The following is a 56819-nucleotide window of genomic DNA, read 5'->3' as shown; positions in this document are numbered from 1 at the left end:
TGCGGTGAGGCCGCGGCCGGCGCCGGCTTCGAGTTCTTGCAGTGTCGTGGTGACGATGATCGAGGCGGGCAGGCCGTTGTGTTGACCCACATCGCCGGAGGCCAGCAGCGCGCGGCCGGCGGCGACGAGGGCGTCGTGGGTGCGCTGCGCCAGGCTGCGGGTGTCGCCCTGAATTTGGGCTTCCGACGGTGTTCCGCTGACGCAGGGTTCGAGGTCGTCGGAGTTACACATGCCGGGGGCGGCCAACTTGGCGAAGACCGCGTCCCACGTCGCCCGCGCCTCCGGTGTCAGGTAGCCGGTCACCTTGCGCATGCCGTCGGTGTCCTGGCGGCCGATGGACACCCCACGCCGCTTCGCGCGATCGACGTCGGAGAAGTCGCCGTCGGGGTTGAGGCAGTCCATCAGCTTGTCGGCCAGCTTCGATAGCTCATCTGGGCGGTGCTCCAGGCTCAGATCAGCCAGCTTGGCCTCGGCGATCGCGCGGGTCTCGATGTCGACGAACTCCGGAATCCGGTTCCAGAACGAGCGGATCACCGCCACATGCCCGGCACCCAATTGCCCGTTGCGCTGTGCGGCGGCGGTCGCCGAAAGCACCGGGGCCAATGGCTCACCGTTCAGCGCCCGTCGCTCGCCCAGATCCTCGGCTTCGTGCACCCGCCGCGACGCCTCGGAACGGCTGATCCGCAACCGATCCGCCAACACCGGCGCGAGTTTGCCGCCCAACACCGCGGGCTCGACCCGGGCAAGCTCATTGATCAGCGCGTGCTCGATGGCCGGTTGTGCGCATCGCATCTGCTCAAGTGCTTCCAGCACGTTCAGCCGCTCAGGGGTGGTGAGCGCGTCAAACGTCAGCTCCAACATGCGCTTCCAGGCAGTTCGCAGCGCGTCGAGACCCTCGAACACTTCGTCGCGGCTACTAGAACGCATGTTCGAATGATAGCCAAAGACTCTGACACGTGCAGAAAGTTGTCCACAGGCGAAACCACAGTGACACAAGTGATTTCGCGGGCCGGGGTGGCCGCGGGCCAGGTGACTGCGCGGCCTCAGGAGTACAACCGACACCGCTCGAGCAGTATCTCCGCGACCAGCCGCGGCTCGCTGATCATCAGGTCGTGGCAGGTATCGACGGGAATCAGCGTCTGTACCCCGCCGAGCGCTTCGATGCTGCGCAACTGCGTCCTGCGAAACAGCGCGTGATCGCGCAGCGTCAGAATCCAGGTCCGCGGAACGTCGGCGGGCAGGTCGCTGCGATCGACCGCCTCGGCGATCACCGTTACCGCCTCCGGGTGAATCCGCGACAGCGCGTAGCGGCGTTGCGCTCGCGTCATACCGTTGCAGAAGATCAAGCGGCTCAACAGGTTCGGCGTCACCGACGGCGACTTGCGCAGCCGCACCGCACGCCGCACGTACCAGGCCAGCGGCCCGACGAGAGTGTCGACAATCGCCGTGCCTTGGGCCGGCACACAGGCTGCAGCCAACACCATCTCCCGCACCCGCGACGACCCCAGCGCGGCAACCATTCCGGGCACTGTCAGCCCGGCCAGCGAATGCCCAACCACGATCACCTCGTTCAACCCTGCGGCATCCACTTGCGAGACCGCCGACCGCACGCATTCCGCGATACCGACCGTCGTCAGGTCGCCGGGCACTGCGCCATGGCCGGGCATGTCCACCGCTAGCACCGGCAACGACGGCGCCAAGAGACGTAGTTCGTTGACAACTAAGTCCCAGCAGTCCGCCGAGTGCTCGCCGCCGTGGACGAGAACGAGAGCCGGCAGGCTAGGCCGTCCCGTAATCGATTATGCCGCGGACGATTTCACCGTTGAGCAGATCTGCGTAGGCCTCGTTGATCTGGTCGAGACGGTACCGCCGGGTGATCATCTCGTCGAGCAGCAACTGCCCGCTCTGGTAGAGCTTCGCCAACTGGGCGATGTCGGACTTCATGTTGCACGAGCCGAAGATGGTGCCCGCCAACGTCTTGTTCATCAGGATGAAGTCCTGCAGATTGATCTTGACCGACTGGGTCAGCTGCGACGTCATCCCGGTGAGCACACAGGTGCCGCCCTTGCGGGTCAGTGCGACTCCGTCGCGGACGTCCTCGCGGCTCATCAACGACGGGGACACCACCACCGCGTCGGCCATCACGCCCAAGGTCAGGCCACGCACCAGATCCATCGCCTCTTCGGCCGACGCGGCGGTATGCGTCGCACCGAAGCGCAGTGCCGACTTCTGTTTGAACTCAACGGGATCGACGGCGACGATCTGCGCGGCGCCGTTGATCCGGGCGCTCTGGATCGCGGCCGTGCCGATGCCGCCGACGCCGATCACCACGACGGTGTCACCGGCGCGCATGTTCGAGCGGTTGGACACCGATCCGTAACCGGTCGGAATGGCGCATGACAACAATGCGATCGGCACCAACGGCAGATGCGGCTCGACCTTCACCAACGAATTGGTCGACGCGACAGTGTGTTCGGCGAAGGTCCCGACCTTGGCTAGGTGGCCCAGGTCGCGCCCGTCCGAGGTGTGGTGGCGGAAGGTGCCGTCGGTGGGCATCCCCGGGATCATGGTTCCGATGCCGGCGTCGCAGATGTACTCGGCTCCGGTTGCGCACCAACGGCATTGGCCGCACGCCGCGACGAACGACATCACCACGTGGTCGCCCGGGGCGTAGTCGGTGACGCCGGGCCCCACTTCCTGCACGATGCCAGAACCCTCGTGCCCGCCGATCATCGGGAACATCGAGGGCAGGCCCATCGACTTCATCACCTCGTTGGGCGCGGACATATCGCCCTTGAGGATGTGGTCGTCGGAGTGGCACAGACCGGCGGCAGCCATCTTGACCAAGACCTCGCCGGCCTTCGGGGGATCGAGCTCGAATTCCTCGACAGACCACGGCCCGCCGACGTCGTGCAGGATCGCGCCGCGGCTTTTCATGCGACCGGGGTGAACGACACCGGCAGGCTGTTGGGAGAGCGGAACGTCACGCCGACGATCCGGGTCTCGTCGTCGGGCTCGAGCCTGAGGTTCTCTACGCGATCGAGCAGGCTTTCCAGCATCACGCGAGTTTCCAAGCGCGCCAGATGCATTCCGAGACACATATGAATACCGCCGGCAAACGCGATGTGCGCCTGGCGGGGCCGCGTGATGTCGAAGGTGTTGGGATCCTTCCAGCGGCTCGCGTCCCGGTTGGCAGACCCCATACACATGTCGACTTGAGCGCCGGCCGGGATCGTCGTCCCGCTGATCTCGACGTCGCGGGTCGTGGTGCGCATGACCATGGTCAGCGGGGTCTCGACGCGCAGCCCCTCTTCCATCGCGGCCGGTATCAGCGAGCGATCCTTCTGAACCATTGCGAGCTGCTCGGGATGCGTCAGCAGAAGGTAGAGCAGGTTGCCCGACGACCGATACGTGGTCTCCAACCCCGCGGGCAGCAGCAGCCGCAGGAACGCGATGATCGCCTCGTCGTCGAGTTTCTCGCCGTCGATCTCCGCGGTGCACAGGTCGCCGATGATGTCGTTGGTCGGCTTGCGGCGGCGCTGCGCCACCTGGTCGGAGAAGTAGGTGTGCAACTCTCCGGCGGCGATCAACCCCGCCTCGATATCGGTCTGAATGGAGATGAGGCCGAGGGAAAGTCGGCGGAACATGTCGAGGTCTTCGCGGGGCAGGCCGAGCAGCTCGGAGATGATCCGGGTGGGGAACTCGAAGGTCAACGCCTTCACCAGGTCAGCGTGACCGTCGGCCTTAATCTCGTCGACCAGTTGGTTGCACACGGGTCCGACAACCGAGGGCTCCCACCGCTGCAGTGCGGTCGCGCGGAAGGCCTTCGCCACCAGGCTGCGGTGGTCGTGGTGCTCTTTGCCTTCCATCGCCAGGATGGTGTGGCCCATCACCAGGCCGATGGTCTTGTCGTAGGCGGCGGACGTGAATGCCTTCTCGTCGCGGAACCCCTGGTAGACGCCGTCATACCCGAAGAGCACCCATTCGTCGTCCGCCTTGAGTTCCGGCGGCATCAAATCGTTCTCCATGAACGTGCCGTGAAACACCGGATCGGTGCGGCGCATGTACTCGAAGTACGGGTAGGGGCTGGTCTCGCCGGTGGTGTCGAGGACGACCGGCTGATCACCAACATCGGACTGTTCGGTGCGCAGCGTCATTGCCGCTCCTTCGTGACCGGGTATCTCGTTATCATAATATAAATAGCAACGAAGCCCAATGGCTTGTAGGCGGTTACCGTAACGAGGACAGTATCTAACGTGGCTGAACGTCGACTTGTCTGTTCGCTCGACGAATTGCCGCCGGGCGCCATGAAACTGGTCGACGTCGGCAAGTTCGGTGTCGGCGTGTACAACGTCGCCGGCACGGTGCACGCGATCGTCAACTACTGCTCGCACGAAGGCGCGCCGCTGTGCGAGGGCCTGCTGGGCGGCACGAACGAATTCGATCCCGACGAGCCGGGTGGGCTCAAGCGTGTCAAGGACGGCCAGATCGTCCGATGCCCTTGGCACAATTGGGAATTCGACGTCACAACGGGACAGAACCTGGCCGATCCGAAGCGGCGGATCCGCACCTACGACGTCGATGTCGCCGACGGGAAGGTGTACCTGACCGCATGATCATCGACACAAATGTCCAGCCGCATTTTCGCTATAACGCCGAAATACGGCGCTACCTACCGGCCGCGCACAAGCTGCGATCTATCCCTGACGTGGAGCAGCAGTGGTACCAGGCGCCGGGCGGCAACTACCGCGAAGACCTGTACGGCGAGCACTATCCGGGGTCGGATCGCGAGACAGTGGCCCGGCACCTGTTCGACGATGCCGGCGTCGACTACGCGGTGCTGAACCCGTTGACCCGCGGCAACATTGCTGACTACCTGCTCAACAGCCGGATCTGCGCCGCGGTCAACGACTGGCTGCTGGATCGCTGGCTCGAACCGGACACCACTAACCGCTTCCTCGGCACCATCCGGGTGAACCCCGAAGACCCGCGCGGAGCGGTGGCTGAGATCGAACGACTGGCGGTGCATCCCAAGCTGGTCCAGGTCGGTGTCCCGATGCAGTCGCGCGAGCCGTACGGCAAGCCGCAATTCGAGCCGATCTGGGAAGCCGCTGCGGCACACGGGCTTCCGGTGGCCGTCCACATCAACGGCGGCAATGGGGTCGATTACGCGCCGACCTTCGCCGGGCACGCCGGCACCTATCCCGGCTACGCGTCCTTCATGCCGCTGAACTACTTCGTCCACCTCGCGACGCTGGTCGTCGAGGGCATGTTCGGCCGGCACCCCGGCCTCCGATTTGTCTTCGCCGACGGCGGCTACGACATTCTCACGCCGCTGATGTGGCGGCTCGACACGTTCTGGCTGTCTATGCGTGACCAGACCCCGTGGGTCGACCGCTATCCCAGCGAGTACCTGCCCGGCCATGTCCGGTTCTGCTCGTCGTCCCTCGACGGGCCGACCGACCTCGACCAGATGCAGCGCTGGATGGAGTTCTCCGGCAAGGCCGATCTGCTGATGTACGGATCGGGCTACCCGCACTGGTCGATGTCGACGCCCGAGGACGCCGCGGGCGGTTTGGACGACGCCCAGCGCGCCGCCGTGCTGTGGCGAAACGCCGCCGAGCTCTATGGACTTCACGAACCCGCCGAGGGGAGTACTGGATGACCATCATCGAGCGGGCCGAACCGCACACCGAGAGCGATGAGATCGCGGTTGCGATCGTCGACACCGACGTGCACCCGATGCCGGTCTCGGCTGACGTCCTCAAGTCTTACGCGCCGGCGGAGTGGGTCGACAAGATCTGGCCGACCGGCAACGCCGTCACACCGCTGCCGCACTTCTACGACACCCCGGACTCGTACAAGACGATGTCGATGCGCGTCGACGCCGCGCCGCCCGGCGGCGGCTTCGCCGGCACCGATCCCGACTACGCCGCCAAGCAGTTGCTCGTCGACGCCGGGGTCAGCATCGCGACCCTCGAGCCGATGTGCGACGCGCAGTTGCCGCAAGCCGAACACGTGCTGAAGTCGACCTACAACGACTGGCTCGCCGATGTCTGGCTCGAGCGCAACAACGCCCACGGCCGCTGGCGCGGATCGATCAGCGTCACCGCGCAGGCGCCGGAGATGGCGGCGCGAGAAGTGCAGCGCTGGGCGGGCCACCCCTACATGGCCCAGGTGCTGATGACGCCGCAAACCCGCGGAATCCCCTTCGGCAACAAACATTTCGACCCGCTGTACAAAGCGGCGTCGGCCAATGGTCTGCCGGTGGCCACCCATTTGATGGGGCAGACGCCGTTCGAGTTGATTCCGATATTCCCGGTCGGCAACCCGGCGCACTGGCACGACTTCTTCGCGTCGTGGCCGCTGCTGTACGTCTCGCATCTGATGAGCCTGGTGTTCGACGGCGCCTTCGACCGGCACCCCGATCTTCGGGTGGTGTTCGTCGAGGGCGGCTTCACCTGGGCCATGCCCGTGATGTCGCGGATGGACCGCATTTGGGAAGCGCGGCGCGGCGACCTGCCGCATGTGAAGCGCCGGCCGTCGGAGTACGTCCGCGAGCACGTCCGGTTCACCACCCAGCCGTTGGAGGACGCGGACGTCAAGCAGTTCCGCGACTACGTCGAGATGATGGACATGGGCGACAACCTGATGTTCTCGACCGACTATCCGCACTGGAGTTACGACGCCCCGACCTACGCGATCAACCGGTTCCCCGCGGCGCAGCGCGAGCGGATCATGCGAGGCAACGCGACCAAGCTGTACGGCCTGCCGCCGACGGTGAAGGCACTGCCCGGCGAGCGCCCCCCGCCAACCGTTTAAATAGGGTCACCTAACTACTCCGAGGGGCTAGAGCATGACGACTGAGACCGACCGCGCACGCCCCCGTGGCTTGGGCCGCATCGACCCCACGCTGCGTGACGCCGCGGCCGGCCTCGACATTGCCGAATTCCACTCCGAATCACTGCCGGCCGAGCGTCAGCGGGCTGCTCAGGTTGCCGCCGAGCGCGCCGCTGCCGTCGACACCGCAGGCGTCCAGATCGAAGACCGCAGCATCGACGGACCCGGTGGGCAACTACGGGTTCGGCTCTACCGCGGCCCGGTCACCTCGGCGGCGCCCCTGGTGGTCTACGCCCACGGCGGCGGCTTCGTCACCGGCAACCTGGACACCGACCACGGGCACTGCGTGGAACTCGCCCGCGACGCCCACTGCCTGGTGGTGTCGGTCGACTACCGGTTGGCGCCCGAGCACCCCTGCCCGGCGGCGCTCGACGACGTCGAGGCGGCGTTTCGCCACGCCGTCGAGAACAGCTCCGCGCTGGATGCCGACGGCAGCCGGGTCGTGGTGATGGGCCGGGACGCGGGCGCGGCGCTGGTCGCGGCCCTGGCCCAGCGGACCTTCGACCTGGAAGGCCCGACGATCCTGGCGCAGGTGCTGCATCAACCGATGCTCGACTCCGATGCGACGCCGTCGCGCCGCGAGTTTCAGCTCACGCCGGGCCTCAACGGTCCCGCGGTGAGCCGGGCATGGGGTCACTACCTCGGCCACGGCGCCGCGACGGCGCACGACGTCCCGGCGCACCGGGCGAACCTGGAGGGTCTACCGCCGGCGTTCATCAGTTGCGCCGAGATCGACCCGTGCCGCGACGAGGCCATCGACTACGCCAACCGGTTGCTGCACGCCTACGTGCACACGGAACTGCATGTCAATGCCGCCACGTTCCACGGGTTCGACTCGGTGGTGCCCGACTGGGTGGTCTCCCGAGAGGCCACGGCGTTGCACGCCCAGACGCTGCGGCGGTCGTTCGCGGTCTAGCTAGACCGGATCGAACTTGGTGATCATCCACTGACCGTTCAGCTTGGTCAGCGACACCTTCACGGCGCTCGACGTCATCGCCGGATCGGGCCGCTCCTTGCTGGTCGTCACCTGATTGACGAAGACCAGCACCACCGCCGAATTGGGATGCAGTTCGGCCGGTGCCGCGCCGACGACCTGAGCGGTGGTCGCCACGCCTTTCGTCTTGGCGGCCGGCGTCACCACATGTTCGGTGAAGTCGTTGTAGTAGTTCAGGAAGTCGCCGCCGAGGTGCGACTTCGCCGCCGCGAAGTCGTTGTCGAGCGTTTCGGGCTTGTACGACAGCAGGGCAACCGTGCCGTCCCGCGCCGCGTTGACGACGCTCTGCGCCACCGCGTTGTCGGTCTGCTGGTCGGGCCGATACTGCGTGAAGAACAGCCATCCGGCCAGAGCGCCGGCTGCGAGCAATCCCAGTACCAATGCCAACGGGACGACCGGGATGGCGCTCGATCGGCCCAGCGTCTCGCCGGTGACGGACTCGGCCGCAGTCGAGTCTTCTTCCTTCTCAACCGACTTGTCGATCTCGACACCTTCGGTCGGCTCGACGTCGGCGGTGGTCTCCTCGTCGCTCACAGCACGAACTCCACTTTCGACACCTTCAGGTCGTCGCCGTCGTGCACAACGTGCACCCGGAACCGGAAGGTGCGCGGTGCGTCCTTGGCCCCGGCGTTATTGGTGACGCTCTCGTTGACCAGTAACAGGACGACGGCGGAATTCTGGTTCATCGACTCGACGGCGGTGACGGTGACCGTTCCCTCGCTGACTGCCTTGGAATCCTTCACCACGGACTCGAAATCGGCTGCGCGCTTTTGGAAGTCGTCTTTGAATTCACCGGTCGCGATGTCCAGGACGCGTTGGACGTCCTCTTTGGCTTTGTTGAAATCCAGCGAGGTCAGGTTGACGGCGCCCTGCCGCGCGACCGCGACGTAGGCCGCGGCGCGCTGGCGGTCCCGCAAGACGTTGTGGTGCTGATAGGCCATCCAACCGCTCGCCGCCAGCAGGCCGACGATCGCGACTACCGCGGCGACGGTCAGGGCCAATGAGAGCCTCGGTGCCCGCAGCCGCCGATCCGACTCGGTTGCTTCCGCGGTCGCGGGCTCGTCGATTGACTCGGACGCCTCGGCTTCCTCGGTCGTCTCGGCTTCGGCGGCTTCAGCCGTTTCGACAGCGTCGTCGGCGTCGGACTGTGACGCCGCTTCCCGCCGCAGCTTGATGGCGCGGGCGCGCGCCCGGGCGGCCGCCGCGAGCGCTTCGGCCTCGGCGGCCTCGGCCTCGGCCTGCTCGGCAAGCGCCAGCGCGTCCGACTTCGCCTCGGCGGAATCCTGCGGCTCGTCGACCTGCTCAGCCATGGCGGCCGCGGCTTCTCAACGTCATTATCGATTGAACTCCGGTATCTCTTACGGTATTGCTCATTGGTACCATCGCGTCACCCGCGACCAGCGACTGGGAAGCCAGGTCCAGCCAGGTCCAGAAAGGCCCAGCCAACATCATGACTGCCGTCGATTCCCCCGAAAAGATACTCTTCGCCTCCACCACCCAAGCATTTCTGCAGAAAGAGGTTCCGCTGAGCCGGGTGCGCGAGTTGCACTCTCAGGCGGTCGCGTTCGAGCCGGCATGGTGGCGGCGTGCAGCCGAGTTGGGGTGGACGGCGCTGCTGGTTCCGGAGGAGCTCGGTGGCGGCAGTGTTTCCGGCGACGGGTTCGCCGATCTGGCCATGGTCGCCGAGCAACTCGGCAAGACGGTCGCCCCCGGTCCGCTGTTCCCGGTCAGCATCGTGTTGGCCGCGCTGGTGGAGTCCGCGGACCCGCAGGCTCACGCGGAGACGATCGAGGCGCTGATAGCCGGCGAGACCGTTGCGTCCTGGGCGGTGTACGAACCCGGCCAGGGTTGGGCGCCGCAGGAGCCATCGGTCACCGCGACGGCGACCGACGCCGGCTTCCGGATCGACGGCGTCAAAGACCGGGTCGAGGCCGGTGCGCAGAGCGACCTGTTGCTCGTGGTGACCCGCACCGACGACGGGGTACGGCAGTTCCTGGTCCCCACCGACGCGCCGGGCGTGCAGGTCGAACCGCAGCAGTCGATCGACATGGTCAAGCAGTACGCCCGGGTGAGCTTCAACGGCGTTGAGGTCGACGGCAACGCGGTGCTGGACGGACCCGCCGACCTGATCGACCGGCAGGGCCAGATCGCGCAGGTGCTGCAGTGCGCCGAGGTGGTCGGAATCCTGCGGACCGTCTTCGATTTCACCGTCGCGTGGGCCTTGGACCGGCACAGCTTCGGTCGGCCGCTCGCGTCCTATCAGGCGCTCAAGCACCGATTCGCGGACATGAAGATGTGGCTGGAGGCGTGCCGCGCAACCACCGCCGCCGCGGCGACCGCCATCTCCACCCGGGCTCCGGACGCGTCGCTGTCGGCCAGCATCGCGAAGTCCTATGTCGGCGAGATGGCCACCGAGATCATCCAGGCCTGCGTGCAGATGCACGGCGGCATCGGCGTCACGTGGGAGCACGACCTGCATGTGTACCTGCGCCGAGCCGCGTTGTACCGCGCCATGTTCGGCACGCCGGAGGAGCACAACCTTCGGGTGTACGCGCTGCAGGAGGCGGGGCAACCCGCGGCGAGGTCCGCCTGATGACCGAGACCGCCGGCACCGTGACCGACGCGGAGACCATCGACGAGTTCCGCGCGCGGGCCCGCGCCTGGCTGGCTGAGAACATGCCGCCGATCGACCCGGCGCACCCGCCGGCGGCCCACCGCGACGAAGAGAGCTGCTGGCTGCGCGCCCGCGAGCTCCAAAAGCGGCTCTACGACGGCGGATTCGCGGGCATCTGCTTTCCCCGCGAGTACGGCGGGCTGGGTTTGGACTACGAATACCAGAAGGCGTTCAACGACGAGAGCCTCAGCTATGAGATGCCGCTGATCCTCAACACGCCGACCTTCACGATCTGCTGTGCGACGTTGCTGGACACCGCAAGTGAGGAACTGAAGCGTCAGCACATCCACGCGGCGCTGCGGGGCGACGAGATCCTGGTGCAGCTGTTGTCCGAGCCCAGCGGCGGCTCGGACCTCGCGGGCGTGCTCACCCGCGCCGAGCGCGTCGGCGAACACTGGGTGCTCAACGGCGCAAAGACGTGGAGCACCAGCGCATTCGGCGCCGACTACGGTCTGTGTCTGGCGCGCACCAACTGGGATGTGCCCAAGCATGAGGGCTTGACCATGTTCCTGGTGCCGATCAAACACCCCGGAATCACGTTGCGGCGCATCACCCAACTGAACGGGTCGACGGAATTCTGCGAGGAGTTTCTCGACAATGTCGACGTCGGCGACGATGCGGTCGTCGGCGAGGTCAACGACGGGTGGTCGGTGGCCTCGCGCCAGCTCTACCATGAGCGCCGCGCGGTCGGGATGGGCTCCGAATTCGCCAGCGGCAGCGGCAGTGAGGGCGGCCGGGCGACCCCGGTGAACTACCCGCGACTATTGGCCACGACCGGGCACTCCGACAACGAGCGGTTGCGGCAACTGGCGGGGCGGGCCCTGGTGCACCGCGCGGTCAGCGACCAACTCGGCGGGCATGTGTTCCGCAGCGTGAACGACGGGTCGCTGCCACCCGCGGCGGGCACGCTGCTGCGGTTATTCCACGCCGAGACAGTCACTTTGGAGATGGACACTGGGCTGGCCATCACTGGAACGGCGGGCGTCGTCGGCGCCGAGGGGGACGGCCTGGAGACCGGTGTGCGCTACCTGTCCCGTCAGTCGGTTTGCATCGGCGGTGGCACCAGCGAGCTGGCCCGCAACGTGATCGGCGAGCGGGTGCTGAACTTCCCCCGTGAATTCGCCGCCGATCGTGGCGTGCCGTTCAATCAGGTCAGGCACGGCAGGGTCGAACGCTAGACCGTCCGCGACAGCCGGTTGGCCAGCAGTTCGGCGAACCGCGCCGGGTCCTCGGGCGCATTGCCCTCGGCGAGAAGTGCCGCGCCGTAGAGCAATTCGGCGGTCTCACCGTTCGTCGGGTCGTCGCCGCGGTCTTTGTGCGCCTGCTGCAGACCGGTGATCAACGGATGGGTCGGGTTGAGTTCCAGCGTCCGCTTGCCGACCGGAACGTCCTGACCGGTAGCCCGGTAGATGCGCGCCAACGACGGCGTGATGCCGAAGGCGTCGGTGATCAGGCAGGCCGGTGAGTCGGTCAGACGGGTGGACAGCCGCACCTCCTTGACCTGGTCGGCGAGTGTCTCGGTGAGCCAGGCCAGCAGGTCGGCGAAGTTCTCCTCCTGCTCTTTGCGCTCGGCCTCGTGCTCCGACTTCTCTTCCTCGGTGTCGAGGTCGACATCGCCCATCGCGATCGACTGCAGTGGCTTCTCGTCGAACTCGGTGACCGAGCCCAGCCAGATCTCGTCGACGGTGTCGGTGAGCAACAGCACCTCGTAACCCTTGGCCTTGAACGCCTCGAGGTGCGGGGCGTTGAGAATCTGCTGCGGCGATTCACCGGTGGCGTAGAAGATCTGCCGCTGGCCGTCTTTCATCCGCGATACGTAGTCGGCCAGCGTGGTGAGCTGGTCCTCGCTGTGCGTCGACGCGAACGACGAGATCTCGAGCAGCGTCTCCTGATTGTCGAAGTCCCGCATCAGGCCCTCCTTGAGGACCGTGCCGAACTCCTTCCAGAAGGTGCGGTAATCGTCGGGGCGCTCGGTCTGCAACTCCTTGATGGTCGAGAGGACCTTCTTGGTCAACCGGCGTCGGATCGCGGTGATCTGTCGGTCCTGCTGCAGGATTTCGCGGGAAACGTTCAGCGACAGGTCTTGTGCGTCGACCACACCCTTGACGAAGCGCAGATATCGCGGGATGAGCTGGTCGAAGTCGCCCATGATGAAGACGCGCTTGACGTACAGCTGCACGCCCGTGCCGGCCTCGGGTTCGTACAAGTCCAGCGGGGCGCGCGACGGAATGAACAGCAGCGCCTGGTATTCGAACGTGCCCTCGGCCTTCATCGAGATGACCTCGAGCGGCTCGTCCCAGGCGTGCGCGATGTGCTTGTAGAACTCCTTGTACTCCTCGTCGGAGACCTCGTCCTTGGGCCGCGCCCACAGCGCCTTGCCCGAGTTGAGCGTCTCGACCTCGGTGGTGACGGTCTCTTCGCCATCGACCTCGGAGCGCTTTTCGACCTCCATCCGGATCGGCCAGGCGATGAAGTCGGAGTACTTCTTGACGAGCGTCCGCAGCTTCCACTCCGAGGTGTAGTCGTGCAGCGCGTCCTCGGCGTCGACCGGCTTGAGGTGCAGCGTGACCGACGTTCCCTGCGGAGCGTTGTCGACGGCCTCGATCGTGTAGGTGCCGTCGCCGCTGGACGCCCACTTGATGGCCTCGCTGTCGCCGGCCTTGTGGGTGAGCAGTTCGACCGTGTCGGCCACCATGAACGTGGAGTAGAAGCCGATGCCGAACTGGCCGATCAGTTCCTCGGAGACCGCTGCGTTTTTCGCCTCCTTCAGCTGCTGGCGCAGCTCGGCCGTGCCCGACTTGGCCAGCGTGCCGATCAGGTCGACCACCTCGGCGCGCGTCATCCCGATGCCGTTGTCACGGATGGTCAGCGTGCGGGCATCCGTGTCCACTTCGATCTCGATGTGCAGGTCCGACGTGTCGACGTCGAGGTCCTTGTTGCGGAACGCTTCTATGCGCAGCTTGTCCAGTGCGTCGGAGGCGTTGGAGATCAGTTCCCGCAGGAACGAGTCCTTGTCCGAGTAGACCGAGTGGACCATCAGGTCCAGGAGCTGGCGTGCCTCGGCTTGAAACTCCAACTGCTCGACGCCGGAAGTCATGAGATTCCCCTCTACCAGACCGTATTCGAGGGCAGGCTACAGGACGAGCCGTTGGCATGACTTCGTGCACCTTTTCGGTGTCTTTCCTATTTTAGGTAGAATAGATACGATAGATTTTTGGTCAGCCTGTCCTGCAATGACGCAGCGCCGTGGAAGAGAGCTATGAAGGTGAACGCTCATCCGATCCCAGTCATGGGTCGGGTCAGCGCACCTGCCGCGCCCACGACGACCCATGCAGCCGCCGGCTCCCGTACCGAATGGCTTGAGCGCCAACGCTGGTCGTGTTGCTGAGCGGATGAGAGGGAATCGGCTATGAGCAGAGTCGCGGGCAAGGTCGCGGTTGTCAGCGGGGCCGCGCGTGGTCAGGGACGTTCCCACGCGCGCATGCTTGCGGCCGAGGGTGCCGACATCATCGCGATCGACCTGTGCGCGGACATCGAGACCAACGAGTACCCATTGGCCCGCCCGGAGGACCTCGACGAGACCGCCCGCCTGGTCGAAAAGGAGGGGCAGCGGGTCCACACCGAGATCGCCGACGTACGGGACCGGGCCGCGCTCGCCGCCGCAGTTGACCGTGGCGTTGCCGAGCTCGGCCACCTCGACGTCGTCGTCGCAAATGCCGGGATCTGCCCGCTGACGGCGGGCCTGCCTGCGCAGGCGTTCGCCGACGCGGTCGACGTGGACCTCGGCGGGGTGATGAACCTGGTGCACGCCAGCCTCAAACACCTGGAATCCGGCGCCTCGATCATCGTGATCGGCTCCAACGCCGCGTTCATGTCGTCGATGAACACCACCGGCATCGACGGCGGACCCGGCGGTGCCGGCTACGCGTTCGCGAAAATCGCTGCCGCACACTATGTCAACGACTTCGCCCGCGCGCTCGCCCCGTTCTCCATCCGGATGAACGCGGTGCACCCGACGAACGTCAACACCGACATGCTGCACAGCGCCCCGATGTACCGGGCGTTCCGGCCCGATCTGCCGAACCCCACCCGCGAGGATGCCGAGCCCGTCTTCCCGCTGGTGCAGGCCATGCCGATCCCGTACGTCGAGCCCGAAGACATCAGCGAGGCGGTGCTGTTCCTGGCTTCCGACGCCGCCCGCTACATCACCGGCCAACAACTGCGCGTCGACGGCGGCGGCTTCCTGAAGGTGAAGCCGTGGTCGGGAAGCTGAGCGACGCAAGCGAATTGGAAAGGTCAAGCAATGCCTAAAGGCGTCATCTACCTGCAGACCATGCCGGTGTCGTCGGACCTCGAGCAGGAATACCACGACTGGTACAACGACACGCACCTCGCCGAGATCTGCTCGGTGGACGGGATCGTCTCGGCGCGCCGGTTCGCGCCGACCGACGGCGAAGGTCCATTCGTTGCGATCTACGAACTCGACTGCGACGACCTCGACGGCGTGGTCGCGAAATTGGGTGAACTCGGGGCCAGCGGCAAGATGTCGTCGCTGCAATACCTCAGCATGGACAGCCCGCCACCAATTCCCAAGGTGTATCGGGAGATTGGGTCCTACACAAAGTGACTGAAGCGGTCCAGAAGCGCCTCTATGAGCTGATGGTCCTGATGAAGGCCGCCGACGACCGGCTTTCCAAGGGCATCGGCACCGGAGAGTTCATGTGCGTGTACTGGCCGTCGCGCGGCCAGGAGGCGATCGCCGCCGCGATGGGCGTGGCGCTGCGTGCCGACGACCAACTGGTGACGACGTACCGCGGGCTGCACGACCTGATCGGCAAAGGCGTTCCGCTCGAGGAGATCTACGGCGAGATGATGGGCCGCGTGGTCGGCGCCAGCCGCGGCAAGGGCGGCACGATGCACATTGCCAAGCCGGAGAACGGCGTGATGCTGTCAACCGGGATCGTGGGCGCCGGGCCGCCGGTGGCGGTCGGCCTCGCGATGTCGGCCCAGCGCAAAGGTTCCGATCGCGTCACGGTGGTCAGCTTCGGCGACGGTGCGACCAACACCGGTTCCTTCCACGAGGCTGCGAACATGGCGGCGCTGTGGGATCTTCCCATGGTCTTCGTCTGCCAGAACAACCTCTACGCCGAGATGACCCCGACCGAGGACACGATGAAGATCGCGCAGGTCGCCGACCGGGCGGCCGGCTACGGCATGCCGGGCGTGCGCGTCGACGGTAACGACCCGCTGGCGGTGAAAGCCGTTCTGGACGAGGCGCTTCAGCGCGCCCGCGGCGGCGGCGGCCCGACCTTCGTCGAGTGCGTGACATTCCGTTTCCGCGGCCATTACTTTGGCGACCGGATGCCTTACATCCCCGAGGAGCAGTTGGCCGCCGCGATGGAGGCCGACCCGGTGCCAAGATTCCGGGCGCACCTGGCCGACGCGGGCGTCTGCACCGCGGCCGAGCTGGACGGCATCGACAGCGAGGCGCTGGCGACCGTAGAGGCCGCGCTGCAGGCCGTGATGAGCGCCGAGTCACCGACGGCCGACGAACTGGACCACGACGTGTACGCAACCCCGATCAGGTACCCGGTGTAATGGCATGAGCGACAAAGAGATGACGATGCGTGAGGCGCTGAACCTCGCGCTGGATCAGGCGTTGGACAGCGATGAGCGGGTGTTCCTGCTCGGTGAGGACATCGCCGACCCGGGAGCGTCCGGGCCGACCGCCGGGCTCTCGACGAAGTACGGCCACCAACGGGTGCTGGACACCCCGATCTCGGAGGCCGCGATTGTCGGCGCCGCGATCGGCGCTGCCATCGACGGGATGTTGCCGGTCGCCGAGATCATGATCATGGACTTCATCGGTATCGCCGCCGACCAGTTGATCAACAACGCCGCCAAGCTGCGGTTCATGACCGCGGGCCGGACTACCGCTCCGATCACGATCCGCACCCAGGTCTACGCGGGATTGGCCACCGGCGCAACGCATTCGCAGAGCCTCGAGGCGTGGTTCATGCACATCCCGGGCATGAAGGTGATCGTGCCCTCCACGCCGCGTGACGGCAAAGGCCTGCTGGCGTCGGCGATCTTCGATCCCGACCCCTGTCTGTTCGTCGAGACCGTGCGCTTGCAGGGTAAGAAGGGCCCGGTGCCCGTCGACGCGGAGTTCCGGATCCCGCTGGGGGAGGCCGACATCAAGCGGCCCGGCAGCGACGTGACGCTGATCGGCTACGGCCGCGCCGTGCACGACGCGCTGTCCGCCGCGGAAATGCTTGCGGGTCAGGGAGTCAGCGCGGAGGTCGTCGACCTGCGCACGCTGGTCCCGCTGGATGTCGACACCCTCGTCGAGTCCGTGCGCCGGACCCGCCGCGCGGTGATCGTCCACGACGCAGTGCAATTCGCCGGGCCTGGCGCGGAGGTTGCCGCGATCCTGCAGGCCGAGCTGTTCGGCGAACTCGCGGCGCCGATCGAGCGGGTGGCGGCCAGGTTCGTTCCCAACCCAGCGGCCGCGGCGCTCGAAGCGCTGGTGTACCCGTCGCCGCAGCGGATCGTCGCCGCCGCGCAGCGGACGCTCGAGCGGGCGGAAGCCCATGGCTGACTTCGTGGTTCGCATCCCGCGGGTATCGGTCGCCGTCTCCGAGGCCGAGCTGACCGAACTGCTCGTCCCGGCTGGGCAGCACGTCGACGAGGGCGCCCCGCTCTTCACGATCGCCACCGAGAAGGTGGAACAGGAAATCGTAGCCGGGGCATCGGGCACCGTGCAGTGGACCGGCGAGATCGGCACGACCTACGACATCGGCGCGCAAATCGGCGTCATCACTTCACAGTAGAAGGGCGAAAATATATGGATCTCAATGAAACTCGTGAACGGATCATCTACCAGAAGGATGGCCCGATCGCGAAGATCACATTGAACTGGCCGGAGAAGGCCAACGCGCAAGACCAGAAGCTGGCCGAGGAAGTGGACGCCGCGCTGCTGGACGCCGACCGCGACTATGACATCAAGGTGCTTGTGCTCAAGGCCAACGGCAAGGGCTTCTGCTCCGGGCACGCGATCGGCAACAACGCCGTCGACTACCCGTCGTTCGTCGAGAACGCCATGGTGACCGGTCACCCGTGGAAGGCGCAGTCGGATCTGTTCGTCAAGCCGACGCTGAACCTGTGGGAGTTCTCCAAGCCCACCATCGCGCAGGTGCACGGCTACTGCGTTGGCGGCGGCACCCACATGGGCCTGACCACCGACATCGTCATCGCCTCCGAGGACGCCTACTTCTCCTACCCGCCGCTGCAGGGCTTCGGCATGCCCTCGGGTGAATGCTCCATCGAGCCTTGGGTGTTCATGAACTGGCGCCGGGCGGCCTACTACCTGTTCACCGCCGAGGTGATCGACGCGAAGAAGGCGCTGGAAGTCGGTCTGGTCAACGAGGTGGTCAAGAAGGAAGACCTGGACGACCGGGTCGACGCGATCGCCCGCCACATCGCGCAGGCGCCGCTGACGACGCTGATGCTCACCAAGGCCAACCTGAAGCGGGCCTGGGAGCTGATGGGAATGCGGGTGCACTGGCAGAGCTCCAACGATCTCGTCGCGCTCGCCTCGATCAGCAAGGACGTACAGCAGCTGATCCAGACCGTGTTCAAGGACAAGGTGCTGCCGTCCGAGCACGCCCGCCGGCAAGCCGCGGCGGCTGCATCGACCGACGGCGCATCCGGCTAGTCGTGAACATCGCCGACCACGCGATCATCGCCGGCCCCTCGCCTGCGCTGGTCATGTCCGACGGCGATGTGCTCTCGTTCGGCGACTTGTACGCCAGAAGTCAACGGGTCGCCGCAGCCCTGCATGATGCGGGGTTGCGCCCCGGTGACGGCGTGGCACTGGTGTTGCCGAATCGGCTAGAATTCTTCGAGATCACCTGGGGCTGCCAGCTTTCCGGCCTCTACTACACCGCGGTGAATACCCACTTCACGCCCGACGAGGTCGCGTACGTCATCGACGACTCGGACGCGAAGGCGGTCTTTGTCGACGCGTCGATGGTTGACCTCGCCGCGCACCTGGGCGGCTCCGACCACCTGCACGTCGCGGTCGGCGGCGACCTGCCCGGCTGGTTGCCCTACGCCGAGACGGTCGCGGCGGCGGGCGATCCGCCGGCGGTGGCCGACGGCTCGGAGATGCTGTACTCCTCGGGAACGACGGGACGACCCAAGGCCGTTCGTCGGCCGTTGCCGACCGACGGCAACGGTTCGTGGGCGCAGTCGGTGCTGGAGATGGCGCTGATCCACAAGTACGGCATGACTGCGGAGAGCGTCTATCTGTCGCCCGCGCCGATGTATCACGCGGCGGGAGTCAACTACACGATGGCGGTCAATCGGGTTGGCGCCGCGGCGATTATCGTGCGCAAGTTCGACGCCGAGGACGTGCTGCGGCTGATCGAGACGCACCGGGTGACCCACGCCCAATTCGTGCCGACGATGTTCGTCCGGATGCTGAAGCTGCCTGAGTCGGTGCGCCGCCGCTATGACGTGTCGAGCCTGCAGTGTGTCATCCACGCGGCCGCGCCGTGCCCGGTCGACGTCAAGCAGCAGATGATGGACTGGTTCGGCCCGATCATTCACGAATATTACGGCGGCACTGAGGGATTCGCCGGCACCACGATCGGCCCGCTCGAGTGGCTCGCCCACCCGGGATCGGTGGGCATCCCGATGTCACCGGTGCACGTGGTCGGCGACGACGGCGACGAGGTCGCGGCCGGGCGGACCGGCGAGCTGTTCTTCGAGGGCGGGCCGAAATTCGAGTACTTCAAGGACCCGGCCAAAACGGCGTCGGTCTCCAACGACCGGGGCTGGCGTTCGCTGGGCGACATGGGCTATGTCGACGACGACGGCTACCTGTATCTCACCGACCGGTCGACGTTCATGATCGTCTCGGGTGGGGTGAACATCTACCCGCAAGAAGCCGAGAACCTGCTCACCATGCATCCCAAACTGGTCGATGCCGCGGTGTTCGGGGTGCCCAACGACGAGTTCGGCGAAGAGGTCAAGGCGGTCGTCGAACCGGCCGATGGCGTCGCCGCCGGACCGGACCTCGAGGCCGAGCTCATCGAATATTGCCGAACCCACCTCGCGGGCTACAAATGCCCGCGCACAATCGAATTCGACACCCTCCCGCGTGACCCGAACGGCAAGCTCTACAAGCGGCGCATCCGCGAACGGTACTGGCAGGGACGGGCGTCCCGGATCCTGTGAGGTGACACGATGACAAAACGGACGACAGTGCCGTGGGCGGTGGTGAACCCGAGCCGGATTCCCAAGCAGCGTTACTACGATCCCGACTTCTACGCGGCCGAGGCCGAACTGTTCTGGCCGCGGGTGTGGCAGATGGCCTGCCGGCTCGAGGAGATTCCCAAGACCGGCGATTTCGTCGAATACGAGATCCTCGACCAGTCCGTCATCGTCGTGCGGGTCGACTCCGACACCGTCCGCGCCTACCACAACGCGTGCCGCCACCGCGGGGTGAAGCTGGTGGAGGGCAACGGCAATCGCCGTACGTTCGTCTGCCCGTTCCACGGCTGGTGTTGGGGGATCGACGGGCGCAACACGTTCGTGCTACGGCCCGAGGCGTTCGACGACGCCAACATGGCCGCCGACGACCTGCAACTGATCACCGTCAAGAGCGAAATCTGGGGCGGCTGCGTCTGGATCAATCTCGACGACGACGCGCCACCGCTGCGCGACTGGATGGAGCCGTTCGCCTCGATCTACGACGCCTGGAAAGTCGAGTCACTGCGTGTCGAGTGGTGGCAGTCCTGCCGGCTGCCGGTGAACTGGAAGCTGGCGACCGCGGCGTTCATGGAGGGCTACCACGTTCCGCAGACGCATCCACAATTGCTGCCGTCGGCGTCCACCGGAAGTGCTTCGGAGGCCGTGCATCCCGTCGTCGCCAGCAGCCTGTACTTCATGCGCACGCTGGGCGACGGCATGGGCGGCATGACCCACGAGAACGACATTCGCATCGCCGAAGGCATGCAGACTCTCGCGCTGCCGTCGGATCCCGCGGAGGCGCTGGCCGCTTGGCGCAGCGCGCTCAATGATGCGGTGGTGCAGTGGCATCGCGCCCGGGGTAGCTCGATGCCCGACCTGAACGGCCTAATCCGGCAGGGCATCACCGAGGCGATCAATTTCGCCTTCCCGCACCATTTCATCCTGCCCACCTACAGCAGTGCCTCGTCGTACCGGATCCGGCCGCTCGGCCCGGAGGAGACGCTGTTCGAAATCTGGTCGCTGACCCGCATGCCCGACGACCAGTCGACCGGCAAGCCGACACCGCCCGAGCCGTTGGCGCCGGACGACCCGCGCTGGCCACCGATCCCCGCCCAGGATTTTTCCAACCTGCCTAAACAGCAAAAAGGGCTGCACTCCAAGGGCTTCGAATTCATGCGGCTGTCCAGCCAGATCGAAGGGCTGATCTCGAACTTCGAGCGCGTCGTCGACGGATTCCTTGCCGGTCTGCCCTACGAGACGCTGCTGCCCGCGATCCAGAAGACCAACACCACGATCGATGTTCCGATCGCCGATCTCGGATTCACCTCGGAGGCGCAATGACGACGCATTGGGACCGGTCGGTCGACCTCCTGATCGCGGGCAGCGGCGGGGGTGGCATGGTCGCCGGCCTGGCCGCGCTGGACAGCGGCCTGGAGCCGCTGATCGTGGAAAAGCAAGCGCTGGTGGGTGGTTCGACCGGATTGTCCGGTGGCATCGTCTGGTTGCCCAACAACCCGCTGATGCGCGCCGACGGGATCGCCGACTCGCACGAGGACGGCCTGGCCTACCTGGCCGACGTCGTCGGCGACATCGGCGCGCCGTCGTCGCCCGAACGCCGGGAGATGTTTCTGACCGCGGGCTACGAGATGATCAACTTCCTCATCCGTCGCGGCATCGCACTCATCCGGTGTGCCGGCTGGAGTGACTACTACCCGAACCACAAGGGCGGCAACGCCGCCGGCCGCGCCGTCGAAGGCATCCCGTTCGACGCCGCCGAGCTGGGGGAGTGGCACGACAAGGTGCAGCCGTCGCTGGCCAAGAACTACGGCTACACCGTGCTGACCAACGAGCTCCGCTCGGTGCAGTACTTCAACCGTGCGCCAAAGGCTTTCGCGGTTGCGACCAAAGTCTTCCTGCGCACCGCAGCCGGGCGGGCGCGCCGACGGCTGATCCTGACCAACGGGGCGTCACTGATCGGGCAGATGCTCAAGTCGTTGATCGACCTCAGCGACGGCCGGCCGCCGCTGTGGATCAACGCGACGTTCGCCGACCTGATCGTCGAGAACGGTCGGGTCGTCGGTGCACGAATCGTCCACGACGGAGAATCGGTCAACGTCGAGGCACGCAAGGGAGTCCTGTTGGCCGCGGGCGGATTCGGGCACAACGCCGAGATGCGTCAGAAGTACAGCGGCGATCAGCCCAACGACGCCAAGTGGTCGATCGCCAATGCCGGCGACACCGGCGAGGTGCTGCAGTCCGCGATGGAACTCGGCGCCAAGGTCGACCTGCTCGACGAAGCATGGTGGCTGCCTTCGGTGTTCCTGCCCGACCGGGTCGTCGCCGCGTCACTGGGTTCGGGGCGGCAACGGCCCGGGGCCATCTACGTCGACTCGAGCGGCCGCCGGTTCTGCAACGAGTCGAACTCCTACGTGGAAGTCGGCAAGGCGATGTACGCCAACAAGGCGGTGCCCTGCTGGATGATCTTCGACGAAGGGTACGTGCGGCGCTACGTCACCAGTGTCAACCCGCTCAAGCGTAACCAGCAATTGCCGGCCGAATTGGTCGAATCGGGCGGGGTCAGACGCGCGGACACCATCGAGGCTCTGGCCCGCGACATCGACGTTCCCGCAGACGAATTGGCGCAGACGGTTCGGCGCTTCAACGAGTTCGCGGCCAAGGGTCTCGACCCCGACTTCGGTCGCGGGCAATCGGCGTACAACGACTGCCTCGGCGATCCGGGGTTTCGGCCCAACGCGGCGGTCGGGCCGCTCGAGCGCGCGCCGTTCTACGCGACCAGGGTGCTGCCCGCCGACGTCGGGACGTGTGGCGGGGTCGTCACCAACGAGTACGCGCAGGTGCTCGACGAGCAGGACCGGGTGATCGATGGCCTCTATGCGACCGGTAACAACACCGCGACCGTCATGGGCCGCACCTATCCGGGCGCCGGCGCGAGCATCGCCAGCTCGATGGTGTTCGGCTATGTCGCCGCGCGGCATGCGGCCGGCCGCGCGCTACCCGGTGAGCGCAGCCGCTAGTCGGCTTGCGGCTCGCCGTCCTCGCGGCCGATGAATTCCCTTGGCTTCAAACCGGATTGCATGAGCTGGGCCCGACGCTCCTGAACGTCAGACGCGGCGCCCACCATGTTCGTCAGGATGTGGCTGACCTGTAGGTGCACCCGCATGCCCATCAGCTCGTAGGCGCGCTTGACGCTGTTCTTGACCGCCATCGACGTCGTCAACGGGACCTGGGCGAGCTTGCGGGCCATCTCCTCGACGGTGTCCTCGAGCTGGTCGCGCGGCACCACCTTGTTGAGCAGGCCCCACTCCAGCGCCTCGGCCGCCGTCAGGGTCGGCGCCAGCAGCAGCCAGTCCATGGTGCGGTGCCAGTTCATCAGCAGCCACGGCTCGATCATGGTGTGCCCGCCGGGTTCACCGAGGCTCTGCGCCAACGGCATCTGGAAGTACGCGTCCTCGGACGCCACACAGAAGTCGGTCAGCAGGCCGAGGTAGATCCCGCCGCCCATGCAATAGCCGTGAATCTGCGAGATGGTCGGCTTCGGAAACTCCCACAGGTACAACGTCGGCCAGAGGAACAGGTCGGCGGTGCCCTTGTAGAGGTCTTCGAACGAGTCGCCGAAATCGGGATAGGGGTTTTCGTCCGGACCCCAGCGGGCGACGTGCCCACCGCAGAAGCCGTTGCCGTTGGCCTTGAGGATCACGACCTTGATCTCACGGTCACGGTCGGCTTCGTGCAGGCAGGCGTCGACCTCCTGCACCAGCGTCGCGTCTTTGGTGTTGGCCTTGTCGGCCCGGTTCAGGATGATCCGCGCGATCGGTGGTTCACGTTCGTAGACAACCGCTTCCAGCGTGCGCCGCTCCATTGTGGGGGCTACGCGTTGGCCGGCGCCGAGACCTTCATCAGCTTCATCAGGTTGCCACCCATGATCTTGGCGACGTCCTCTTCGCTGAAGTCGGTGAGCTCGTCGACGAAGCTGATCGGGTCCTTCAGGCCCTCGGGATGCGGCCAGTCCGAGCCGAACAGCACCCGGTCGGTGCCGACCATGTTGACGATCTCGGTGAAGCGGTCCTCCCAGAACGGGGTGATGTAGACGCAGCGCTTGAAGGCCTCGATCGGGTCTTCGGCGAACGCCTGCGGCATCTTCTTGTAGACACCGGTCAGGCCCTTGAACAGATCCGGCACCCAGTCGGCGCCGTTCTCGATGGACAGGATCCGAAGGTCGGGGTTACGCGACAGCGCGCCGTGGCAGACCAACGCACCCATGGCGTCGAGGATCGGCCGGTGGCCCATCGCGAAGCTGCGGAACGGGGTCGGCTTGAACGGCAGGAACTCGTCGCCGGGCTCCCACACGTTCGCGAACTCCGAGTAGCCGCTGTCGGAGGCGTGCATCGACACCGGGATGCCGGCCTTGACGCAGGCCTGCCAGAACGGGTCGAACTCTTCGAGGCCGAACGAGCGGCTGCCCTTGAATCCGGGGACCGGGGCAGGGCGGACCAAGACCGTGCGGGCGCCGCGCTCCAGACACCATTCGAGTTCCTCGAGCGCGCGCTCGACGATCGGCAGGGTGATCACCGGCGTCGCGAAAATGCGGTCCTTGTGGTTGAACGACCACTGCTCGTGCATCCACTCGTTGAGCGCGTGGATGACGTCGTGGGTCATCTCGGGGTCGTCCTTCATCCGCTCCTCGACCAGGCTGGCCAAGGTCGGGAACATCAGGGCGTAGTCGATGCCGAGTTCGTCCATTACCTCCAGGCGCGCGGCCGGTTCCCGGAAGGCGGGGATCGACTTCATCGGCTCGCCGAGGATCTCGCGGTAGCTCTTGCCCTGCGCGCCGTTGCGGAAGTAGTCCTCTTGGGCGCCAGGTTTGGCGACCACCGAGAAGGTCGGGTTCGGGATGTACTCGCTGATGTGGCCGCGGACCACGATCTTCTTGCGGCCACGGACCTCGACATAGTCGATGACGCGTTTGCGGTTGTCCGGAAGGAACTTGGTCAGTGCCTCCTCCGACTCGTACATGTGGTTGTCGGCGTCGAAGACGGGAAAGGAAAGTTCGCGAGACGGCATGGCGATCTCCTGAAGGGCTGGTTCTCACTTGGTGGTAATGACGTTACCACCCGGTGTGGGCGGCGGGTAACCGCTTCAGCTCGAAGGCCAGTCCGGCAGTTTCGGGGTCGCCCCGTTGATCACGGCGAAGTTCACCGTCGCCGAGGCGAGCAAGGCTTCGTCGCCGCCTTCGTCGGTCAGCACGTCGACCTGCATGACCAGCGCGCGCCGGCCGCCCCGCAGCATCCGCGGCACCGCGTAGGCCGTGCCCTGGCGGATCGGTCGCAGATAGCGGATGTTCATGTCGGCGGTGGTCATCGTGGTGCCGTCCTGCAGGTAGTCCAGCCCGAACTGCCCGCCGGCGACGTCGATCAGCGTGGCGATCAGCCCGCCCTGCAGCGCGCCGGAGGTGTTGACCACCTGCGGGCTGACCGGGATGGTCATCGCGAACTGGCCGTTGTGGCTGCCCGGCCGCATCCCGATCTGGTTGAACAACTCCGCCAGCGTCGGGGTCTCCGGTTGCACGCTCTCGTCGGCGCCGAGCGCACGAACGCAGAAGTCGTACAGGTGTGCGGAATCGATTGGCGCGCCGTTCAACTCGGCACCCAGCCAATGCAGTCGCAGCGCGCCGAGGATGGTCTGCATGACAATCGCGGCAGCCGGCCCGACGTCGAGGTTCGGCCGGAACACCCCCTCGCTGATGCCCCGCCGGATGACGTCGCGGAGCAGATCGTGCAGGGGCGAGAGCACCCGGGCGTAGTCGCGTGGGCGGGTTTCGGACAGGTGCTGGTTGTACAGGTTCATCGCCCGGTTGAGGCTGTCCTGGGTGCTCGACTCGGGCTCGGCGCTGATCCGGTCGATGATCAGCTTGATCGCCGCGGTGCTCGCCAGTCCGGTCGTCTCGGCCCGCCAGGCCGCACTGGACTGCGCCATGGTCCGTTCCAGCAGGGCGATCAGTAGCTCGTCCTTGCTGCTGAAATGCTGGTAGAACGCGCGCAGCGACGTCTTCGAGCGGGCGACGACTTCCTGCACGGTGAAGTCGGTGCGCCCGGTCTCGCGCAGTATTTCGACGGCGGTCTTGATGAAGCGGGCATCGCGGGCCGTGGGCTCGTTGGACTCGTCGGCTTCGCTCTTGATGGCCATGCCGCCCTCCCTCAATCTCATGGCGTTGCGCTGTGAGAATGAGGTTACCGCGACGGGGTGAGGCGTGGCGGGAGGACGCTCAGGGCAGCAGCGGCAGGCGCCATACCGGAGTCGCGGGGTCGAGAAACCACATGCGCACCGCCGTCAGGCGCACCAGCCGCAGTGCGCCGACGATCATGATCGCCGCGAGCGGCACGTTGATCAGGCCCGCGGTCGTCGCTGACACCCACACCTGCCCAGTCCCGGCGGTCATGATGTCGAACCAGGCGTCGCAGATCAGCAGCACTCCGGTGGTAAACGCGGGGAGGATGACCCGTTGGCGGCGTAGCCAGCCGAGCGTTGCGGTCGCGATCATCGAGGCGATCAGCACGCAGTCGAAGCCGATCCAGGTGGCCGGCCAGTTATGGGCCACGTAGTTGTCGGGCAATGTGAAGGCCAGGTAGACCATCCACGGAATCAACGCGATGGTGCCGCCCACCATCAGGGTCAACCGACTTCTTCGCATACGTCTCGCGAGCGTCGGCGGAAACACCTCGTCGAGCGGACGCTCCAGCCGATGGATCAGGTCACGGCGCTGCGCCGGCGACATCGCCGCGATCTGAGCGTCCGACAGGGCGTCGTCCTCGGTCATGACTGACGGGGGGCTAATCGATGTGCGTTGGCGGGTCGCCGAAGGCGATGCCCAGGGGGAACTGGCCGGGGCCCATCAGCCTGCAGGTGCGCTCCCGCCCGAAAATGGAGGAGCCGCTGGAGTCGGTGGTCGTCCGGTGCGTCTCGACACACCTTTGCCAGGTGCCGTCGGGCTGGACGGGATCGTCGCAGCGGCTGATGCTCAGCCCTCCGCCGTACAGACAGCCGGCGCCGGCCGGCGGTGCTGAGGCCAGCAGACCTGAAGCCAGCAGCGTGGCGGCCAGTGCTACGGCCGTGCGACGTTCCATGGTGGGCAGGCTAGTGGCGAGAGTCGCTCTGCGCCTTGTGATTCGCCGAACGCGTACCGCGCTAGGACGTGGTGGCGGCGGGCGAGGCCTCGTCCTTGCCGATGTCTTCCAGGTTCAGGCCGGTGGTCTCGATCCGGAAGAAGTAGGTCACGACGGCGCCCAGCAGGAAGCAGACGACGAGGCCCCAGAGCAACGCGGTGGTGCCGATCGTCTTGAGCAGGATCGGGAACATGAAGGCGGTCAGCACGGCGCCGATCTTGGCGAACGACGCGGCGAAGCCGGCGCCCTTGCCGCGAACTTCGGTCGGAAAGACCTCGCCCGCAAGCAGATACGTCATCGCGTTCGGCCCGAAGTTGACCATGAAGTAGAAGATCGTGAAGCCGAGGAAGAGTAGCCACATCGTGTTGCTGCCGTCCGGCTTGATCGACAACCCGGAGAGCAGCAGGCCGGCCGCGCAACCGATGAAGCCCCAGATTTGCAATTTGATGCGGCCGATCCGGTCCACCAGGAAGATGGCCACGATGACGCCGAGGACGAACAGCACGTCCATCATCGCCGAACCCTTGGCGCCCAGGATGTCGTTGTGGATGGTGTCGGCCAGACCGTGCGACTTGGACTCCTTGCCGATGACGGCACCCAGGATCGTCGGCGTGAAGATGCCGATGCCGTAGACGCCGAGGTCCTGCAGGAACCACGGGACCGATGCCAGGATCGTCGCGCGACGGTTGCGCTTTTTGAACAGCGCCAGGTAGGTCGCGTGCTCCTCGGCGGCTTTGTGGGTCTGGGCGAGGTGTCCCAGTGACACGCTCTTCGGGTACTGCGGGGTGCGCTTGAGCAGTGCGGTGGTGGCCTTCTCGCCTTCTTCGGTGCGGCCCTTCGAGATCAGCCAGTGCGGGCTCTCGGTGACGTAGAGACGGCCGATGACGACCAGGACCGCCGGCACGATCGCGGCGGCGTACATCATCCGCCAGGCGCCCAGGTTCGGGTTCGCGTACAAGATGCCGAAGCCCAGCGCCGTGCCGAAGAACGCTCCGACGGCCTGGAAGGCGAACGCGCTCAACACAAGTCGGCCACGCATCGAGGTGGCGATGCTCTCCGAGATCACCATGTGCGCGGTCGGGTAGTCACACCCCAGCGCGATGCCGGCGCCGAACAGGCAGACGACCAGCGTGATGAAGTTCGGCGCGGCGGTCAACCCGACGAGAAACACAGCGAAGATGATCATCTCGATGATGAACATCTTCTTGCGCCCGTAACTGTCGGCCAGGCCGCCGAGAGCGGTCGCGCCGACGAGGATGCCCGCCAGCGAGGACGCGGTGACGAGTCCCTTGTCGGTCGCGTTGAGATGGAATTGGATCGAAATGAGCGGCAGGGCAACGCCGGTCATGAACACGACCATGCCCTCGAAGAACTTGCCAGCACAGGCGAGCGCCCAGATGCGGAACTGCATCGCGGTCATCGGCATCGATTTCAGCGCGGTGCCGTCGGGCCATTGCGGCAATTCGTCGATGTATTCCTGCACCGTTTTGCCGTTGACCTGCGGCTTGTCGAGCATGTCCGTCATGTCGCCTCTCCCGGAGCCATCGCGCAACCCACCGGCCAGTGCCAGCCTCGCCAGACGCTAAGTCAGTTAGCTGAACGCGCGCTGACAGCCGGATGAATTCGGCAACCGATATGAGCTTCACCTGTTGTTCGTTTGCGGCTTGATTCGAATTCGGCATCGGTGCCATTTAATGTTCGCGGACGCGCTCGAGCCGACGCGCGGTGCTGCGACGCGCCGACCTATGCCCACGAGGAGGCAAACATGAAGCAGCACAAGGGAATCGCGGCCACGGCCGGGCTGCTCCTCGCGGGTGGCCTCATCCTGTCGGGATGTACGCATCTCGACACGCCGCCGACCTACGCCAAGGGCGTCAAGGTCGACTGCGGCGGCAAGCAAGACTTGACCGGCAGTGGCTCGACCGCTCAGGCCAACGCGATCAGCCACTTCATCACCAGCTACCAGGAGTCCTGCTCGGGCAAGGAACTCAACTACGCGGCCACCGGATCGGGCGCCGGCGTCGCGGACTTCCTCGCGGCCAAGACCGACTTCGGCGGCTCGGACTCCCCACTCAGCGGTGGCGAGTACGCGAACGCCAAGCAGCGCTGCGGCGGAAACGATGCGTGGAACCTGCCGGCCGTCTTCGGCCCGATCGCGATCACGTTCAACGTCGCGTCGACCGACGTGCTCACCTTCGATGCGCCCACGCTCGCGAAGATCTTCAGCGGCGCCATCACCCGCTGGAACGACCCGGCCATCACCGCGTTGAACGGCAACAGCAGCCTGCCCGACGAGGAGATCAAGGTCGTCTACCGCGGCGACGCGTCGGGGACCAGCGACAACTTTCAGCAGTACCTGCAGTCGGCCTCGAACGGCGCGTGGACCAAGGGTGCGGGCAAGACGTTCAACGGCGGCGTCGGTACCGCCGCGCGGGGCAACGAGGGCACGTCGGAAGCGGTCAAGAAGACCGAGGGCGCGATCAGCTACAACGAGTGGTCGTACGCGATGAAGCAGCACCTCGACGTGGCCGGCATCGCGACCGCCGGCGGCGTGGTGCACATCGGCAACGACTGGGTCGGTAAGACGATCTCCGACGTCACCATCAGGGGCACCGGCAACGACCTGGTGCTCGACCTGTCAAAGGTCTATGCCACCGGCACGCCCGGCGCATACCCGATCCTGCTGGCCAGCTACGAGCTGGTCTGCTCGAAATACCCTGACGCACAGGTGGGTACGGCGGTGAAGGCGTTCATGGAGTCGACGGTGTCCACCGGACAGGACGGCCTCACGCCGCTCGGCTACATCCCGCTGCCCGCCGACTTCCAGACCAGGGTTGCCGCCGCGGCCAGAGCCATCAGCTGAGGTCAACCCCCGCGGGCGTCGACCATCGCCGAGCGATTGACCTTGGTCGCCGCGGTGCGCGGTATCTGGTCGACGAACTCCACGCTCTTGGGGACCTTGTAGGCGGCCAGCCTGGTCTTGGCGTAGGCGATCACGTCACGCTCGGTGAGCGGATTGGCCAGTTGGATCACGGCGTGCACCCGCCGGCCCCACTCGCTGTCGGAGAGGCCGATGACCACCACGTCGGCGATATCGTCGTGTTCGACGAGCGCGGATTCCACCTCGGCGGGAAAGACATTGGCGCCGCCGGTGATGATCATGTCGCTGCGGCGATCGGCGATGTAGAGGTAGCCGTCGGCGTCGACGTGGCCGATGTCGCCGGCCGTGCGGAAGCCGTCAGGGGTCGACGCCAGCAGGGGCGCGCCACCCAGGTAGAGGTATCCGGCGCTCATCGGCGAGCGAAGGTACACCTCCCCGAGTTCGCCGGGCGGCACGGGCTGGCCGTGCTGGTCGAGAATGCACACCTCGGTGTCGCGGAAGCCCCGGCCGACGCTGCCCGGGTGGGCCAGCCATTCGTCGCCGCGTAATGCGGTGAGCCCCAAGTTCTCCGTCATCCCATAGGCCATCACCACCTGCTCGGGGCTGAGCAGGTCGAACCAGGTGTGCAGCAGGGCGTGCGGCATGACCGCGGCGCCCTGCAAGATCCAGGCGATGCTGGACAGGTCGCGGTCGCGGACGCCGGGCACCGCCGCGATGCGCGACAGCATGGTCGGTGTCGCGGTGAAGTTGGTGATGCGGTACTGCTCGATGGCATCGAGAACCAAAGCGGCATCGAACTTTTCGAGCACGACCAGCTCGTCACCGCCGAGCAGGTAGGTCAGCGGGGAGAAGCCGTTGGTGTGATACATCGGGCCGGGCACCAAGATGGTCTGCGGTGTGGGCGTGGGCGTCCAGGCGGCCAGGAACGGGAACGACGACTCCGGTGTCCAGGCACCCTGTGCCAGCGTGAGGATCACCTTCGGCAGCCCGGTGGATCCGCTGCTGCAGATCCCGTTCGCCTTGGGGGATATCACGTCCGGTAGTGGATCGGTCGACTGACCGGCCGCACTCGCGGCGAGGGTGGGACGGGTGTCGTCATCGACGGTGACGGCCGGGGCGATCACCTCGAGCACGCGAGAGCGCTCCCAGTCGGGCAGATCCCAGCGCATCGGAACCGGGACGGCACCGATCTTCCAGCAGCCCAACGCCGCGAGGATCAGCTCCTCGGAGTTCGGAACTCCCAGTGCGACAAGCGAACCGAGCTGGGCGCCGGCGGCCGCCAGTGCCCGACCCCACTGATTGGCCCGCAGATCCAGCTCGGCGAACGTGATCGACCGCCCGGCGCCGTCGCGGCCGAGCAGGGTCAGCGCCCGCTCGTCGCCGCGTTGTTCGGCGAGCTGCCTGAGCTTGGCGCCGAACGGGATTCCCTCCTCGACCGGCGGTATCACTTGGCGCCACTCCTCGGCATCGCTTCGCTCTGCGTCGTCGTCGGCGGTGTCATTTGGCGCCACTCCTCGGCATCGCTTCGCTTTGCGTCGTCGTCGGCGGTGTCATTTGGCGCCACTCCTCGGCATCGCTTCGCTCTGCGTCGTCGTCGGCGGTGTCATACCGAGACCGGGCCGGAGAACAACGTCTCGAGCCCGCCGCCGCGCACCGCCGGCAGCAGCCGCATCGCGAGTCCCTCCGCGCCGAGCGGCAACCGGATCAGCGGCTGCGTGTGCCGATCGAGCACGCTGATATCGGACTCGTCGCAGAAACCCAGCGCGCCCAGCAGCTGGTGCGCGGTGCGGAACATCTGCCGAGCGGTCTCGGTGGCCTTCAGCCGCAGCACCAGCGCATCCGCCGAACGAACTTGCGCCGGAGCCGATTCCATGCGGCTGATCGTATACTTTGCCAGCTCTGACAGTCCGCGAACGGCAACCGAGGCGTCGGCGACGGTGAAGCGGACGGCCTGGAATTCCGCCAGCGGCTTACCGAATTGCACGCGATCTGAGACGTGCTGCCGGGCGATGTCGTAGGCCTGCTGCACAGCGCCCAGAATCCGCCAAGACCCGAGGTTCAGATGAAGGTCGACGTCGGCCGACGGAACGCTGCGGTCTTCGCTGAGCGTGGCGGGCACCAGAAACGGCCCGAGCTTTGCCTCAGAACGCGATGCGGGCTGCACCCGGTATCGGATGCCGTCGAGGTCGGAGGCAAGCCAGTCGCCGGGCAGGTCGCCGTGGTCGATGCGCGGCGCCGAGGGGTTCACCAGTGCCAGCCGCGCGCCGTCGACCGCGAGTAGGTCCTCGACGAGCGGGTACGGCAGCGCGGTCGCGCCGGCGGCGTGACAGAGCACCGCGGCCGCCAACAAATCCTCGTCGCTGGAGCGGACGTCGAGATCGAATGCGCCGAGATCGGTCAGCGCGGTGCGGGCCTCGGCCCGAAGCGCTTCGTCGGTCTCGGCTTGCAGCGCGGCCTGCGGTCCGCCGAACCTGGCGAGCCGCTTGGCCGCGACTGCGCCGAACTCCGCAATGTCTTCTGGCAGAGCGGTTTTCATCCTCTACCTCCCAGAGCTTCACGCGCTACGAGCATCCGTTGGACCTCGATGGTGCCCGACGCCACGGTGGCGGCCTGTGCGTAACGCCAGTGGTCGTCGATGGCGCCGTGCAGGGCTGCCGACGAGCCGCTGTCCAGCGCCGTCGGACCCAGCACGTCGAACAGCAACTCGGCAACCTGCTGGTCGCACGTCGTGGTGGCGATGCGGGCGGCGCTGGCCGCGGCTCCCGCCGACGGGTCGTCTTGCAGCGACACCGCGCGGTAGGCCAACAGCCGGGCCACCCGGAGGTCGATGAGCGCGCGCACCCAGCGGGTGCGGATCGACTCGGGCAACCGGTCCCAGTCGTCACCGAGCTCGGTCTGCATCCGGTCGAGTAGTGACTCGCACCGGGCGTACCGGGCTATCCCGACCCGCTCGAAGGCGAGTGCCTCGCGCATCACGCGCCATCCGTCGCCCACCTCGCCGAGCACATCGCCGGCCGACACCTCGAGATCATCGAGGAACACCTCATTGAGGTGATGCGGCCCGAGCATCGAGCGGATCGGTCGCACGGTGATGCCCGGACGATCCATCGGAACGAGAAACAGCGTGATCCGCTTGGGTTTCGGCGCACTTGGATCGGTGCATGCGGCGAGTACACACCACGACGCCATGCGGGCATAGGACGTCCAGACCTTCTGTCCGGTGACGCGCCAGCCGTCACCGTCGGCGACGGCCCGGGTGCGCAGCGAGGCGAGATCGGACCCCGCTTCGGGCTCGGAAAACCCTTGGCACCAGATCACTTCGCCGGCGGCGATGGCCGCCAGATGCCGGGCTTGCTGCTCCTCGGTGCCGTATCGCATCAGTGCCGGCCCGACCCAGTTGATGCCCATGTACTGGGCGCCGCGTGGTTCGTGATGGGCCCACATCTCTTCGCGCAGCACGGTCTGCTGCCAAACCGAACCGCCGCCGCCCCCATGCTCTTTCGGCCAGGCCAGGGCGAGCAGTCCGTCGGAGGCGAGCATCTTGCAGAACGATTCGGTGATCGCGAGATCGCGCGGGTCGTTGGTGCAGGCACCCAGGAAGTCTTCGGGAATGTGCTTCGTTATCAGTTCCCGCAACCGTGTTCGGAGTTCGGCGGCGTCGGTGCCGAGGTCGTAATCCATCGTCATCCCTTCGGCAGTCCGAGTAGTCGCTCGGCGATGATGTTGCGCTGGACCTCCGATGTACCGCCGTAGATGGTCGCCGCGAGGGCGTCCTGGCGTTCGAAGAGCAGGTCGGTGTCGTCGATCGAGCGAGGTCCGGCCGCCGCGGCGGCCAAGTCCCAAACCCGCTGCAGCGTAACCGAACCCAGCAGCTTGAGGGTGTCGGCCTCGGGGGTCGGCAATCCGGCGAGTTCGTTGTTCAGCGCGCGATAGCCGTTCGCCCGCAACGCCTCCGCGTCGGCGAGCAGCGATCCGAGTTCGGCGTACACCTCACCGGAGGCGTGGTCGTCGTGCGAGGCGTGGGAATCCTTGACGTCCTTGAGGCCACGCTGAATCTCCACCCAGTTCATGATCCAAATCATCTGCCGCTCATGGTTGAGCGACGACATGGCCACCTGCCAGCCGCCGTTGAGCTCGCCGAGCAGGTTGTCCGCGGGTATCTCCACGTCGTCGAGAGTGACTTCGCAGAACGTCTCGTCGGAGATCGACGACATGCGGATCGGCTCGATGGTCAACCCGTCGGACTCGAGATCCAAGATGAAGCAGGAGATTCCACGATGCTTGGGGGCGTCCGCGTCGGTGCGGGCGTACAGCGTGCACCAACGTGACTGGTGCGCCTGGGTGGTCCAGATCTTTCTGCCCCGGACCCGAAACATGTCGCCGTCGCGCACCGCGCGCGTGCGTAGGCCGGCGAAGTCGGACCCCGCCTCGGGTTCGGACATGCCCAGCGCCCACCATTCGTCGCCGCGCAGCAACGGGACCAATAGGCGCTCGATCTGTGCGGGGGTACCGAATTGCCGGACCCCCGGCGCCGCCACCCCCGGCCCGGCGACGTTGGGCAGCTTGGGGGCCGACCGCGTCGCGGCTTCGATCCGGATCTCCATCGCCTCGGCCAGGCCGAGCGATCGGCCACCGTGTTCGCGGGTCCACGTCGGCTGCAGCCAGCCGGCCTCGAACGCGGCGCGCTGATGATCGCGACGAAGCTCGATGTCCCAGCGGTAGTCGTCGTAGCGCTGGTAGTAGTCCGCGGGCAGGAAGTCGGCCAGCCATGCCCCGTATTCGCGGGTCAGGTCGCTCATTGCGTGCTCCCGGCGAAGCGGCGTCCCACCGAGTGATACAGCGCCCGGCTGTCGCCCAGCGTCGAGGCGCCCTGCCAGGCGTGGCGAAGGTAGAGGTGCATGTCGTGTTCCCAGGTCTGTGCCAGCGCGCCGTGCACCTGGACGCCGGTCCGTCCACAGCTGACGGCGGCCTCGCCCGCCGCCGCTTTGGCCAGCGCGGCGGCGGTCCAGCCGGCAGCGATCGGCGTCGCTGGATCGTCGAGGCGCGCGGCCGCGGCGTAGGTGAGGCCCCGAGCGCGCTCCACCGCGACGTAGTTGTCCGCCAGTGCGTGCTTGATGCCCTGGAATGCGCCGATCGGCTTGCCGAACTGCTCGCGGGTCTTGGCGTGCTCGACCGCGCGGGCCAGCGCTGCGGCTGCGACACCGACCAGGTCGGCGGCCGCCGCGAGCAGCGGGGTCGACAGCGCCGACTCCAGGTCCACCGCCGCCACGGCGACCGGTTCGGCGTCGATCTCGACGTCGGCGATCGGTTGAGCCGGATCGGTGCACTCGGTCTCGCGCACGGTGACGCCGTCGCCGACGCGAACCACCGCGGCGACCGGTCCGTCCGGCGACGAGGCCAGGGTGACGATCAGCTCGGCGCGGGGCAGGCCGGGCACCGCGATGGCGCGGCCCCTTACGCGGCCGTCCCGCAGGGTCATCGGGACGCCGGGCAGGCGATCGCCCGGGGCGTGGACGGCCAGAGCCGCGACAACGCCCGCTCCGATGTCGGCCAGCACGTCGGCGACCGTGGGGCCGGCCTGCCGGAGCAGACCCGCGGCGAGTCCGACGCTGGACAGCAGCGGGACCGGCGCCAGTGCCGCCCCGCATTCCTCGAGGACCATGGCGAGATCCATCCGGCCGAACGCGCTGTCACCGCCGGGAACGGCAAGCTCGGTCCAGCCCAGTTCGACAACCGTCTTCCACACGGTCTGCCACCGCTCCGGATCCGTCATCGCCTGTCGCGCGATGGCGGGCGGGCACTCCGTGCGCAGGACGTCACGCACGCTGTCGCGCAGCGCCAATTGTCCGGAATTCAGTCCGACGTCCATAAGGCCCCTAACATAGTAAAAATAGTAAACTAGCGCGACAATCGTCAATCGCTGCGGCGAGGCATCTTCGCGCCCGCGGAATGGTGGAGGGTCATGGCGGAGTGGTATTTGTTCTTGCCGCAGGTGCGATTGCCGATGGTCGACATCGTCGAGCGCGCACGCAACGCGGAGGCCGGCGGCTTCGACGGGATCGCGTTCATCGACCACCTCGAGGCGCCCGGACTTCGCGACGAAAACATCTGGGAGGCAATGAGCGTCGCGACCTGGGTGGCCGCCAAGACCGAGCGGCTCCGCATCGGCCACCTGGTGCTGTGCGACGCGTTCCGTCACCCGGCGGTGCTGGCCAAGCAGGCCGTCACCCTGTCCGACGCTTCCGGCGGCAGGTTCGAACTCGGCCTCGGCTCGGGCTCATGGCCGGACGAGTTCACCAGATTCAATGTCGGTCAACAGGATCCGAAGGCACGGGTCGCTCAACTCGGTCAGCACCTCGATCTGCTGAACCACTACTGGGGACGTAGCGAGGACCCGTCCGGAAGTCAGGCTCCGCTGCCGACCTATCACATCCCCTTGGTGCTCGGCGGCATCGGGCCGCGAATGATGGAACTGGTTCGCAGACATGCGGATTGGTGGAACATTCCGGTCACGCACCTGAATCGGCTGGCGGAATTGGCGCCGAAGGCGGGATCGGCGCGGGTGTCCATCCAGCAGATGGTCGGCTTCATTCGCAAGGACAGCGATCCGAACAAGGTCCGCGAAGTCAGCGCCAAGCGCTTCGGCAACCTCGGGTCAGGGTTGGTATGCGGCGACGCCGACGAATTGTCCGGACATTTCAGGCATTTGTCCGGTCAAGGAGTTGAACGCTTTTACGTCTGGTTCGCCGATTTCGCGGCGCCGGAGTCGCTGCAGGAATTCGGCGAGACGGTCATCGCGCCTTTTCCGCGCTAGCCGCCCGCCGGTGCACCTCGTCGGGCACCACCGGCACGCGCGCGTATGGCCCGCGACGCACCGCGCTCAGCCGGATCTCCGGCAGTTTCACCGACGGGTCTACGGTGTCGAGCCAGGCGACGGCATCGGCGACGTCGGCGGCCTGGATGGCCTGCATCTCGAACGGAACGTCTTGCAGCATCTCGGTTTCCACCGGGCCGGGGGTGACGATGTGGACGGCGATACCGTCCCGGTCCACCTCGAGAGCCAGGGCGCCGGCGAATCCGTTCATTCCGGCCTTGGATGCGCAGTAGGCGGTGCGGGCCATCTGTGGCTCGTGGGCCCCGGATGAGGAGATGAAGACGAACCGAGAGCCGGCACGCATCTTGGGCAGCGTGGCCGACGTCAGCACGAAGCAGGAATCGAGGTTGGCGGCGATGATCGTCTGCCATTGCTCGAATGTCTGCTTGCGCGCGTAGGTTCCGCCCAACGCGCCCGCGGCGTGCACGACCAGATCGACGGTCTCCAGCGGCGCGATCGCCGCTGCGAACCCAGTCGGGTCCGAGGCGTCGGCGACCAGGTAGCGCGCGCCGATGTCCTCGGCGGCCGCGCGCAGCGGTTCTTCGCGACGCGCGGAAAGCACCACGTCGTAACCCAATTCGCACAGCTTGGCCGCGCACGCCTTGCCGATGCCGCCGCTGCCACCGGTGACCAGGGCGGTCCTAGAGATGGCGGTTGTCCCGTGGGCGGGACAACGCCTGCGGCGACAGGGCGTAGATCCGTTGGTCGGGTCCGGTGGCCAACACGTGACTCTGGGTGTCGGACAGATGCCGCGCCGCCACCCGGCGGGCCCGGTCCACGTCGCCGGCCGCGATCATCTCGGCCATCTTGATGTGGGTGTTGAGCACGGCGCGCCGCTTGCTCAGCGACGGGTAGGTGCCCTTGGCGGCGCTCTCGTCAGCCCACTGCTGTTCGTGGCTGGTCCACAGCGTCTCCAGGGTGCCGACGACGGCGATGATGGTCTTGTTTCCGCTGCCCTGCACGATTGCGTCGTGGAATCTGCGGCCGATCTCGGTGAATTCGGGCCCGTCCTCCAGGTGCGTCTCCATCGCCTGGTTGATCTCGTTGAGCTCCTTGACGATGGTGTCGGCGCGGTCGGCGCGCTGCGCGGCCAGTGCGGCGCACGCGGGTTCGAGTTCGAGGATCGCCGTGCCCAGGTCGGAGACGACCACCGATTCGCTCTGCAGCACCAGACCCAGCATGTAGGCAGCGCTGGTTTTGGCGGGCGCGTGCACGATCGCGCCGCCGCGGTTACCACGTCGCACCGAAACCAGGCCTTCAGTTTCGAGGATTCGCAACGCTTCTCGCAGTGACACCAGGCTGACGTTGAACTGCTCGACGAGAACTTCCTGGCGCGGCAGCAGGTCGCCGTCCGCCAATTCACCGTCGATGATCTGCCGCCGCAACTCGTCGGCGACGATTTCGGCGATCCGCGGCGCCGACAGTCGGCGACGGGCCTCGGGACCAATTCCCAGAGCAGTCATCTGATTCCAGCAGCGGACGGACCGACTGGAGTTTGCGGCCGCCGCGCCCGCAAACTCCATATACTGCAATCTTAGCAGTAATGGCATAATAGCCGCGCTGGTCAATACTGCGGATTTTCCGCGACGGGGCCGGCGTGGACAGCGTACCGACGAGTGCAGACGGATACAGGTTGAGCGACGGGCAGGGCGGCCGACCGACACCGCTGAAGGACGTTCGCGTCGTCGAGATCAGTGACCGGATCGCCGGCAGTTACTGCGGCAAGCTTCTGGTGGACGCCGGTGCCGAGGTGCGCAAAGTCGAGCCGCCGCAAGGGGATTGGCTCCGGGGGTTCAGTGCGGGCGGGACGAAGGTCCCGGACGGCGCGGATTCACCGCTGTTCGGCTACCTCAATGCGGGCAAGAGCAGCGTCACCTGGCCGGCCGATCTCGCCGCCGAATTCGCCGGGGCGGACATCATCGTGGTGACGGCGACCCGATCCCGCGCGACCCAGTGGGGAGTCGACCCGGCACGGTTGCTGGCCGACTCTCCGCGCGCCGTCGTCGTGACGATCTCCGACTTCGGCTGGACCGGGCCCTACGCCGAGCGCGCCGCCAGCGAATTCACCCTGCAGGCGTGGTCTGGCCTGACCGGCTTCCGCGGTGACCCGGCGGGTCCGCCGATCTCGATCGGCGGCGACCTCGGCGAGTACATGGGTGGGGTGTTCGCCGCCTTCGGCGCCCTTGCGGTCCGTCGCCGCGTCGACAGCGGCGGGCCGGGCGAACATCTGGATCTTTCTCTGCTGGAAGCGATCACGTTGATGCAGAGCGGCGAATGGCTGCACTCGCATCTGCTCAACTCGCCGCCGGTGACGCGAACCATCGAGGTGCCGTCGATCGAACCGGCCAAAGACGGCTACATCGGGATCACGATGGTGACCGGTCAGCAGTGGCTGGATTTCGCGGCGATGGTCGACTGTCCGGAGCTGACGGAGAATCCGCAACTGAGTTTCCAGATCGGCCGGTGGCAGTACCGCGGCGTCATCCGTGAGCAGATCAGGCCCTGGTTGGCCGAACGCACCGTCGCCGAGGTGGTCGAACTGGGTCAGTTGTTCCGGTTGCCGATCGCGGCACTGGGCAACGGCTCGACGATTCGCGACACGGCCTACGCCACCGAGCGGGGCGTCTTCGCGCGCAACCCGGCGGGATTTCATCAACCCCGTACGCCCTGGCTGATGTCGGAATGCGCGCCGGCGGCACTTCGCGTCGCGCCCGCGCTCGGCGACGCGGACGACACCGTGCCATGGCCGGCCCGCGAGTACGCCGGGCCGCCGTCCGCCGCGCGACTGCCGTTCCAAGGACTGCGCGTCGTCGACCTGACGGCGTTCTGGGCCGGGCCGGCTGCCACGCATCTGCTCGCCGCGTTCGGCGCCGACGTGATCAAGGTGGAGTCGATCCAACGGCCCGACGGCATCCGGTATTCCGGCGGGATGCGCAAAGACGTCGACGACTGGTGGGAATACGGCTGGGTGTTTCACGCCATGAACACCAACAAGCGTTCCGTCACACTGGATTTGGGATCCGAGGAGGGGCGCCGACTGTTCGGTGAGTTGGTTGCCGACGCCGACGTGGTGATCGAGAACTTCTCCCCGCGGGTGATGGACCACTTCGGGCTGACCGCCGACGCGCTGCTGGCGATCAACCCGCGGCTGGTCGTCGCCCGGATGCCGGCATTCGGATTGGACGGGCCGTGGCGAGACCGGGTTGGCTTCGCGCCGACGATGGAGCAGATCGCCGGGCTGGCCTGGGTCACCGGCGAGGCGGACGGGCCGCCCGTCCCGCCCCGGGGCGCATGCGACCCACTCGCCGGCGTGCACGCGGCGTTCGCGGTGACCGCCGCTCTCTGCTTCGCCGACCGCACCGGGCGAGGCCAACTCGTAGAACTGCCGATGATCGAGACGGTGCTCAACGTGACCGCGATCCAGCCGATGGAGGCCGAGGTCTTCGGGGTGACGCTGAGCCGCCGGGGCAACCGCGGACACGGCCGGGCCGTGCAGAACCTGTACCGCTGCGACGGCGACGACGACTGGATCGCGGTGACGGTGAGCACCGACCAGCAGTGGCGAACCTTGGTCGAGGTGCTCGGCGCGCCGGCATGGGCGGACGATCGCCGATTCGACTCCGTCGACGGGCGCCGGGCACACGCCGACGAGATCGACCTGAATCTGCAGGACTGGTTCGCCGGCCGGAAGCTCGACGATGCCGTGAATACGCTTGCCACCGCATCGATTCCGGCCGCGCCCGTCGTGTCGCCATCGCTCGTCACCGAGAACGATCAGCTCAACGACCGCGGGTTCCTCGAGACGCTGGAGCATCCGCGTACCGGGTCGGCCCGCTACCCGTGCCCACCGTTCGCGCCGTTGCGTGGCCAGCGCGCCTGGCTGATGCGCCCACCGCCCACCCTCGGCGAACACAACGGTGAGGTGCTGCGCGAGTTGTGCGGTCTGAGCGACGAGGACCTGGCGCGCCTGACGACCGCCGGGGTGATCGGCACCCGGCCCAGGGGACTATGACATTGCTCGGAAGGGAGTAAAGCGATGCGAATCGTCGTCGACGAATCATTGTGTGAGGCCAACGGATTCTGCGAATCGCTGGCACCGGACATCTTCGAGATCGGAACGTCCGACGTGGTGCACGTCGCCGACGGCGAGGTGCCGGAGCACTTGGAGGTCGATGCGGCGGCGGCCGTCGACCAGTGCCCGAAGGCCGCGCTGCGGATCGTCGAGTGACGCGTCAGCGCGCCTTCAGCGTGATCGGCATGTCGTCGTAGATCGACATGTTGGTGGTCAAGTTCGGATAGCTCACCCGCGCCGGCCCGAGCGCGAATCCGTCTCCGCGCAGCAGCAATTCGTCGAACACCGCGCGTAGTTCCGCGCGGGCCAGCATGGCGCCCAGGCAGTGGTGCGGCCCACCGCCACCGAAGGCCACGTGCGGATTCGGTTGGCGTCCAATGTCAAAGGTGAACGGCGAGTCGAACACCTCCTCGTCGCGGTTCGCCGATCGCAGCATCGAGACCACCCGCTCGCCCTTCGGGATGTGCTGGCCGTCGATCTCGATGTCCATCGCAGTGGTGCGCGTCCAGTACGCCACTGGAGAAGACCAGCGCAGCACCTCCTCGATGGCGCTCGATCGCAGCGACTCATCCTCGCGATAGCGCTCGATCTGCACCGGATTGGCGACGAACGCCTGCAGTCCGATCGCCAGTGAGTTCTTGGTGGTGTCACTGCCCGCGAACGCCAGCACGAAGAAGAAGAACTCGAGCTCGTTGTCGGCCAGGCTGAACTGTTGGCCGTCGTCGCCGGTGATCACCGCGGACGCCAGCGTGCTCCAGATGTCGTCGGTGGGATTGCGCCGCTTCTCGGCGGTGAGTTCCATCGCATAGCCGAAGATGTTGGCGAAGATGTTGGCGTCCACCTGCTCTTGGCTGGACTGCGACTTCAGGATGTGGTCGAAGCCGTCGAAGATGCGCGGCCGGTCCTGCTCCGGAATGCCGATGATGTCGCCGATCACCGTCATCGGCAGCAGGTCGGCCACGTCGTCGATCCAGTCGCCGCCGCCTCGGGAAATCAGGTCGTCGACCATCCGCGCCGCGCGCGCCCGGATGCCGTCTTCGAGCTTGGCGATCGCCCGTGGCGTGAAGGCGCTCGAAATCAGCTTGCGGTGCTTGCTCTGTTCCGGCGGGTCCAGCGTGATCACGGTTGGATACGACGCGAACAGGTCGGCGGGCTGGATCAGGGGGCCGTCGGTGGCGGTGAACGATTCGTAGTCCCTGTGCAGGCGCATCGCGTGCCGATGCTTGGTCGTCATCCAGAAATTCCGCTTGACCGTCTTTTCGACGCCGGGCGTCAGGCCGTGCCGGAACAGCGGGCGGTCGCGGCGCAGCTCGGTGAACACGTCGTCGGGAAAGCCGTTGCGCCACAACGCAAAATCGGACAGGTCGACTGTCGAAGCCGTCATTGGCATCCTCGCTTAACTCAGACGTCCGCGTCGCCGTGGGGACGGGTCCGGTGACTGACCCTACCGCCGGTGTGCGCGCTCGTTGACGTTCAATGCTTAAAATAGTAAAAATAGACGAAGTCTTCACGAAGCGTGGCGCGCGTCAGCGCGGCCATGCGCCAAGGAGCAGCCAATGACGGACACCATGCCTGATGCGTCCATCGACCCTTCCGAGCGCGAATTCGGGCCCAGCGGCATCAGCTTGTCGCCGTACCGATTCCCAACCGGATGGTTCATCGTCGGGTTCGCCTCCGAACTCGCGCCCGGCGAGGTCAAGCGGGTGCACTACTTCGGCGAAGAGATGGTGCTGTTCCGGACGCAGTCCGGCCAGGTCAATGTGCTCGACGCCTACTGCCAGCACCTCGGCGCCAACATGGGCGTCGGCGGCACGGTCGAGGGCGAGAACATCGTCTGTCCATGGCACGGGTGGCAGTGGCGCGGCGACGGAACGAACGCGCTGATCCCGTACAGCAAGATCGGCTGCAAGAACAACGTCCGCGTCAAGACCTATCACAGCGCGGAGTGGTACGGCTTCATCCTGGTGTGGCACGAGCGGCACGGTCGTGCGCCGTACTGGCAGCCGCCGGTGCTGCCGGAGTTGGAGACCGACGAGTACTACCCGCTGCACCCGCACAGCCGGATGCTGAACCGCGTCAAGGTGCACGCGCAGATGATCATCGAGAACGCCGCCGACCCGTATCACGTGCAATACGTGCACAAGGCCGCGAACCCGGCCAACACCACGTCATTCGAAGTAGCCGGCTACCACCTGCACGCGACGGTCAGCGCCCATTTCGGCGGCGGCCGCGCGGAAACCTGGCTGACCCCGAACGGCCCGGTCGACGCCAAGATCATCTACGACAACTACTCGTTGGGCCTGGGCATCGTGCGCTTCCCGAGCGACCTGGTGGCCACCATCGAGGTCACCGGGCAGACCCCCGTCGACGAGGACTACACCGACTACTTCTACACCCAGGCGTCGGTACGCGAGCCCGGCGACTCCGGCGATGTTCCCACCGGTCGGGCCGCGAAATTCCTTGCGCTGCAGCAGGAAGTCATCAAGCAGGACTTCTTCACCTGGGAGAACATGAAGTACCTGGAGAAGCCGAACCTCGCCCCGGAGGAAGCCCGCGACTACGCGGCGCTGCGCCGCTGGGCGCATCGCTTCTATCCGGACGAAGAAGCCGCGGCGGACGACTTCGGCTACACCGCCAGCGGTGAACCGGACCCGGCGGCTGCAGGGGCCTGACATCGGTCCGGCCGAATTCGGCGTCGAGCGGTTCAGCGTCGCCGAGGTCCTCGACCGGCGGGCCGAGCAGTTCCCCGACCGGGTGATGATGTCGATCGACGGCGTCGACGTGACCTACGAGCAGATGCGCCGACGGTCCTGCGCGGCCGCGCACGCCTTGCAGGAGTTGGGGATTGGGCCGGGTGATGGCCTCGCGTTGTTCGCCGGGACCTGTCCCGAGTGGGTCTATTTCTGGCTGGGTGCGGCACGAATCGGGGCCGTCGCGGCCGCGGTGAACACCGCCAACAAAGGTGACTTCCTGCTGCATGCGCTGCGGCTGTCGCGGGCGAAGGTGGTCATCACTGACACCGACCGGTTGACCCGGGTCGCCGAGGTGGCCGACCGGTTGCCCTGCCTCGTCGTCGAGGACGTCGCGCTGGACGAGAGTGCCGCGGTTGCCGCGCACGTCGGTGCGATCGACGACGTCGGCTCGCTGTTCTTCACCTCCGGCACGACCGGGCCCTCCAAAGCCGTTGCCACTACCTGGCATTATCTGTTCACCACGGCCGCGACCGCCGCGTCGGCGTGGGAGTTCGGCGCGGGGGAGGCGTTGTGGACGGCGATGCCGCTGTTCCATTTGAGCGCCGCGCCGGCCGTACTGGCACCGATGCTGGTCGGTGGCACAACGGTTTTGGCGGCGGCTTTTCATCCGACCTCGGTGTGGGACGAGATTCGGAACTGCGGTGCGGTGGGCTTCGTCGGTGCCGGCGCGATGGTGTCGATGCTGTGGAACCAGCCACCCGATAACCGCGACGGGGAGTTGCCGCTGCGCTTCATCTCCGCGGCGCCGATCGCCGCCGGGATCTATCACGACATCGAAAAGCGTTACGGCTGCCGGATTGTGACCATGTACGGGCTCACCGAGGCGTTTCCAATCGCGGTCAAGGGCGTATCCGAGGACGGGGTGCCCGGGACGTCCGGCAAGCCGAATCCGCACTTCGACGTCAACATCGTCGACTCCGACGGCACCCCGCTGCCGGCGGGTGCCGTGGGCGAGATCGCCTGCCGCTCACGCTGTCCGCACGTGATGAGCGAAGGCTACGTGAACCCGACGGACCACGCCGTCGTCCCGCACCCGGAGTGGTTCCGAACGGGTGACCTGGGTGTGCTGGACGGGGACCGCAACCTGACATACGTGGATCGTGTGAAGGATTCGCTGCGCCGCCGCGGCGAGAACATCTCGTCGGTCGAAGTCGAGGCGGTCGTGACGGGGCACCCCACGGTGCTCGAGGCCGCGGTCGTCGGTGTGCCGAGCGACCTGGGCGAGGACGACATCCTGCTGTTCGTCACCGTGGCGCCCGGCGACGACGTGGATTACCCAGAGCTGCTGGACTTTTGCGGCGCCCGGATGCCCTACTTCTCCGTACCGCGGTACGTGGAGGTGGTCAGCGAGCTTCCCAAGAACGTCATCGGCCGGATCCGCAAGGACGTCCTGCGCGGCCGGGGAGTCGGACCAGGGACGTGGGACCGCGAAAGCCATGGATACATCGTCAGTAGGTGAGACAGGGAGAACAACGCATGGCCATGACCTATCAACAGCAGTATGTCCTCGACGGCTCGGTGGGCCGCGACGCGATCTTGAACCTGACCGCTCGGCACAATCGGTGCTACTCCGACGGGGATCGCAACGGATGGATCGCGACCTTCCGTCACTCGGGCGCCAGCTTCACCCGGGACGGTGCCGAATTCACCGATCTGCGTGAGGCTTTCGACGGCGGTGGCGGGCGACTGGTCACCGTCGACCACGAGATCACCGTCGACGGGGTGAACGCGACACAGCGCTGTGTGGCGCTGCTGTTCGCGGCCGGTGACGGCGGCGCGACGCTGCGCGCTACCGGAAGCTATCGCGATCAACTGGTCTACGAGCGCGGTGGCTGGTACTTCACTTCCCGCGAACTGCACTGGGATTCGGTTCCGGTATCGGCGTGACGGGGAGCCCGATCAGCTACACGCTTGCGTTCGGCACCTACGAGGACGCCCTGCGGATGGTCGGCGTGACATCCGAACCGCGGGTAGCGGGCACCGTCGTCAGCGCCGCGCGGATCCAGATGTTCGCTGCGACGGTGCAGGACGGCAATCCGTCGTACTGGGATCCCGATTTCGCGGCGCGGACGTGGGGCGGCCTGGTGGCGCCGCCGGCGTTGCTGATGGGCTGGCTGGTGCCGACACCGTGGCAACCGGATGGGCAACGGCCGGTTGGCGCGATCGCGCTGCGGGTTCCGTTGCCCGGCACCACGATTGTGAACGCCGCCAACGAGGCGGAGTTCCCGGTGCCGATCCTGGACGGCGACCGGCTCACCATCGTCGAAGAAGTCGTGTCGGTGTCACCGGAGAAGCGGTCCAAGCTCGGCGTCGGGCATTTCATCGAGACGCTGGACACCTTCACCCGGCAGGACGGCACGGTGGTGGCGACCAACCGGAACACGTTGTTCCGATTCACTCCGCTGGCGGCGACGATGCAGAGCGAAGCGATGAAGAGGAGCTCCGAATGAGCACCGGGGGCGGCGTGAGTCTCGCCTGGGCAGATGTCGCCGTGCCGACGGAACTGCCCGAAGTACGCGACGAGATCAGCTACCAACGGGTGGTGATGAATTCGGGATCGACCTGGGACTACACCCCGGTGCATTTCGATCCTTACTATGCCGAAAAGCAAGGTCACCCAGGAATTTTCGTCAACACCATGCACGTCGCCGGTTTTGCCGACCGGATCGCGACCGAGTGGGCCGGCCCGCTGAGCCGCGTGGTGCGGCGCAAGATGCGGCTGGTCGGTTCGATCTACGCAGGGGACACGATGGTGGGCCGGGCCCGCGTGGTGGGCAAGCCGGCGCCGGGACAAGTCGAGCTGCAGATCGACGTCGTCAATCAACGTGGTGAGCTGTGCAGTCCGGTCGAGCTCACACTGCAGCTGCCGGAGCGGTGATGAGCGACGGCGCGCGCCATCTGGCTGTGTGCCGAAGGTTTGGCTCGGCAGTTCGCGCCGTGGGCGGAAAGTGGGATCGACAGTCGCCCTGTGATGCATGGGATGCCAGAGCAGTACTGGAACATGTCATCGGATTTCACGACGTGCTGCTGTTGCGACCGATGGGCCTCAAGCCCGACCGTCCACGGGATGATCCTCGGCAGCGTTGGGAGCTGACCTACGAACAGCTTGAAGTTGCGTGTGAACGCGAGCTCGAGCCGGATGCGGTCGCGGTCCTGCCGAACCTGACTCGTGATGTGTTGGTGCACACCTGGGACCTGGCCCGGGCGGTCGAGGCCGATGATCGGTTGGACCCCGAATGGTGCGAATTGTTTTATACGCCGTTGCGTGACGACCCAGGCGCGTTCGCCGGTTCCGCGATGTTCGACGCCCCGGTCGCAGTTGGCGCCCAGTCCGACGTGCAATCGAAACTTCTTGCCCGGCTTGGCCGTAACCCTGGCTGGCGCGCGTAAGCAGGCGTCACTCACTTCACATCAGCCACGCCGAGGACGTACACGTCGACTTGCCCGCCTCATAGCGAATTATTCAGTGCCGCCGGAAAATTCGCGCGAAGGCGGGCAAACCGGGACTTCCAAGAATGCGGAGACTGAAGTGATAGGAGTGACGAGCACCGGCCCTAGCTGGACAGCGGCGGCATCGTGCCCTTGCTGATCACCGACTGCAACTCGACGTACTCGTGCAGGCCCTCGGGCCCGAACTCGCGGCCGATGCCGGACTGCTTGAAACCGCCGAAGGGGCTACCGATGTCGAGCGTGTACATGTTGATCCCGTAGGTCCCGGTGCGCACGCTCGCGGCCACCTCCAGACCGTGCGCGATGTCGGCGGTCCACACCGACCCGGCCAGCCCGTAGTCACTGTCGTTGGCGATGCGCACCGCGTCCGCCTCGTCGCGGTAGGTGAGCACACTGAGCACCGGGCCGAAGATCTCCTCGCGCGCGATCCGCATGTCGTTGGTGACGTCGGTGAACAACGTCGGTCGCACGTACCACCCCTGATCGTGCGGGGCGTCCTCGCCGCCGAGGATCATCCGGGCGCCCTCTTTCACCCCGGAGCGGATGAAGTCCTGCACGCGGGACTGCTGACGCTGAGCCACCAACGGACCGACGTCGGTGGCCTCGTCGGTCGGGTCGCCGACTTGCAGGCCGGACATCATCTCCGACAGGGCGTCGATCACCTCGTCGTGGCGGCGTTCGCTGACCAGGATCCGGGTCTGCGCAACGCAGGCCTGCCCGTTGTTCATCAGGCTCGCGGACTTCAGCTCCCGGACCGTCTTGCCGATGTCCGCGTCATCGAGAATGATCGCCGCCGACTTGCCGCCGAGTTCCAGGCTGTAGCGCTTGAGCTGCTCGCCGCAGAGCGTGGCGATCCGGCGTCCTACCGCGCTCGACCCGGTGAACGACACCTTGTCCACCCCGGCATGGCGGACCAGCGCCTCGCCCACGTCGGTACCACCGGGCAGCACGGACACCACCCCCTCGGGCAGGTCGAGCTGCTCGATCATCTCGGCCAACCACAAAGCGTCGAAAGGGGTTTCGGGCGCGGGCTTGACGATCACCGGACAGCCCGCGATCAGCGCCGGGATCAGCTTGGGCATGATCAGGAACTGCGGCACATTCCACGGCACAATCGCCGCGACGACTCCCACCGGCGCCCGGCGCAGGTGGACTTCGCCTAGGACGCCGTGCCGCCGTTCGGTCCAGTGGAAGTCGCGGGCGACGCCCAGCGTCAGGTGGATCATCGAGACCGCCGCTGCGGCCTGACCCAGCCGGCTGAAGCTGCGCGGCGAGCCCATCTCGTCGGTGATCAGGTCGGCCATCTCGTCGAGGTGTGCGCCGTAGATGGTCGCGAGCTGCTCGACCTTCCGCATCCGTTCCTGCGGGTCGAGCCGCGGCCATGGACCGTGGTCGAACGCGTGCCGGGCGGCGGCGACGGCGTCGTCGACGTCCGCCGGCGTCGCCGCCGGGACATCGCCGATCGGCTTCTCGGTATGCGGGGAGATGACCGTCAGGCGCTGCTCGGAGGACGGCTTGCGCCACCGTCCCCCGATGAAAAGCTGGTCGTAGCAACGATGGTCACGGGTTTCCGGCATGGGCACGACCTTAAACAGGGCGAGACAAGGCGATGGCAAATTCGCTATTGATGCTAACATAGCAAAAAAGCCGGGGCGCCTGGCGTCTGTCGCGGAAACCAGAGGCGTGAGATGAACACTGACTGGCGCAAGTACCCGTTCCGCTTGGTGGACAACGACCGCGCGCTGGACTTCCCGGAGGCCGAGGGATTGCACGAGGACCAGGAGTCCGACACCTGGTTCATCGCCGGCGAGCTGACCAGCACCACCGGCCGCACCTTCGCCTACCTGACCATCTTCAACAAGAACCGTCCGGGCGGCACCGTGGTCGCCGACTTTTATACGATGGCGCTCTTCGATTGCGACACAGGCGAATACGGCACCTATACCGACTACGACATGCCGCCCCGGAACATGGAGCCAGGCGCACAGCCGAAGATGACGATGGCGACCGGATACCTCGACATCCGGTACGAGAGCAGCGCAGGCCCGGTGACGTGGACGTCGTGTCGCGACGAGGCCGGCGAGCTGGAGCCCTATAGCTACCGGGTGAGCCTGCGCGGTACCGACCAGGCCGGTCAGCCAATGGAACTCGACCTCGACGTGACGCCGACGCGCGCGCCGGTGCCGGTAGGCGCGGACACCTATGACGGCAAGATCATCTGCTTCGGCCAGGCCGGAACGTACTCCTACTTTCAAACCGGCATGGTGATGAACGGGACGCTGCGCTGGGGCGACGAACGTGAAGACGTCAGTGGCAGTGCCGGACACGTTGACCGGCAATGGTTTCCCAAGTACGCCAACGACGGTGGACCGACCGGCGACCCGCGGTCCAGATCACACGAATGGCGCACGATCAACCTCGACAACGGGGTCGACATGAGCATCTGGCATCAGTTCGATCGGATCGAAGGCAATGCGCCGCAACCATTTTCGGGCGCGACGGTCAGCTACCCGGACCCGGACAGGGTCCCGGAGTGCGCCGAAGACGTCGAGGTGACCACCACCAGCTATGTGCGCTGGCCGGATTCGATTCGCCCTCTGGTGCGCCCGCCGGCCAAGGACCGGTTCATGCCCAATCTGCATCGATTGAGCAGCGCCGCATTGGAATTGGACCTCACCGGCGAACCGCTCGTGCCCGCGCCGGCGCACGGGCTGCCGATCGAATACATGGAGGGGCCGTACCGCTACCACGGCACCATGCGTGGTGAGCCAGTGAGCGGGTTCGCATTCTACGAACGCTCGCTGGCGATGTACCGCGACTGGGAGCTGATCGACGTGCTGGCGTCCACCCTGGACGACCGCAGCGAGCTCCTGGAACGGCTCAGCCCGCTGATTGCGGCCGGCAAACGGCCCGATGCGCTGAAGCTGTTGCAGGACAACCTAGCCGAGCTTCCGGTCGCGGGCCGTGAGGTCGCCGAGGCATTGATCGCGGTGCTGTCGGCCGAAAGCTGACGTCGCTCAGCCGGCGCCCGGCGGTTGCCAGGCGGACCCGCCCGGCGTGCCCACGCAGGTGACCGGTGCGCCCGAGTTGGAGACGGCGACGGAACCCTCTGGGCCGCAGGGCATACCGACGGCCGGCCGGGTGTCGAGCACGTTCGGCCCAGACGGGGTGGTGGTCGCCGGCTTCGGCGGTTTCGCCACGGTGGTCTGCGGTTGGGTGCTCTGCGCCGGTGTGGTGGCGACCGGAGCCTTGGTCGTGGCCGGCACCGTCGTGGTGATCACCGGTGTGGTGGCCGCCGGCGGCGGGGAATGACCGGGGGCGGCGGAGGCGGGGCGACGACGATCGGCGCCGGCGCGACGAACGACGGCGACGGGGAGGCAGGCTCGTTCGACGTGGTCTCGACGGTGCTCTGCGTGTCTTCGGGCTGCGACGCCGATCGCAGGGCCTTGACGCCGGCGAACCAGGCGATCAGAACGACCACGATCACGCCGCCGATTGCGGCGGAGTGCTTCAGGCGCCGCTTGCGGGCCTCCGCGGCTTCGTCGTCGTATTCGTCGTCGTCGTCGTCGAGGTAGTCGTCGTACTCGTCGTCGAGTTCGTCGAATTCCTCGGGGGCCGGCGGCGCGGCAGGTGCAGCGGCGACTGCGGTGGCCTGGTCAATGTGGTTGTGCGAGCGGCCATTCGGGGCTGCGGTCGTCGGCACGGCGGTCGTCGGCACGGCGGACGTCGGCTCGTGGTCCGCCGCCTTCGGCGTTGCCACGAACGCCGCGGTCGCCCCGTTGCCGTTCTCGGTTGCCTCGCGGAAAATGGACGCAGCCCGCTCCTCAGAGGTGGCGCGAATGTGCGAGCGGGTGCCGCCCGTCGATTCGAGAGCCTTGGCGAAGTCGCGGCAGCGCCGGAACCTGTCGACCGGATCGGACGAGAGCGCGCGGGCGAAGATCGCGTCGAAGTCCGTCAGGTCGGGCCGGATCTCGCTCGGCCGGGGTGGCCGGTCGTTGAGTTGGCGGTTGACCACGACCGACGGATTGAAGTGCGCGAACGGCGGAGCGCCGGTCAACAGGTGAAAAGCGGTGGCCGCCAGAGCGTACTGGTCGATCCGGCCGTCGATCTCCTCGCCCATCAGCTGTTCGGGCGCGGTGTAACCGGCGGTCCCGATGAACATCCCGGCGCGCGTCAGTGTGTTGTGCGCACCCTCGGGTCGCGCTACACCAAAGCCGGTCAACGCGATTCGTCGTCGATCCGCGGCCGCGTTGCTGATCAGGATGTTGCCCGGATTCACGTGGCGGTGCAGGATCCCGCGATCGTGCGCGTAGTCCAGCGCGTCGGCGATCGCCGACACGATCTCGATGACCATCCGCGGCGGCATGCCGTCGAGGTGACCGTCGCCGAGCACTTCGGCCGCGTCGGAGCCCTCGATGTATTCGGTGGAGATCCAGAGCTGGCCCTCGAATTCGCCGCGGTCGGTCAGGCCGGCGATGTTCGGGTGCCACAGCGTGGCCGCCTGGTCGGACTCCTCGTTGAACCGGATCCGGTAGTCCAGGTCGAGTGAGGTCTCGGCGGGGATCAGGTGAAGGACCTGCTGACGGGGGAGCCGCGGGTGCTCGGCGACGTAGATCTCGCCGAACTCCTCGTATCCGAGCTGCCGAACGATGTTGAATCCAGCGGCCGTCGCTCCCATGACCAGCGGCATGGGGAGATGGTACAGACTGCCGCGCATCGTTCTCGGTCTCGGTATTAAGCGGTCACTCAATTGAGACCGGGGGAAAATATTTGGGTGAGTGAACCTGGAAGCCACCACACCCACGAGGTGCGGACCCACCGGCTGCGTCGCATGTCGGGGCGCGACCCGCACGAGTCGAATCGGGTCGCCACCCCACTCGAGCTGCTGTTCGACCTGACCTTCGTCATCGCCTTCGGCGTCGCCGCCGCGCAGTTTGCGCACTCCCTGGCCGCCGGCCACGTCGAGTCCGGGCTGATCAGCTTCACCTTCGCGACCTTCTCGGTGTGCTGGGCGTGGATCAATTTCAGCTGGTTCGCCTCGGCCTACGACACCGACGACTGGGTGTACCGGCTGACGACGATGCTGCAGATGGTCGGCGTCCTGGTGCTGGCCTTGGGCATTCCGCAGGTGTTCAGCTCGATCGCGGACGGAGCCCACGTCGACAACCGGGTCCTGGTCGGCGGCTATGTCGTGATGCGGGTGGCCATGGTGATCCAGTGGCTGCGGGCCGCCAGCCAGGACCCGGCCCGTAAGTCGGCATGCCTGACGTACGCGGCGACCATCACCGTCGCGCAGATCGGCTGGATCGCGATCGCCGTCGTCAACACCACGGTCGGCGTCACGTTCGTGCTGTTCGCGCTGATGGTGGCCATCGAGGTCAGCGGCCCGCTGATCGCCGAGAAACACAAGGGCGGCACGCCTTGGCACGCGCATCACATCGCCGAGCGCAACGGGTTGTTGACGATCATCGCGCTCGGCGAGGGCGTGGTGGGAACGGTTGCGTCGCTGTCGGCGATGGTCGCCGAGCACGGTTGGACCACCGATGCAGCGCTGGTGGCGGTCGCCGGGACCGGTCTGACCTTCGGGCTGTGGTGGGTGTACTTCGTGGTGCCGTCGGCGCATCTCCTGCACGACCACCGCGAGCGTTCGTTCGGGTATGGCTACCTGCACATCGCGGTGTTCGGCTCGATCGTGGCCACCGGCGCCGGACTGCACGCCGCCGCGGACGCCATCCAGCACCACTCCGCGCTCGACCCGGTGGCTACGGTGCTTGCGGTTGCCGTTCCGGTCGGCGCCTACGTCGGGGCGGTATACGGGACCTATCAGCTGCTGACCCGGGCCTGGGACGGCTTCTACACCGTCATCGTCGTGGTGGCGCTTTCCGTGCTGGGCGGCGCCGTGGCTCTCGCATCCGCGGGTGTGTCCGTCCCGGTGTGCCTCTTGGTGGTGATGGCGGCGCCGGCGGTGGTGGTGATCGGCTACGAGTCGCTGGGGCATCAGCGGACGAATGCGGCACTGGCGCGCGGCCGGAACTTAGCTGACTCCTGAGTAAGTTCCCAGCAAACTCGCGCCTACCGTCCGGTTGGCCGGATTCGTAACAGTCGCACGGCGTCATCTCGTCCGTGTGGGGCCGAGACGGCTGATATGGCGCAAAATTTTTAGATAACGATTAGGTAACAATACTGCCTTGATCTGCGCAGTTATAGCTACTCAACCGTAACCACCCGCACGCAGCGGGTTTGGTCCGGACGCTGTCGGCGACCCCAGAGCGGAGTGTTACCCAGCCCACCATTACTCGCGCGTAGAACTCACCAGTAACCAAAATCCCCCGGAAAGCTCCAAATTTCTTATGACACTCTTAGTGCAGCCGATGACGCCTCCTTGGCGGCGCCCGCGTGAGCCGGGACAGCCAAGACGTAGCCACTGTGGACCGGGGCTCAGTCGGGACTTTGACGGTATTTACGGGGCAGCGCGGCTCTGGCACCTGAGCGGACGAGCGCTATTTAGGGAGATACACACGTGACGATCTATGAGCATCATCGAGTGTCCGCGGACCGCGACGGCTTCGACGCGGATACTCATGCGCTCGTCGATCGTCTGACGGCCGGTGAGGCCTACGCGGTCGCCTTCGGCGGCCAGGGCGGTGCCTGGTTGGAGACGCTGGAAGAGCTGGTCTCGTCGTCCGGGATCGAGTCCGAGCTGGCGACGCTGGCCGGTGAGGTGGACCTGCTGCTCGAGCCGGTGGCCAACGAACTGGTGGTCGTGCGGCCGATCGGCTTCGAGCCGTTGCAGTGGGTGCGCGCGCTGGCCGCCGAGGACCCCATCCCGTCCGAAAAACACCTGACCTCGGCCGCGGTGTCGCTGCCCGGAGTCCTGCTCACCCAGATCGCCGCGATCCGCACGCTCGCCCGTCAGGGCATGGACCTGATGGCCACCCCGCCGGTGGCCGTGGTGGGCCACTCGCAGGGCATCCTCGCCGTCGAGGCGCTCAAGGCGGGCGGTACGCGCGACATCGAACTGCTCGCGATGGCGCAGCTCATCGGCGCGGCCGGCACGCTGGTGGCGCGCCGGCGCGGCATCTCGGTGCTCGGCGACCGTTCGCCGATGGTGTCGATCAGCAACGCCGATCCCGAGCGCATCTACCGGCTGCTCGAGGAGTTCTCGCAGGACGTCCGCACGGTGTTGCCGCCGGTGCTGTCCATTCGCAACGGCCGGCGCTCGGTCGTCATCACCGGGACGCCGGAACAGCTGTCCCGCTTCGAGCTGTACTGCAAGCAGATCTCGGAGAGGGAAGAGGCCGAGCGCAAGAACAAGCTGCGCGGCGGCGACGTCTTCGCGCCGGTGTTCGACGCCGTTCAGGTCGAGGTCGGCTTCCACACGCCGCGGCTGTCCGACAGCATCGACATCGTCGGCGACTGGGCGGAGAAGGTCGGCATCGACGTCGACCTGGCTCGCGCGATGGCCGAAGCCATCCTGGTGCAGCCGGTCGACTGGGTCGACGAGGTCATCCAGGTGCACGAGGCCGGCGCCCGGTGGATCCTCGACCTGGGTCCCGGCGACATCCTGACCCGGCTCACCGCGCCGGTGATCCGCGGCCTCGGGGTCGGCATCGTCCCCGCCGCGACCCGCGGCGGCCAGCGCAACCTCTTCACCGTCGGCGCCGTGCCCGAGGTGGCCCGGCCGTGGTCGAGCTACGCCCCGACGGTTGTCACCCTGCCCGACGGCCGGGTGAAGCTCTCGACGAAGTTCACCCGACTCACCGGCCGCTCTCCGATCCTGCTCGCGGGCATGACTCCGACGACCGTCGACGCCAAGATCGTCGCCGCCGCGGCCAACGCGGGCCACTGGTCCGAACTCGCCGGCGGCGGGCAGGTCACCGAGCCGATCTTCGACGCCCGCGTCGAGGAGCTCGCCGGTCTGCTCGAGCCCGGCCGCACCTACCAGTTCAACTCGCTGTTCCTCGACCCGTATTTGTGGAAGCTGCAGGTCGGTGGAAAGCGGTTGGTGCAGAAGGCCCGTCAGTCGGGCGCCGCGATCGACGGGCTCGTCGTCAGCGCCGGCATCCCCGAACTGGAAGAGGCCGTCGAGCTGATCGAAGAGCTCAACGACATCGGCATCTCGCACGTGGTGTTCAAGCCGGGCACCGTGGAGCAGATCCGCTCGGTCATCCGCATCGCCACCGAGGTTCCGACCAAGCCGGTCATCATGCACATCGAAGGTGGACGCGCCGGCGGACACCACTCGTGGGAAGACCTCGACGACCTGCTGCTGGCCACCTACTCCGAACTGCGGTCGCGGCCCAACATCACCGTCTGCGTCGGTGGTGGCATCGGCACACCCGAGCACGCGGCCGAGTACCTGTCCGGCCGCTGGGCCCAGGCCTACGGCTTCCCGCTGATGCCGGTCGACGGCATCCTGGTCGGCACCGCGGCGATGGCGACCCTCGAGGCAACCACCTCGCCGTCGGTCAAACAGATGCTGGTCGACATCCAGGGCACCGACCAGTGGGTAGGCGCCGGAAAAGCGCAGGGCGGCATGGCCTCTGGCCGCAGCCAGCTCGGCGCCGACATCCACGAGATCGACAACACCGCGTCGCGCTGCGGGCGACTGCTCGACGACGTCGCCGGCGACGCCGAAGCCGTTGCGGCGCGCCGCGACGAGATCATCGCCGCGATGGCCAACACGGCCAAGCCGTACTTCGGCGACGTCGGCGAGATGACCTACCTGCAGTGGTTGCAGCGCTACGTCGAACTCGCGATCGGCGACGGCGACAGCACCGCCGACACCGCCGCCCCGGGCAGCCCGTGGCTGGCCGACACCTGGGTCGAGCGATTCGCGGCGATGCTGCAGCGCGCCGAGGCCCGCCTGCACCCACTGGACTCCGGGCCGATCGACACACTCTTCGCGGATGCCGACCTGCTGGAGCGTCCGGCCGAGGCGATCTCCGCGCTGGTGGCCCGCTACCCGGATGCCGCGACCGTGCAGTTGCACCCGGCCGACGTGCCGTTCTTCGTCACGCAGTGCAAGACGCCGGGCAAGCCGGTGAACTTCGTCCCGGTGATCGACAAGGACGTAAGGCGTTGGTGGCGAAGCGATTCGCTGTGGCAGGCGCACGACGCCCGCTACGACGCCGACCAGGTCTGCATCATCCCCGGCACCGCCGCGGTCGCCGGCATCACGCGGCTCGACGAGCCGGTCGGTGAGCTGCTGGACCGCTTCGAGAAGGCCGCCGTCGACGACGTGCTCGCATCCGGCGTCTCGCCGACTCCGGTCACCGCGCGCCGGCAGGGCCGTCTGGACATCCGTGGCCCGCTCGCCACCGTGCTGGACGCGCCAGATGTGTTGTGGGCCGGTCGTGTTGCGACCAACCCGGTGCACCGGATCGCCGATCCTGCCGACTGGCAGGTGCACGGCGAATTCGGTGGTCTCGAAGAACCCCGGGCCACCCACTCGTCGACCGGGGCACGCCTACAGATCGAGGGCGACCAGGTGGTGCTCAGCACCCCGATCGCCGGCGTGTGGATCGACATCCGATTCAGCTTGCCGCCCAACACGATTGACGGCGCAATCCCGGTGATCCGCACCAAGGACGCAATCGAGGCCATGCGTGCGGTGTTGGCCATCGCCGCCGGCGCGGACAGCCCCGAGACGCTGCCGCGCGTGCACAACGGCACCGCGACCGTGACCGTGCAGTGGGACCCCGAGCGCGTCGCCGACCACACCGGCGTCACCGCGATCTTCGGTGAGCCGTTGGCGCCGACCCTGAGCACGGTGCCCGACG

The 56819-nt window shown here is 66.7% G+C and carries 52 protein-coding genes (2 of these 52 only partly in view); 29 read left to right on the top strand and 23 right to left on the bottom strand.

Going from position 1 to position 56819, the window contains the following annotated elements:
* The 4 genes from PT015_RS09215 to PT015_RS09200 form a co-directional block, all read right to left on the bottom strand.
* On the bottom strand, window positions 1-927 hold the 5' portion of the coding sequence (locus PT015_RS09215) for a 13E12 repeat family protein (RefSeq protein ID WP_285190318.1). 435 nt of this gene lie to the left of the window's left edge; the window shows 927 of its 1362 coding nt (coding positions 1-927); it begins with the start codon at window positions 925-927; its stop codon lies off the left edge, out of view.
* A 116-nt stretch (window positions 928-1043) separates the two neighbouring features.
* Window positions 1044-1778, bottom strand: coding sequence for an alpha/beta fold hydrolase (locus PT015_RS09210; protein WP_313825886.1), 735 nt, complete (start codon window positions 1776-1778; stop codon window positions 1044-1046).
* A 1-nt stretch (window position 1779) separates the two neighbouring features.
* Window positions 1780-2937 (bottom strand): Zn-dependent alcohol dehydrogenase, encoded by a 1158-nt coding sequence (locus PT015_RS09205; protein ID WP_285190317.1) that lies wholly within the window; start codon window positions 2935-2937, stop codon window positions 1780-1782.
* A complete protein-coding gene (locus tag PT015_RS09200; RefSeq protein WP_285190316.1) occupies window positions 2934-4157 on the bottom strand; it encodes a cytochrome P450 in 1224 nt (407 codons plus the stop codon). The genes PT015_RS09205 and PT015_RS09200 overlap by 4 nt, the downstream gene beginning before the upstream one ends.
* Before the next feature lie 99 nt (window positions 4158-4256).
* Here PT015_RS09200 and PT015_RS09195 point away from each other — a divergent pair, with 99 nt between their 5' ends.
* Genes PT015_RS09195 through PT015_RS09180 form a run of 4 tightly spaced genes read left to right on the top strand, consistent with a single transcriptional unit; the run spans window position 4257 to window position 7816 of the window.
* Window positions 4257-4616 (top strand): Rieske (2Fe-2S) protein, encoded by a 360-nt coding sequence (locus PT015_RS09195; RefSeq protein WP_285190315.1) that lies wholly within the window; start codon window positions 4257-4259, stop codon window positions 4614-4616.
* The gene (locus PT015_RS09190; protein ID WP_285190314.1) at window positions 4613-5665 is read left to right on the top strand and encodes an amidohydrolase family protein; all 1053 of its coding nucleotides are present in this window, start codon (window positions 4613-4615) and stop codon (window positions 5663-5665) included. Before PT015_RS09195 ends, PT015_RS09190 begins: the two co-directional genes overlap by 4 nt.
* A complete protein-coding gene (locus tag PT015_RS09185; RefSeq protein ID WP_285190313.1) occupies window positions 5662-6822 on the top strand; it encodes an amidohydrolase family protein in 1161 nt (386 codons plus the stop codon). The genes PT015_RS09190 and PT015_RS09185 overlap by 4 nt, the downstream gene beginning before the upstream one ends.
* 34 nt (window positions 6823-6856) lie before the next feature.
* Window positions 6857-7816 carry an alpha/beta hydrolase gene (locus PT015_RS09180; protein ID WP_285190312.1) on the top strand — a complete coding sequence of 320 codons (960 nt, stop codon included), beginning with the start codon at window positions 6857-6859 and terminating at the stop codon, window positions 7814-7816.
* On the opposite strand, the gene PT015_RS09175 is transcribed toward PT015_RS09180, so the two are convergent.
* Together PT015_RS09175 and PT015_RS09170 are read right to left on the bottom strand one after the other, a co-directional pair.
* Window positions 7817-8428, bottom strand: a complete 612-nt coding sequence (locus PT015_RS09175) for a hypothetical protein (protein WP_285190311.1) — start codon at window positions 8426-8428, stop codon at window positions 7817-7819.
* A complete protein-coding gene (locus PT015_RS09170; protein WP_285190310.1) occupies window positions 8425-9204 on the bottom strand; it encodes a hypothetical protein in 780 nt (259 codons plus the stop codon). The genes PT015_RS09175 and PT015_RS09170 overlap by 4 nt, the downstream gene beginning before the upstream one ends.
* A 140-nt stretch (window positions 9205-9344) precedes the next feature.
* On the opposite strand from PT015_RS09170, the gene PT015_RS09165 reads away from it, so the two are divergent.
* Both PT015_RS09165 and PT015_RS09160 read left to right on the top strand, forming a co-directional pair.
* Entirely contained in the window at window positions 9345-10487 is a 1143-nt protein-coding gene (locus tag PT015_RS09165) for an acyl-CoA dehydrogenase family protein (RefSeq protein WP_285190309.1), read from the top strand.
* Complete coding sequence (locus tag PT015_RS09160; protein ID WP_285190308.1) at window positions 10487-11746, top strand: acyl-CoA dehydrogenase family protein; 1260 nt, start codon at window positions 10487-10489, stop codon at window positions 11744-11746. Before PT015_RS09165 ends, PT015_RS09160 begins: the two co-directional genes overlap by 1 nt.
* Here the strand turns inward: PT015_RS09160 and htpG are convergent.
* On the bottom strand, window positions 11743-13665 hold the full coding sequence (gene htpG / locus PT015_RS09155) for a molecular chaperone HtpG (RefSeq protein WP_285190307.1): 1923 nt from the start codon (window positions 13663-13665) through the stop codon (window positions 11743-11745). The two genes, PT015_RS09160 and htpG, sit on opposite strands and share 4 nt — an antisense overlap.
* Window positions 13666-13977: 312 nt before the next feature.
* Here htpG and PT015_RS09150 point away from each other — a divergent pair, with 312 nt between their 5' ends.
* From PT015_RS09150 to PT015_RS09110, 9 genes are read left to right on the top strand one after another with little or no spacing between them, the layout of a single operon-like run.
* Window positions 13978-14841 (top strand): mycofactocin-coupled SDR family oxidoreductase, encoded by an 864-nt coding sequence (locus PT015_RS09150; protein WP_285190306.1) that lies wholly within the window; start codon window positions 13978-13980, stop codon window positions 14839-14841.
* 30 nt (window positions 14842-14871) lie between these two features.
* Entirely contained in the window at window positions 14872-15195 is a 324-nt protein-coding gene (locus PT015_RS09145; protein ID WP_285190305.1) for a DUF4286 family protein, read from the top strand.
* Window positions 15196-15227: 32 nt separating this feature from the next.
* Complete coding sequence (locus PT015_RS09140; protein ID WP_285191015.1) at window positions 15228-16166, top strand: thiamine pyrophosphate-dependent dehydrogenase E1 component subunit alpha; 939 nt, start codon at window positions 15228-15230, stop codon at window positions 16164-16166.
* A 4-nt stretch (window positions 16167-16170) separates the two neighbouring features.
* Window positions 16171-17169, top strand: coding sequence for an alpha-ketoacid dehydrogenase subunit beta (locus PT015_RS09135; protein ID WP_285190304.1), 999 nt, complete (start codon window positions 16171-16173; stop codon window positions 17167-17169).
* Window positions 17162-17401, top strand: coding sequence for a lipoyl domain-containing protein (locus PT015_RS09130; protein WP_285190302.1), 240 nt, complete (start codon window positions 17162-17164; stop codon window positions 17399-17401). Before PT015_RS09135 ends, PT015_RS09130 begins: the two co-directional genes overlap by 8 nt.
* A gap of 14 nt (window positions 17402-17415) precedes the next feature.
* The gene (locus PT015_RS09125; RefSeq protein WP_285190301.1) at window positions 17416-18285 is read left to right on the top strand and encodes an enoyl-CoA hydratase-related protein; all 870 of its coding nucleotides are present in this window, start codon (window positions 17416-17418) and stop codon (window positions 18283-18285) included.
* 2 nt (window positions 18286-18287) lie between these two features.
* Complete coding sequence (locus PT015_RS09120) at window positions 18288-19811, top strand: acyl-CoA synthetase (protein ID WP_285190300.1); 1524 nt, start codon at window positions 18288-18290, stop codon at window positions 19809-19811.
* A gap of 9 nt (window positions 19812-19820) precedes the next feature.
* A complete protein-coding gene (locus PT015_RS09115; RefSeq protein ID WP_285190299.1) occupies window positions 19821-21167 on the top strand; it encodes an aromatic ring-hydroxylating oxygenase subunit alpha in 1347 nt (448 codons plus the stop codon).
* Window positions 21164-22861 (top strand): FAD-binding protein, encoded by a 1698-nt coding sequence (locus PT015_RS09110; RefSeq protein WP_285190298.1) that lies wholly within the window; start codon window positions 21164-21166, stop codon window positions 22859-22861. Before PT015_RS09115 ends, PT015_RS09110 begins: the two co-directional genes overlap by 4 nt.
* On the opposite strand, the gene PT015_RS09105 is transcribed toward PT015_RS09110, so the two are convergent.
* The 6 genes from PT015_RS09105 to PT015_RS09080 form a co-directional block, all read right to left on the bottom strand.
* A complete protein-coding gene (locus PT015_RS09105; protein ID WP_285190297.1) occupies window positions 22858-23706 on the bottom strand; it encodes an enoyl-CoA hydratase-related protein in 849 nt (282 codons plus the stop codon). The two genes, PT015_RS09110 and PT015_RS09105, sit on opposite strands and share 4 nt — an antisense overlap.
* Window positions 23707-23714: 8 nt before the next feature.
* Window positions 23715-24908, bottom strand: a complete 1194-nt coding sequence (locus PT015_RS09100; protein WP_285190296.1) for an amidohydrolase family protein — start codon at window positions 24906-24908, stop codon at window positions 23715-23717.
* Window positions 24909-24983: 75 nt separating this feature from the next.
* Window positions 24984-26030: a hotdog fold thioesterase gene (locus PT015_RS09095; protein WP_285190295.1), complete on the bottom strand. Its 1047-nt coding sequence runs from the start codon at window positions 26028-26030 to the stop codon at window positions 24984-24986.
* A gap of 79 nt (window positions 26031-26109) precedes the next feature.
* Complete coding sequence (locus PT015_RS09090; RefSeq protein WP_285190294.1) at window positions 26110-26661, bottom strand: hypothetical protein; 552 nt, start codon at window positions 26659-26661, stop codon at window positions 26110-26112.
* Window positions 26662-26674: 13 nt separating this feature from the next.
* Entirely contained in the window at window positions 26675-26968 is a 294-nt protein-coding gene (locus PT015_RS09085; RefSeq protein WP_285190292.1) for a CDGP domain-containing protein, read from the bottom strand.
* Between the two features lie 61 nt (window positions 26969-27029).
* On the bottom strand, window positions 27030-28532 hold the full coding sequence (locus PT015_RS09080; protein WP_285190291.1) for an MFS transporter: 1503 nt from the start codon (window positions 28530-28532) through the stop codon (window positions 27030-27032).
* Window positions 28533-28772: 240 nt separating this feature from the next.
* On the opposite strand from PT015_RS09080, the gene pstS reads away from it, so the two are divergent.
* Window positions 28773-29870 carry a phosphate ABC transporter substrate-binding protein PstS gene (pstS, locus tag PT015_RS09075; RefSeq protein WP_285190290.1) on the top strand — a complete coding sequence of 366 codons (1098 nt, stop codon included), beginning with the start codon at window positions 28773-28775 and terminating at the stop codon, window positions 29868-29870.
* A 2-nt stretch (window positions 29871-29872) separates the two neighbouring features.
* On the opposite strand, the gene PT015_RS09070 is transcribed toward pstS, so the two are convergent.
* The 5 genes from PT015_RS09070 to PT015_RS09050 all read right to left on the bottom strand — a co-directional run bounded on the left by PT015_RS09070 (window position 29873) and on the right by PT015_RS09050 (window position 35757).
* Window positions 29873-31336 (bottom strand): class I adenylate-forming enzyme family protein, encoded by a 1464-nt coding sequence (locus PT015_RS09070; protein ID WP_285191014.1) that lies wholly within the window; start codon window positions 31334-31336, stop codon window positions 29873-29875.
* Window positions 31337-31491: 155 nt separating this feature from the next.
* Window positions 31492-32424 (bottom strand): acyl-CoA dehydrogenase family protein, encoded by a 933-nt coding sequence (locus PT015_RS09065; RefSeq protein WP_285190289.1) that lies wholly within the window; start codon window positions 32422-32424, stop codon window positions 31492-31494.
* Window positions 32421-33569 (bottom strand): acyl-CoA dehydrogenase family protein, encoded by a 1149-nt coding sequence (locus PT015_RS09060; RefSeq protein WP_285190288.1) that lies wholly within the window; start codon window positions 33567-33569, stop codon window positions 32421-32423. Before PT015_RS09060 ends, PT015_RS09065 begins: the two co-directional genes overlap by 4 nt.
* Before the next feature lie 2 nt (window positions 33570-33571).
* Entirely contained in the window at window positions 33572-34687 is a 1116-nt protein-coding gene (locus PT015_RS09055; protein ID WP_285190287.1) for an acyl-CoA dehydrogenase family protein, read from the bottom strand.
* Window positions 34684-35757 (bottom strand): acyl-CoA dehydrogenase family protein, encoded by a 1074-nt coding sequence (locus PT015_RS09050; protein ID WP_285190286.1) that lies wholly within the window; start codon window positions 35755-35757, stop codon window positions 34684-34686. The genes PT015_RS09055 and PT015_RS09050 overlap by 4 nt, the downstream gene beginning before the upstream one ends.
* A gap of 93 nt (window positions 35758-35850) precedes the next feature.
* On the opposite strand from PT015_RS09050, the gene PT015_RS09045 reads away from it, so the two are divergent.
* Window positions 35851-36702, top strand: coding sequence for an LLM class flavin-dependent oxidoreductase (locus tag PT015_RS09045; RefSeq protein ID WP_285190285.1), 852 nt, complete (start codon window positions 35851-35853; stop codon window positions 36700-36702).
* Here PT015_RS09045 and PT015_RS09040 read toward each other — a convergent pair.
* Window positions 36680-37411, bottom strand: coding sequence for an SDR family oxidoreductase (locus PT015_RS09040; RefSeq protein WP_285191013.1), 732 nt, complete (start codon window positions 37409-37411; stop codon window positions 36680-36682). The genes PT015_RS09045 and PT015_RS09040 overlap by 23 nt on opposite strands.
* Complete coding sequence (locus tag PT015_RS09035) at window positions 37404-38225, bottom strand: FadR/GntR family transcriptional regulator (protein WP_285190284.1); 822 nt, start codon at window positions 38223-38225, stop codon at window positions 37404-37406. The genes PT015_RS09040 and PT015_RS09035 overlap by 8 nt, the downstream gene beginning before the upstream one ends.
* A gap of 170 nt (window positions 38226-38395) precedes the next feature.
* On the opposite strand from PT015_RS09035, the gene PT015_RS09030 reads away from it, so the two are divergent.
* Together PT015_RS09030 and PT015_RS09025 are read left to right on the top strand one after the other, a co-directional pair.
* On the top strand, window positions 38396-40774 hold the full coding sequence (locus PT015_RS09030; RefSeq protein ID WP_285190283.1) for a CaiB/BaiF CoA-transferase family protein: 2379 nt from the start codon (window positions 38396-38398) through the stop codon (window positions 40772-40774).
* 24 nt (window positions 40775-40798) lie between these two features.
* Entirely contained in the window at window positions 40799-40990 is a 192-nt protein-coding gene (locus tag PT015_RS09025; protein WP_285190282.1) for a ferredoxin, read from the top strand.
* A gap of 4 nt (window positions 40991-40994) precedes the next feature.
* On the opposite strand, the gene PT015_RS09020 is transcribed toward PT015_RS09025, so the two are convergent.
* A complete protein-coding gene (locus tag PT015_RS09020; RefSeq protein ID WP_285190281.1) occupies window positions 40995-42218 on the bottom strand; it encodes a cytochrome P450 in 1224 nt (407 codons plus the stop codon).
* A 172-nt stretch (window positions 42219-42390) separates the two neighbouring features.
* Here PT015_RS09020 and PT015_RS09015 point away from each other — a divergent pair, with 172 nt between their 5' ends.
* Genes PT015_RS09015 through PT015_RS08990 form a run of 6 tightly spaced genes read left to right on the top strand, consistent with a single transcriptional unit; the run spans window position 42391 to window position 46977 of the window.
* Entirely contained in the window at window positions 42391-43506 is a 1116-nt protein-coding gene (locus PT015_RS09015; protein ID WP_285190280.1) for an aromatic ring-hydroxylating oxygenase subunit alpha, read from the top strand.
* Window positions 43475-45046 carry an AMP-binding protein gene (locus tag PT015_RS09010; protein ID WP_285190279.1) on the top strand — a complete coding sequence of 524 codons (1572 nt, stop codon included), beginning with the start codon at window positions 43475-43477 and terminating at the stop codon, window positions 45044-45046. The genes PT015_RS09015 and PT015_RS09010 overlap by 32 nt, the downstream gene beginning before the upstream one ends.
* 17 nt (window positions 45047-45063) lie before the next feature.
* Window positions 45064-45474, top strand: a complete 411-nt coding sequence (locus tag PT015_RS09005) for a nuclear transport factor 2 family protein (protein WP_285190278.1) — start codon at window positions 45064-45066, stop codon at window positions 45472-45474.
* Window positions 45475-45530: 56 nt separating this feature from the next.
* A complete protein-coding gene (locus PT015_RS09000; RefSeq protein WP_285191012.1) occupies window positions 45531-46037 on the top strand; it encodes an FAS1-like dehydratase domain-containing protein in 507 nt (168 codons plus the stop codon).
* Window positions 46034-46465 carry a MaoC/PaaZ C-terminal domain-containing protein gene (locus tag PT015_RS08995; RefSeq protein ID WP_285190277.1) on the top strand — a complete coding sequence of 144 codons (432 nt, stop codon included), beginning with the start codon at window positions 46034-46036 and terminating at the stop codon, window positions 46463-46465. Before PT015_RS09000 ends, PT015_RS08995 begins: the two co-directional genes overlap by 4 nt.
* The gene (locus PT015_RS08990) at window positions 46465-46977 is read left to right on the top strand and encodes a maleylpyruvate isomerase N-terminal domain-containing protein (RefSeq protein ID WP_285190276.1); all 513 of its coding nucleotides are present in this window, start codon (window positions 46465-46467) and stop codon (window positions 46975-46977) included. Before PT015_RS08995 ends, PT015_RS08990 begins: the two co-directional genes overlap by 1 nt.
* A gap of 164 nt (window positions 46978-47141) precedes the next feature.
* On the opposite strand, the gene PT015_RS08985 is transcribed toward PT015_RS08990, so the two are convergent.
* The gene (locus PT015_RS08985) at window positions 47142-48614 is read right to left on the bottom strand and encodes an aldehyde dehydrogenase (protein ID WP_285190275.1); all 1473 of its coding nucleotides are present in this window, start codon (window positions 48612-48614) and stop codon (window positions 47142-47144) included.
* A 111-nt stretch (window positions 48615-48725) separates the two neighbouring features.
* Here PT015_RS08985 and PT015_RS08980 point away from each other — a divergent pair, with 111 nt between their 5' ends.
* Window positions 48726-50048 (top strand): lipocalin-like domain-containing protein, encoded by a 1323-nt coding sequence (locus tag PT015_RS08980; protein WP_285190274.1) that lies wholly within the window; start codon window positions 48726-48728, stop codon window positions 50046-50048.
* Between the two features lie 46 nt (window positions 50049-50094).
* Window positions 50095-50349, top strand: coding sequence for a hypothetical protein (locus tag PT015_RS08975; protein WP_285190273.1), 255 nt, complete (start codon window positions 50095-50097; stop codon window positions 50347-50349).
* Here PT015_RS08975 and PT015_RS08970 read toward each other — a convergent pair.
* A complete protein-coding gene (locus PT015_RS08970) occupies window positions 50315-51727 on the bottom strand; it encodes a serine/threonine-protein kinase (protein WP_285190272.1) in 1413 nt (470 codons plus the stop codon). The genes PT015_RS08975 and PT015_RS08970 overlap by 35 nt on opposite strands.
* A 141-nt stretch (window positions 51728-51868) precedes the next feature.
* Between PT015_RS08970 and PT015_RS08965 the strand changes: the two genes are divergently transcribed.
* On the top strand, window positions 51869-53086 hold the full coding sequence (locus PT015_RS08965) for a low temperature requirement protein A (protein WP_285191011.1): 1218 nt from the start codon (window positions 51869-51871) through the stop codon (window positions 53084-53086).
* 471 nt (window positions 53087-53557) lie between these two features.
* A protein-coding gene (locus PT015_RS08960) for a type I polyketide synthase (protein WP_285190271.1) crosses the window boundary here: on the top strand, window positions 53558-56819 show its 5' end (the start). Its footprint extends 5981 nt past the window's final position; 3262 of the gene's 9243 nt are visible here — the first part of the coding sequence; it begins with the start codon at window positions 53558-53560; the stop codon falls past the right edge of the window.

Origin of the sequence: Candidatus Mycobacterium wuenschmannii (assembly GCF_030252325.1) — a bacterium.
Classification (GTDB): domain Bacteria; phylum Actinomycetota; class Actinomycetes; order Mycobacteriales; family Mycobacteriaceae; genus Mycobacterium; species Mycobacterium wuenschmannii.
Note: the sequence above shows the minus strand (reverse complement) of the source record. Positions and strands in the feature narration are given on the sequence as shown.

What these genes read in the sequence shown, in the direction of transcription:
- PT015_RS09135 (WP_285190304.1), top strand. Translation starts at nt 16,171, where the DNA reads ATGAGCGACAAAGAGATGACGATGCGTGAGGCGCTGAACCTCGCGCTG.
- PT015_RS09180 (WP_285190312.1), top strand. Translation starts at nt 6,857, where the DNA reads ATGACGACTGAGACCGACCGCGCACGCCCCCGTGGCTTGGGCCGCATC.
- PT015_RS09115 (WP_285190299.1), top strand. Translation starts at nt 19,821, where the DNA reads ATGACAAAACGGACGACAGTGCCGTGGGCGGTGGTGAACCCGAGCCGG.
- PT015_RS09165 (WP_285190309.1), top strand. Translation starts at nt 9,345, where the DNA reads ATGACTGCCGTCGATTCCCCCGAAAAGATACTCTTCGCCTCCACCACC.
- PT015_RS09105 (WP_285190297.1), bottom strand. Translation starts at nt 23,706, where the DNA reads ATGGAGCGGCGCACGCTGGAAGCGGTTGTCTACGAACGTGAACCACCG.
- PT015_RS09200 (WP_285190316.1), bottom strand. Translation starts at nt 4,157, where the DNA reads ATGACGCTGCGCACCGAACAGTCCGATGTTGGTGATCAGCCGGTCGTC.
- PT015_RS09065 (WP_285190289.1), bottom strand. Translation starts at nt 32,424, where the DNA reads ATGAAAACCGCTCTGCCAGAAGACATTGCGGAGTTCGGCGCAGTCGCG.
- PT015_RS09190 (WP_285190314.1), top strand. Translation starts at nt 4,613, where the DNA reads ATGATCATCGACACAAATGTCCAGCCGCATTTTCGCTATAACGCCGAA.
- PT015_RS09055 (WP_285190287.1), bottom strand. Translation starts at nt 34,687, where the DNA reads ATGAGCGACCTGACCCGCGAATACGGGGCATGGCTGGCCGACTTCCTG.
- PT015_RS09005 (WP_285190278.1), top strand. Translation starts at nt 45,064, where the DNA reads ATGGCCATGACCTATCAACAGCAGTATGTCCTCGACGGCTCGGTGGGC.
- PT015_RS09150 (WP_285190306.1), top strand. Translation starts at nt 13,978, where the DNA reads ATGAGCAGAGTCGCGGGCAAGGTCGCGGTTGTCAGCGGGGCCGCGCGT.
- PT015_RS09025 (WP_285190282.1), top strand. Translation starts at nt 40,799, where the DNA reads ATGCGAATCGTCGTCGACGAATCATTGTGTGAGGCCAACGGATTCTGC.
- PT015_RS08995 (WP_285190277.1), top strand. Translation starts at nt 46,034, where the DNA reads ATGAGCACCGGGGGCGGCGTGAGTCTCGCCTGGGCAGATGTCGCCGTG.
- PT015_RS09110 (WP_285190298.1), top strand. Translation starts at nt 21,164, where the DNA reads ATGACGACGCATTGGGACCGGTCGGTCGACCTCCTGATCGCGGGCAGC.
- htpG (WP_285190307.1), bottom strand. Translation starts at nt 13,665, where the DNA reads ATGACTTCCGGCGTCGAGCAGTTGGAGTTTCAAGCCGAGGCACGCCAG.
- PT015_RS09050 (WP_285190286.1), bottom strand. Translation starts at nt 35,757, where the DNA reads ATGGACGTCGGACTGAATTCCGGACAATTGGCGCTGCGCGACAGCGTG.
- PT015_RS09160 (WP_285190308.1), top strand. Translation starts at nt 10,487, where the DNA reads ATGACCGAGACCGCCGGCACCGTGACCGACGCGGAGACCATCGACGAG.
- pstS (WP_285190290.1), top strand. Translation starts at nt 28,773, where the DNA reads ATGAAGCAGCACAAGGGAATCGCGGCCACGGCCGGGCTGCTCCTCGCG.
- PT015_RS09145 (WP_285190305.1), top strand. Translation starts at nt 14,872, where the DNA reads ATGCCTAAAGGCGTCATCTACCTGCAGACCATGCCGGTGTCGTCGGAC.
- PT015_RS09085 (WP_285190292.1), bottom strand. Translation starts at nt 26,968, where the DNA reads ATGGAACGTCGCACGGCCGTAGCACTGGCCGCCACGCTGCTGGCTTCA.
- PT015_RS09185 (WP_285190313.1), top strand. Translation starts at nt 5,662, where the DNA reads ATGACCATCATCGAGCGGGCCGAACCGCACACCGAGAGCGATGAGATC.
- PT015_RS09095 (WP_285190295.1), bottom strand. Translation starts at nt 26,030, where the DNA reads ATGGCCATCAAGAGCGAAGCCGACGAGTCCAACGAGCCCACGGCCCGC.
- PT015_RS09170 (WP_285190310.1), bottom strand. Translation starts at nt 9,204, where the DNA reads ATGGCTGAGCAGGTCGACGAGCCGCAGGATTCCGCCGAGGCGAAGTCG.
- PT015_RS09140 (WP_285191015.1), top strand. Translation starts at nt 15,228, where the DNA reads ATGGTCCTGATGAAGGCCGCCGACGACCGGCTTTCCAAGGGCATCGGC.
- PT015_RS09100 (WP_285190296.1), bottom strand. Translation starts at nt 24,908, where the DNA reads ATGCCGTCTCGCGAACTTTCCTTTCCCGTCTTCGACGCCGACAACCAC.
- PT015_RS09035 (WP_285190284.1), bottom strand. Translation starts at nt 38,225, where the DNA reads ATGACTGCTCTGGGAATTGGTCCCGAGGCCCGTCGCCGACTGTCGGCG.
- PT015_RS09020 (WP_285190281.1), bottom strand. Translation starts at nt 42,218, where the DNA reads ATGACGGCTTCGACAGTCGACCTGTCCGATTTTGCGTTGTGGCGCAAC.
- PT015_RS09125 (WP_285190301.1), top strand. Translation starts at nt 17,416, where the DNA reads ATGGATCTCAATGAAACTCGTGAACGGATCATCTACCAGAAGGATGGC.
- PT015_RS09080 (WP_285190291.1), bottom strand. Translation starts at nt 28,532, where the DNA reads ATGACGGACATGCTCGACAAGCCGCAGGTCAACGGCAAAACGGTGCAG.
- PT015_RS08970 (WP_285190272.1), bottom strand. Translation starts at nt 51,727, where the DNA reads ATGCCGCTGGTCATGGGAGCGACGGCCGCTGGATTCAACATCGTTCGG.
- PT015_RS09130 (WP_285190302.1), top strand. Translation starts at nt 17,162, where the DNA reads ATGGCTGACTTCGTGGTTCGCATCCCGCGGGTATCGGTCGCCGTCTCC.
- PT015_RS09015 (WP_285190280.1), top strand. Translation starts at nt 42,391, where the DNA reads ATGACGGACACCATGCCTGATGCGTCCATCGACCCTTCCGAGCGCGAA.
- PT015_RS09090 (WP_285190294.1), bottom strand. Translation starts at nt 26,661, where the DNA reads ATGACCGAGGACGACGCCCTGTCGGACGCTCAGATCGCGGCGATGTCG.
- PT015_RS09205 (WP_285190317.1), bottom strand. Translation starts at nt 2,937, where the DNA reads ATGAAAAGCCGCGGCGCGATCCTGCACGACGTCGGCGGGCCGTGGTCT.
- PT015_RS08990 (WP_285190276.1), top strand. Translation starts at nt 46,465, where the DNA reads ATGAGCGACGGCGCGCGCCATCTGGCTGTGTGCCGAAGGTTTGGCTCG.
- PT015_RS08985 (WP_285190275.1), bottom strand. Translation starts at nt 48,614, where the DNA reads ATGCCGGAAACCCGTGACCATCGTTGCTACGACCAGCTTTTCATCGGG.
- PT015_RS08980 (WP_285190274.1), top strand. Translation starts at nt 48,726, where the DNA reads ATGAACACTGACTGGCGCAAGTACCCGTTCCGCTTGGTGGACAACGAC.
- PT015_RS09060 (WP_285190288.1), bottom strand. Translation starts at nt 33,569, where the DNA reads ATGGATTACGACCTCGGCACCGACGCCGCCGAACTCCGAACACGGTTG.
- PT015_RS08965 (WP_285191011.1), top strand. Translation starts at nt 51,869, where the DNA reads ATGTCGGGGCGCGACCCGCACGAGTCGAATCGGGTCGCCACCCCACTC.
- PT015_RS09045 (WP_285190285.1), top strand. Translation starts at nt 35,851, where the DNA reads ATGGCGGAGTGGTATTTGTTCTTGCCGCAGGTGCGATTGCCGATGGTC.
- PT015_RS09000 (WP_285191012.1), top strand. Translation starts at nt 45,531, where the DNA reads ATGGTCGGCGTGACATCCGAACCGCGGGTAGCGGGCACCGTCGTCAGC.